A 46,877-nucleotide genomic window follows, 5' to 3' on the forward strand; every position below is an offset into this window, starting at 1 on the left:
CCGTAAACAACATCATTGAACTTTAGCGCGCCATTCTTATCCGTTGTTCCTGTTTGAACCACCTTTCCGTCTTTATCGATCAATTGAAATTCTGCACCTGCAAGTCCAGCAAGTTCACCACTGCCACCACTTGGAGACCAGTATTTTTGGATTTCAATGTTTCCCTTGATAACATCGTCTGATACATTCTGTGTCAACACAAGTTTGTTATCACTGTTCATTTTAAGTTCAGATGTATAGACTTTACTGTTAAGGTTGTAGCCCTGCGGTGCTTTGATTTCTTGCGTTTTGATCGGGCCAATTAATAATGAAGCATCTGGTGTTGAGCCTTTACCGTTTTTGTCCAATGTCACGATTTCAGAGTGATTACTGCTGTCAGTGACTTTGTACTGTGCTCCTGCGAACGTTGACTCACCCTGATTTTTGCTACCTGTTTCAGAGTCAGTTTTAACAATGTTCACTTTGCCTTTTTGGGCTGTGAATTTAGCTGTTAGATCCTGTACCGAAATAGGGTCTTTTGCTGTACCTGCTTTCATCAAACTTTGAACAGACGAAGAATTATTAGGAGTAAATTTTAACGCTGTTACTTCATGAATATCTGTTGGCACATTAATCTTCACAATCTTATCATAAGACGCATCTGCTACCAATTTAAAATCTTCATTAGCGCTTAGAGTAACATTACCACTATGTTTTTTCCCGTCTCTTGTTACAGCTGCTACTCCCGATGGTAGAGACAAAGTAAAATGCGCATTCGTTGAATCTGTATCTGTTATATACCATGGTGTCTCTTGTTGACCTGTGCTTGAATTCCAGCTAGCATTTTGATTTTTATTTTCGATAGAGAATTTACCCGTTGGCATATCTAATTTATAAGCATGATCCAACAATTCTTTAACTCCCGGATCATTTGCCATTGCTGGGGAATCAAAATTACCTAGATAAAAGTTTAAAGCAACGTATGTGTCAACGTAATTTTTTTCACTAGTACCATTGTAAGGATATCCTGCCTTTAATATATTCCTAACACCAGGATCATTGTATACCGATTGTGCATAAGTGATATTTACTGGATACGTTTTTGATGGTTCAATACAGAAAGCTGGTTCCCCATCAACTTCGATATACGCCGTACTCGTCTTATATCCACCGTACCAAGCACTCATCTCACCCGACGAGGTTCCACTTGATTTTAAATTAGGTTTATACGAACTCGTAATAGTCAAACCGTCATCAGTTTTACCGACATCATACATCCTTTTTTCTGCACCTAGTGCTAAAACAGAAGCCGAAGGAAGGAAAGCTTGGAGTATAACAAAAAAAGCCGTGCATATTGCTAACAACGGCTTAAATTTCTTTTTATACATATTTTTTATAGTCTCCTCTTCAAATTAATATTAATATCAAAATTATTTGTAGGCGAGCGAATTTTCATTTATAATTACCTCCTGAAGTCAATAAAAAAGAAGCAGTGTTTTTTAACTGCTTCTCTCCATTTGTTATTACCAGCCATCATAGATGTTTGTTCCGCCATCAGAATTTGGTTCTTCATAATGACTATTATTTGACGAATCATTGGAACTAGGTGAACCTCCACTAGACGAATTCGATCCTGATGAAGAACTAGAACCTGATGAACCGCTATTTGAGTTTGACGATCCATTCGATGACTTATTTGATGATGACGAACTAGAACCGCTAGAGTTTGAACCGCTAGAGTAATTATTTGAACTTGACGAGCCGCCACTTGATGAAGAGTTTGAACTCGACGATGAGCCAGAATCACTAGAATAGTAATTTGAACCACTGCTATTGCTAGTAGATGAACTGCTGTTATTATTGGATGCAGATGAATTGTCGCTGGAAGGTTGAGCTTCCTGTGTAGCTTGTTCTTGCGCCACCGCAGTTTCGCTTGCAGTGATTTTTTCGTCGATTGGCGCTAGTTTATCTGATAACTCATTTTTTGCTTTTTTTTGTTTAATAGCATCCACTGCTGTTTTTGCATCATTGTAAGTGTCGCGATCAGAGCTATCAATTTCTTTATCGGCACATAATGCATTCACTTTATCAGTAGCTGTTTTAATTTGCGCTTCTTGTTTTTTTGCTTCATCAATAGTCTTGCGTTGTTCTGTGACAAATGCTGATTTTTCTTTCTCTAAATCCGCTGCTTCTTTTTCTATAGAAGCTATATCTGCATCCACAACCAGAGCACCCTCGCCATCTAGAAGTGCCTTAGCACCATCTCGAAGTAATACCATGTCATTCGCATCTGTTAGATCGTTTGTAAGTTGCATGAACATTTCTGCCGTTTCTTTGTCCATCTCTTGTCCATTAAATTCATTGTTTATTTTATCAGACAATGATTTCACTGTTTCAGCTGTCGTATCATCTTTAATGAATTCTTTCTTAGAATCTGTATAGAAAGCATCTGCTTTCTTTTGATAACCATTAATATCTTTTTGCATCTTTTCTACCGCAAGCTGTTCCCGTTCTTCCGCTTGTACTGTTTGATAGTGGGCAACTGAATATCCACCCCCTACTGCTAAAAGCGTCGCCGCCACCGCAGAAGTAATGATAATTTTTGTTTTTTTTGTTAGATTGTTCTTTTTATGTTTCATATTGCATCTCCTTTTGTTTTTATATGTATTTTTTCCTATTTTATGTCTTTTTTAACCAAAAATCCATTGATTTAATAGTTATATTATACCATAAACCAACTATTTTTGATATACTTATTTAGAATTTTATCCTTTTTGTTTGATTTACGAAAAAAATTTACTGAGTATTAATTCGCCTTTATACAAAAAGAATTGCGCAGCAAGAAAAAGCCAAATTATCCCGAAAAAACTCATGAAAAATCGCGCGGCTTTCCATAATGGGGTTTCTTCTTCTATATAAACCAAACAGCAAAAAGCCGCAAGTACGTAAATAAATGTATAAATTGAAAAAATATATGTTATCACAATCACTACTCCTTTTTTTTGCCGTGAAAGCAGAGATAGAAGGAAAAGGGGGTGAAACCTTCTAGCTCTACCCGTATATTAAAGGGAGGTTGATAATAGAGGTATTTCTACCTCCGCTTTCGCGGCAAAATTTCTAAAGTTATATTTAAAATTTATACCGATTGATATTCGGTTCTATAAAGTAACTTAATCTCGCAATTACCCCATGCCTCAAAATTTAGAAAAGGATAAACACCATGCTGTTCTGCACGCATCATTAATGATATGTCTGTAAATGCTATCACTGGTTTTTCTTCTCTTTTAATATCTACAACTATCCCTTGATAATAACCGGCAGGCATTCCGCAAAAATCATCGAACACATAAACCCCCACAATATCGCCATGTTTTAATTCTTCAATATCGTTAAACATCTTTGTCCACTCCTTTCAAATTAGATTTTCTGCAAAAGGTTCTCTGCCATGTTATAGAGCGCTTTTGTGCTTAAATAAGGTTCTTCCCCATCGGCAATGACAACTTTTTTTACACAGTCTTTTACTTGATCGTCTACTAACACATACCTGAAAAATTCCATTTTGAGAATGAGTTTCTCATCCTTTTCTTGATAGTCATATACACTCCAAAAATATTTTTTCCGTTTGTACAGGTAGGCACAAGATTGATTGCGGATCAGCATTATAATCCAATCTTGATTTTTAGCGTGCGGAAAAATTAATACATCATTTTCTCTTTCATCGTCAAATTGGATGATCATTGCATCTTTAATTGGTGAATATGGTAATTGTGCAATTCCCATACTCAATTCTTCTTTGATAAACTTTTCTACTGTTTTGTGCATTGGTATCACTCCTTTTACATTTTTAACTTTTCAATTCTTGCTCATTACTACTTACCAAGTCGTTATATTTCGATTCCAATTCACCCAGTTTTTGTAATTTTTTAGCTAAAGATTTACACGCCGATCCATCATTAACAGTTTCTCTGTGATACATCCAATCTTTCATTTCCATTTCAACATCAAACACCAAGCAGTTTATTTTTCGTAATAATTCATCGTGGTTCATTTTATATTTCCTCCTTATTTTTAGATATTCGTGTATAATTTAATTTGATTACCTCTAGATAAAAGAGGACTAAAACGTCAGGACGTTGCAAGCCAACAATCATAAAGTAAGAGAATACCTCTAAACGGCAACGGACTAAAGCGCCCAATTGACAAACTCTTTGATCACTTCATTTCGCTCATGTACATTTAATGAACACAACCAAATTTGATCAATTTTGTTGTAGAATTCTTGAGAGTCCGCGATAAAGTCGTAGAAGCTTCTTATCGTTAAGCCAATGTCCGCTTGACGATTTTTGGCGTGCCTTTCTTTTAAATGTTCTAAAATTTGTTTTTGAGCCGGATTTAACACGAACATTCTTTTTGAACCCTCCTTTCAAAGTTTGGAAAATAAAATAAGCAATCATGCAGATTAGCACAAATGCTGTAAAAAGAGTAGCTATGGACATTCCATTCACTTCCTCTGTTTTATTATGTATAAGACTTGAAAAAGTCTTCAATTACCGTCTGAACCGCATGAGTTTCCACTTAATAGAATTAAGCTTCGTGACACCTAACCAGTCGACCGCTGCATCTTGATAAAGGAGCAATCAGTGAACTTTCCATTTGACCGGATCAACTGCTGATTGAAGTGCTCTCCAAATTATTCGCTTGTTTTATAAAGCTTTTAAGAATCGGCTAAATTCAATTCGTGGTATCTTGAATTTTTTCCTGATTTGTTCATCTGACAATCTATGCTTTAAATCTCGATACTTACTAGCTGTAAGTTTTCGAGTTCTGCCTTCAAAATAGTCATTAAAGAATTTATATTCTCCAAAGGTTATTTTCAGATGTTTCATGATGCTTTTCTGTTTCATATTTTTGTATTTCAGATCCGCAAAGACATCATATGTACTTTTTTCCGTATATCCTATGTGCTTGAAATCTAACAACGCAACTTTCATAAACGAAATCCCTGCTTTTTTACAACTACAGATGACTTTACTTTTCGCTGAATTGATTGCAGTTGCTAGGTTCTTTCCGATCGTTTCAATCGTTAAAGTTTTTGCTTCTACTTCGATGGGTGTGTATTTAATGTAAACACTCACTTCCCATGTATCAATCCTCATGTTATCTCCTCACTTCATAATTTCCGGAAAAAATTTATCCAAAAAATCACACATCTGTTTAGCTTGAAAAAGCCATTTACTACCTTTACCAGTCGGATACTTTACAAAACCGCCATGCTTAACATCCAATATTTTTTTAAACCTAGGTTGATAGAAGATATTTTCGACTAGCCAATCTTTGCTAGTATTAGTATGTTCAACTAATTTTTTCATATCCCACCATCTGCCGTTCAATCGTTCATCAAGCAGATTTTCATATTCATCTTTTTTTACCAGTACATATTCCGGTGGTATTAAAACATTAACTTCAAGATGTTGAATCAATATATGCACCTCTCATTATAAGATATGCTAATTTACAAAGCTGAAATTGACACAAATTAAACTATATGCTAATATAAAGGTATGGCTGAACTTCATAAAAACATTACGTCGGGGGACGTTTTCTTTATGTTTGTTTGTATATTTCAGCTAAATAAATTAGCTTATGTACCAAGTATAATAAACTATATGCTATTTGTCAACAAAAATATTAGCATATATACTATTTTATTTGTACATTCTGAGGATGAGAATAAAATGGCAATAGATATGGTAAGCAGAATAAAAAAATTATGCACAGAATCCCACATAACAATTGCAGAACTCGAAAGAAAAACAAATCTATCAAATGGGACAATACGGAGATGGAACGAAAAAACACCCGGTATCGACAAAGTTCAAAAAGTAGCTGATTTTTTCAATGTATCCGTAGACTATCTTTTAGGAAGAACTGATTTAAAACAACACGGGTCGGAAGAGTACGAAAAAATCATAGAAGGCTATCCAGAAATCTTTACGTTTGTAAAAGAAAATACTAGTGACGAAAAAGCCATGAATTTGTTAAAAGAGTTCATCAAATTCCAAGAAAAAATGAAAGGTAAGTAAGTATTATGATGAATCACTATATATAAAACACTTTTTCTCCTTATTTGTGTACATTTAGACAATTTTTGTTCTGTTATCAGCAAAAAGACATATTACAATGTTATAATGGATACGCGACGTCGCACACTTAATAGCGAAGGAGCAAGAATATTGGGAGATAAACATAAAGAAAAGACACCTAAAATTGAAGTCCAAATTTGGGAGAATGAAACAAGCATACATTTAATGAATAACTGTTACTGGATATTTATTAGGAATTCAAAAGATGGATTGGTTGATGAATGCAAAACAGCTTTTGAAATGTTAATTCAACACCTTCAATAAGACTTCAATAGCATAGAAAGGCGCCTTCTATGCTACATATTTTAATTTACCTACAACATTTAGGAGGCGTTTAGATATATGGCTAGTATCACTAAACGGGGGAAAAAATGGCAATACCGCATCACTTACTATGATTTTGAAGGTAAAAAGAAACAGACTAGTAAATGCGGATTTTCTTCACGGAAAGAAGCTAAAATAGCTGCTGACGAAGTAGAATTACGCTTGCATAAATACAAAGGTATTGATTTTTCAGCTGAAAAAATGCTGTTTGTTGATTACTTTAACGAATTCTTTGAAACTTTTAAAAAAGGAAAACGAACCGAAGCAAACGACAAACACTACCATCTAGCAATAAAGTTCTGCAAGAAATATTTCACCAATCTCACAGTACAAGAATTAACACGTGAAAAATATCAGACCGCTATTAATGAATTTGGTAAAACTCATGCAAAAACAACGGTTCAAAAAAGACATACTTACATCAAATCTTGTATCAAACATGCTATTAATGAAGGAATCATTTTTAAAGACCCTACCTATATGATAGAAATAACTGGTGCAAAAGCAGCGAAGCAAGAGACACAGAAATATATCAATGAAACAGACTTTAAACGAATTTTGCAATATATTAATTCATTAGAAGAGAAATCTATTTCACATTATTTTATTTTGCTTTTAGCCACAACAGGGCTTAGATATTCTGAATGTGCAGGTCTGACATGGGATTGCGTAAAAAAAGATTCAATAATAATAAACAAAACATGGGATAGTCAATACACAAACAATTTTAGTAACACAAAAAACTACTCTTCTAACAGAATCATAACAATTGATAGGCAAACACGTACTAATCTAATGTCATTAAAATTATTGCAAAATAATACTACTAAGCATAACCTGGTCTTTTGCACAGATGGAGACACTCCCATTAGCAATAACGCCGTAAATAAGTCATTGAAGAGTGCCTGTAAACATTTAGGAATTCAGCCAATCACTTGTCACGGATTACGACATACACACGGTTCTATACTTCTTTATCATGGTTTAAACATAAAATACATTTCTAGACGACTAGGACACACTGATATTGTCACTACTCTTCAAATTTACTCACACGTTTTAGATGAGTTAGAACAGATGGAAAGTCGAAAAGTAGATTCCATAATGGAATCCTTACTTTAATACGTGCAACCAAATGTGCAACTAATTTTAATAAATATACAATTTCTTTCTTTTTCTATCTACAAAAAAAGAGTGATAAATGTTGATACAACAACGTTTATCACTCTTTTTACTTTTTCTTTCTTTTTCTCAAAACGTCCCCTGCAGGAATCGAACCTGCACTTAATCCTTAGGAGGGATTCGTAATATCCATTTTACTAAGGGGACACGCTGAAAAAACATCAGCGAGACTATTTTACCATAGAAAAAAGGTCTGTGACAATGAAATCTTTTCCACATGCAAAAAAAGTTTGAAGCGCGCGGCTCGCACCACTTGCTTCAAACTTTTTGTTTATTTTTCGATTAGGCGGAAATGCTGCCACGGGCGAATTTGTTCAAGTAGGTACCGTTCTTCCGGGATAATCCGTGCCACGATATTCGTGTTGCCGGAATTTTCCATGGTTTGAAGGGCCACTTGCATTTCACCTTTATAGCGTTCATAACCGTTATTATCAACCGTTACATCGCCCAGTTCGATTTGTGCTGTGTCATGTGCAGGGAAATCAAACTGTTTGAAATGAACACGTGTCATCGTCGAGCGAATCACATAGGCAGAAACGTCTCCGCGATTGAAGTGTTTTTGCGTCAAAACAAGTTCTTTTTCCACATCTGTTGCGCCCGGTAAAAATTCCACACGCAATGTGAGTTCATTACGATTTAGCTCACCCAGTGCTTTTAGTTCTTCTTCCGAGGCAAACATGTTCCCAACAATCACGTCATCAATCAAACCGGTGTTCCAAAGGTCTTTTGCTTGGACAACGATATCTTGACCGCGATGCTCTTCTAGCGTTGGCAATCCGCCGTCTACAACAAACCACGGGCCATATTCGCCACTATTTGAAGAAACGAAAGCTGCTGTACGCAGATTCATATCCTTGAATTGCTTGCTCGTTTTCAGGAAATGTTCGCGGGATAATGCGGTATAACGACGCGGATAGAAGTTATGGCAACCGATAATATTCGAGACGTTGGCTTGATAAGAAAGGATATTATCGACATATTTTGTCCCGTTACTAATATTTAGCTCAATCATCAAATCATTATCATCAAAACTCATCGCCGCTTCCTCTGAGCCGGAAAAGCCCAAATCGAGCCGAAGTCCAGAGAGGCCGATCTCTTTAAACCGATCCAACTCCTGATACGTGATATTGAGTGATTCAAAAACGGTCGGGTCGACATCGGCAATCACTTCAAAGCCTAACTCATTCGCACGCTGACAAATTTTTTCCAGCTTGGCGAATTCTTCTTTGTCGTTTGCAGAAATCAGACAAGTAAAAATCCGGCTAAAGCCATACTTGGCGGCCGTTTCAATATAATTCATTGATTCTTCAAGCGATACATGTTGCGGAAAAACAGAAATCCCTAATTTTCTCATCAAAAATCATCCTTTCAAGGCGACTTATTTACTCCGATAAAGGTCAACAATCTCTTTCGCTAAGTCTTTAAATGTGATGGCATTCATCAAGTGATCCTGCGCATGCACTAAAAGAAGCGATACTTCTGTTTTTTCACCACGTGCTTCGCCTTGAATAAGGGCTGTTTGCGAATGATGTGCTTCTAGTAAAGCGTCTTCTGCTAGTTTGATTTGTTCGTCTGCTTTTTCGAAATCACCTTTTTTGGCTGCCTCGATGGCTAACATTGCATCGCTTTTAGCGTTCCCACCAAATACGATCAAGCTCATAATTGTTTGTTCTAAATCCATTTTTTGACACGTCCTTTTCCAGAATTAACCGTAAGATTAGTCTCTCATCATGAATAGTGCCTGATTCAGCACTTTTTCACCATCCATCGTACCATAATCGATTCCATCAATAATGGCGACAGGAATTTCGAGAGATTCCATCTTCCGTTTTAAATTTTTAGCTAAATAACGAACTTGTGGCGCTAATAAAACGACTTTTACACCCTTTATATTTTTATCTACGTCAGCCTCGGCCACTGCAAGTACCGTAATCTCCAAATCTTTCGCGGCAATGGCTTCTTCCATTTTTTTTACGAGCAAGCTTGTAGACATACCGGCTGAACAAATGAGCATAATTTTCTTCATTTTCTTCCTCCAAGTTGTATTTCGCTTTACGCGATATATTATAAGCAAGAATCATGCCAAAAGCAAGGTCTGCTTCATGCGATTCCAGCGTCTTCCTTGTTACACATGTAAAAAAATAAGTGTGTAATCCCTACACACTTATTTTTTTATGATTCTGCTTCTTCGCCAACTTTATTATTCAGCATCATCTGCGTCAAATAGGCGATTTCTGACTGCGGAATCGTAATGTCATATTCTTCTTCGACATTCTCCATCATTTGCTGCGTGACTTGCATTTCGACAATATGCATTTTGGCAAACTCGCTGAGATCCGGGAATTCCCGGTCGACTGCGCCTAGTTTCACGCGTTCAATCAAGAAGGCCAGATGGAGAATCATCCCGATATCGACGCCGGGTTCCAAAATAATATTCAACTGCAGCTGCAATTCAGAAATGACTTTCCGCAAGAAATAAACCAGCTCTTCTGCAGAGCCGACCGCTTTCAAATTTCCTTCAAGAGAAGCAATGAGTTTTTCATAGGGAACCTCATCATTGATAATTCGTTTGACGATGTCTAGACCACCTTCTGAAAATACTTCGATCGCACTGAAAAATGGAATGTCGCGATATTCAAACTCTACTGAGCCCATGATCGCCAAAATATTGTATTCCTCCATCAGTTGATCAATCCGCTCACGAAATGCTTCCTTATGCAGAAATTGCAAGACGACAATCTCAACTTTACTGCTGTCAATCACGGGAGCCACACGAGCGCGCAGTTTTTCGGCCACGCCTTCCCCTGTAAAGCAGGTGAAAATGACGGCATTTTTGATGGGTTTCGCCCGAAGAACATGGGCTTTATATTTGTTTTCAAAGAGCTGCTGACAACTTTGATAGATGTCCTCGAGACCGCGTCCTAGTGAGGCTTTGCGGATTGCTTCGAGCACAACAGGCGTACTGGCCATCGTGACGGTTTTGGTACGAATGCCCATCTCTTCGGTCAACATATTGCCAAAAGATGTCAGGGAACCCATGTCGGATAAAATCAACACCCCTTTTTGCGGATTCAGGGTGGCGACTTTTTGCTTCACTTTTTCATACATCGTTTTAACTTCCATCGTAAGTGGCATGTCCATCGCGATTCCACTGTCAATGCTGAGCAGCTCCTGCACCGTTTCGACCATACTGGTGGCCGTGGAGCGTCCGTGCATCATCACAATGACTTCTACCTGAGACTCATTGTCATACATGGATTCGCCGACTTCTTCGGTCAAAAACATCGTTAAAAAGCCAATTTCATCAAAAGGTATTTCGATCGCAAGCGACTGCTCAATCATGGAAGAGATATCAATGGCTGCTTGAAATTCTTTCGGATATTTTTTACGGACATTATTGAGATCTGGATGGATGATATGCTTCTGCTCACGGATCCGCTCGATCGTGCTTTGCAGATGCAGCGAGAAGGCAAAGCGCATCTTGTCATTGTAATTTCTGCCCAAGCGTTTTTCAGCCATGGTATACACTTTTTCCGTGATATCCCAGATGGCCGGGTCGATGATTTCTTTGGCCGTCTGCTGGGTTGGAAGCTGTACCATATAGTCATGGAAATACTGATCGACGTCAATATAGAGCTCTTCTTCCAGTTCAGACTGATCCTTGCCTTCTTTTAACAATTGTTCTGCTTTCTTTTGGATCGCCTGATAGACGTCATCCACTTCGGTCAACTGAATGTCCGCTTCTTCGGCAACCTCGGCAAATTTAAAGATCGTTTTGTTCACATCAATCAACCGGTTCAATTTTTCCGGTTCGTCTTTCATATGCAAAAGACCTTTTTGGACGTGAATCGGCAAATCGTCCTGTTCGATCAGAATAAAATTCGCGGTTTTCGTTTTATAATGCAGAAAAGCCTTCGCACAGGCAAGCTTAAGATCGCGCTGCAGCTGCCCGACATTGGCACTGGCATGATAAAGTAAAAAAGCAATTAGTGCTTTGCGGTGCACTCGAATCGTCTGCTGAAGTCTGGTGGCTTCCTGACGCAGGAAAAAATCGACCAGCTGGTAGCGTTCTTCCAGATTGCGTTCTGAAAGCGGCGGCAGTGTGATCGTCATGGGAATCCGGCGCGTGAATGTTTCCAGTAAAAAGTTGTCAGGTGACTCTGTTGTCGCACCAATAATCTGTACTTGGGCGCGATGAACGGCTGAACTTTCACCGAGTGGCCGATACTCCCCTCTGTCAATGAATGTAAATAGCATTTCCTGCCCTTCCGGTGGCAAGCGATGAATTTCATCTAGGAAAAGAATACCGCCATCTGCTTTGGCCAGTAAGCCTTCACGCGTTTCTTCTGCTCCGGTATAGGCTCCCTTGATGACCCCGAAAATATGGCCGAAGAGGAGCTGCGGATTTTGCGCATAGTCTGCACAGTTGAATGACACGAATGGTGCCGTCCGTGGAATCATTTCTGACTCGCGGGCAAATTGATACATGCATTCGGCAAACATGGATTTCCCTGTACCGGTCTTTCCTAAAATAAGTGTGTGCAAACCATTGGGCGGATATAGAATGGCTGCTTTCGCCTGTTGGATGCTGACTTTTAAGCTTTGATCCGAACCGATCAAGCGGTCAAATGCAGACTCCTGTTCAAACGGCTCCACTTCCGCCTGGGCAGTTTGCAGCGCCTGATACAAAACTGGTTTCCCTGAGAGTTTTTCAATTCGGTGCTCTTTAAAAAGATCATTTAGATAACGGCTGGCATTGGCCCGGTCCATTTGCAGGGCATCCCCGACCTCGCTTGCAGAGATCTTTTTGCCAAATTCATTTAAATAGCGTAATACTTCTTCTTTTCTACTTGGCATACACTCGACTCCTTTAACCCCTTGTCCTCTTTATTATAACCATTTCACGTAAAAAGGCGCAATACAACCGCTTCTTCCTGGCTGATAAAAGTGGACAAGAAAAAGGCGGGCGATTATTTCTCCCGCTTTTTGCGTTTACCACCTGACCTGTGCGACTGATGCGGTTTCTTAGATACTGGCTTTTTTTCTGCCGTTTCTGCTGTCAGTGCACCTTGATAAAAACGAACCTTTTCACCTGTCAGATGCTGTTCTTTTAAATACTGTTTCAAAATTCGGATCTCACGGGCATTCACAAAACTGATCACTGTCCCGCTTTTTTCCATCCGTCCGGTTCGACCTGAGCGGTGGATGTATTCTTTTTCATTACTCGCTAAATCATAGTGGATGACATATGGAAGATCTGGAATGTCCAAGCCGCGTGCTGCAATATCCGTCACGATCAGATAGGTCAATGTCCCGTCTTTAAAGGCTTGCAGTACTTTTTGACGCATTTCTTTTGGAATCTCGCGGTGAATGCCTGCCGCTTTGACCCCATCGTAGGCCAATTTTTCGAGCAAAATATCCATGCGCGCTTTATCACGGACAAACACAAGACCACGCATACCGGCCACATGACTGATGCGGCGTAGCAAGATCGGCTTTTCACGATTTTCCACTTCCATAAACTGATGCTTGACTTGCGCGCGCGCTTCCGGTTTGGCTTTTTCTTCAAACAAGAGTGGCTTCTCGCTCAGCTGTGCGAAAAATCGGTCGGCGGTTTCAAGATGTGTAGCAGAAACCAGCACGAGCTGTCGGTCTCGTTTGGCACTTTGGACGATCGACAGGGTGGTGTCAAAATGGTCTTTTGACAGGAGTTCGTCGCATTCATCCAGTGTGATCGTGTGAACCTCATGCATTTTGATTTTCTTCTGCTGAATCAGTTCTTTTGCCCGCCCTGGTGAGGCGACAATGATTTGCGGTTTCTTTTTGAGTTTTTCGATCTGCCGCTTGATGTTGGCACCACCGATTAGCGGTGTCACAGTTATTTCCTTATCCGTCAGCCAACTGCGGACGACATCGGCAATCTGCATCACAAGTTCATGACTGGGGGCTAAAATCAACCATTGCAGTTCTTTTTTTGAAGTGACTTTTTCTAAAATCGGTAGTGTATAGGCAACTGTCTTGCCGGTGCCGGTTGGGGCGATGGCTAAGACATTCTGCTGTTCTAAAATGGGCTGGTAAATGGCTGTTTGAATCGCCGTCGGATTACCGTAGCCATGACTTTCCCATAACGCTTTCCATTTTTCGTTCATAATCGGACTCCTTTTCTGCTTCTCTACTCACTATAGCAAAAGAATGCACTTCTTGCTACTTGAAATCATCTTCTGATCGCGGACATAAATCAGCAGAGAACAATTGATTTGCTCTCTGCCAGTCTTTTATTTCTTTTCTGCATCAAACCAAATATCATTCTGATGCCGAAGTTCATTTGAAACCCGTAATACTTTCAGACTTAAATCTGCCAAATATTCATAGCTGTCTCGATCCTTTTGAGTGATGATTCTTGCAAACTCCTCCGCCTCATATTGCATGTCATTGTCAATTACCGGCCAGGCTAGTTCCTCCGATGCCGAACCGTCGTGCGCCAAGAAGCGGATCGTTTTGATGGAGGTTAGCGGATCAATCCACAGCGTCCCCTTCTCCCCGTATATCTCGCTTGGCAATTTGGAGGTGCTATTTTTGCCCTGATTGATCGTAACGTGGAAATCAGGGTAGGAAAGAATGATCGGACCGCCCCCATCAACACCTGTCACGATTTTTCTGGCAAAGTAGTGCGCACTCTCTGGCTCCCCAAACAAAGCAACCGCTGTGTAGAGCGGGTAAACGCCCAGGTCCACAAGTGAACCGCCTGAAAATCGCAGAGAGAAAATATTGGGCTCCTCTCCAGCCAAAACGGCATCATAACGGGAGGAATATTTCATATAGGTCAGTGTGGCACCGTGCAGCTTGCCAATTCGCGGCAGATTTTCCTGCAGGCGTTTGAAATTCGGTTCTTGCAAATGTCGAGCGGCTTCAAAGAGAAAGACACCCTGATCCCGCGCGACGGTATGGGCATGCTCCAATTCTGCAGTTGTTGAAAAAATTGGTTTCTCGACGATCACATGCTTGCCGGCTTCCAGAAGTTGAATGGCATGTTCGTAATGAAGCGCATTCGGCGAGGCGATATACACGGCATCCACCTGGTCGCTTGCTGCAAGTTCTGCAATATCCGCAAATAGAACAAGATCGCGATGATACTTTTCAGCAAATTTGGCGGCCTTTTCGCGCGTTCGTGAATAGACGGCTGTAAGTGTCCATTTGCCCGAATTCTCGGCCCCCTCAATAAATGAATCGGTAATCCAATTGGTTCCCATAATGCCAAGCTTTAACATGTTACTGCCTCCTTTTAGCGGCTCATGATCGGCGGATTGACTGAGCCACCTTTAATAATGGATGTGTAAATAATTTCATTATCAGTTGGTTCATTATGTAATAATTTAACCAGTTTTTCAGCTGCAACACTGCCCCATTTATACTTGGAATAGTCGACTGTGGCCAGCCTTGGAATTAAATATTCGCCAATATCACGATTATCAAAACCAATAATCCGGACATCTCGCCCGATTTCAAGCCCTGCCTTGGTAAAATAACGGTACATGCCGATCGCCATATTATCATTCAGCGAGAAAATTGAAACTGGCGCCTTCCAGTCAGCCGCAATTTGAGCCGCCGCCTGTTCCCCAGACGATTCTTCAAAGTCACCTTCAATCACATGAATGCGGTCACCCTGCCGTTCGAAACGTTTAAGCTCCTGCAAGGCCGTCTCGAGTCGCACCTTCCCATCAAAAGAATTCGGCGGCCCCGTCAGCACATAAAAATCGCCGTTGAAGCCTTTCTTAAGATAATCCACTGCAAGCGTTGCCCCCGCCCGGTTATCGAGCAGTACCTGTCTAATATTAGGATGCGCAATTTCGCGGTCCAGTACCACCAATTTATGGCCGCGATCCGCATAATTTTTCATCGCTTCACTAGAGAAAGTTGCATCCAGCACGATGGCCCCGTCAATCATCCGCTATGGAAGAAAGCGTTGTGCTTTTTCCCCACTGCAGGCAATCAGTTCATAGTCCAGCGCGCGAAGAGTTTCCCTGAGTCCGTCCAAAAGCGGCCCATAGAATGCGCCGCCATAATTAGCCAAATAGGCACCAATAATTTTTGTTTCCCGTGTTTTTAAGGTTCTTGCTGCCATATTCGGAACATAATTCAGCTCACTTGCAATTTTCAAAATCCGTTCGCGTGTTTTCTCTGTTACCTTGGGACTTCCATTGAGCGCATAGGAAACCGTTGATATGGAAACGCCGGCCTGTTTTGCTATGTCTTTAATCCCTACCAAATAAATCGCTTCCTTTCGCCTTTTACCTCTATTATACAGGTTGAATAGCCTTGCCACAATAAAAATCATAAAAACGTTTATATCTCATTTGTTCGTACTTGCACATCTCTCAATATAACCTATTGATTATATAACCAAAAAGTTATAAAATGATTTTTGGAGGGATTTTATGAACACTTATAGCGAAATGGAACAGGTATGTAAATTATTAGCCGACCAGACTCGTTTAGAAATGCTGACCATTTTGGCGCATCAGGAGGTTTGCATCTGCGAGCTCGTCGATTATTTTGATATTTCTCAGCCTGCCATCAGCAAGCACATTAAAAAATTGCGAGATCATGGCCTTTTGATCGAAAAAAAGCAAGCACAATGGAAGTATTACAAGCTTAATCAGGAATATCCCTATTTTCATTTAATCGAACAGGTTATCGCGCTTTGTCCGCCTTCATCAGCCAAAGGAAGCGCTTGTTCCGCTCTAGAGAAAAGAGGTCGTCATCAATGAATCATTCAACTGCTCAGTTAAATACGAGAAAAGAACCGTTTGCTTCACTGCCGGATTATGGAGAAATGGAGCTGTCCACCCAAATACTTATTCAGTCTGCTTTCAAATTCGGATTGGCAGTAGAGGTGCTTGATAGAAGTGAAAATTTTATCAGAATTACAAATCCGCAGAATCAACAGGTGGAATATGTGAAAGAAGCGACAAAAACAAGTCTAGATAAATATAGCCAGGTTCTCATCATGGAGAACAAGGAAGTCACCAAATTAGTTCTTAGTGAGCAGCAGATCCACGTTCCGAGTAGCTTTACCATTCACCAAAAAGCAGAAGGACTCAAGCTTTTCCATGAACATAAACTCCCCTCTCAATTAGTTGTGAAACCCAATTCGACTAATTTTGGAAAAGGGATTACAGTCTTTTCAACGGGTTACTTGGAAAATGAATTCTCCCAGGCTCTTGACAAGGCGTTTCAGGAAGATCAGACCATTTTGCTTGAAACCTTTCAGCCGGGTAAGGAATATCGAATTTTAGTTCTAGGAGATGAAGTGGTCGCTGTTTTAAATCGTGTACCTGCCAATGTTATCGGAGACGGCGTTCACACGATAGAAGAGTTAGTCCGCATCAAAAATCAAAACCCTTTACGTGGACAAAACTATACGCGACCGCTTGAATTTTTAAAATTAGCTGCATCTGAGCGTGCTTTTCTCGCCGCACAGAATCTGACCGTACATTCTATTCCGGCTTGCGATCAGCAGGTTTTCTTAAGGGAAAATTCCAATATTAGTACGGGTGGTGACAGTATTGATTTCACCGATCAGCTGCACGCTTCTTACAAAAATATCGCGCTGGCAGCAGCACAGGCACTAGATGTCCGCATTTGCGGCGTGGATATTATTATTGAAAATATCGACACACCTGCCAAGCCGGACAATTATGCCATCATTGAAGTTAATTTCAACCCAGCCATACACATTCACTGCTATCCATTTGAGGGTGTCAATCGACAAGTTGGGGATAAAATCATTCAATTATTATTTTTCAACCATAAAAAGGAGTTTTAATATGTTAAAAATTGCTTTTATTTGTATTCATAATTCTTGCCGTTCACAAATCGCGGAGGCCTTAGGGCGAAAACATTTAGAGGGAGTGGCTGAAGTTTATTCAGCTGGAACGGAAGCCTATCCGGAAGTTAAGCCACTTGCGATTGCTGTCATAAAAGAATACGGGCTTGATCCCAGCAGCCAACATCCCAAGCTGTTACAAGACATTCCGGAGCAGCTCGACATTCTGATTACCATGGGCTGCGGTGTCAGCTGCCCGGCTGTCCCGGCTAAACATCGGGAGGATTGGGGACTGAGCGATCCTAGTGGCGGCCCAATAGAAGATTTTAGAATCACTCGTGACTTGATTGAAGCGAAAATATTGGAACTAAAGGAGCGTATTAGCAGGAATGAATTTGAGAATGGAATGGATACGCCCGGAGCTATCTAAATGAAACAGCTTGATATGACGATAGGTGATGAGAAAGCTTTACTATTGAAACTGGCGCTGCCGATCATTGCCTCTAACTTTATCCAGACTGCATTCGGCATGATCAATATGGTGTGGATCGGCCGCTTGGGAAGTGATGCTGTCAGCGCGATTGGGACTGCCAGTTTTTTTCTCAATTTAGCCATGGCACTTTCGACCCTAGTGGTGATTGGAACAGGCATTCGAATCGCCCAGTCGCTGGGATCTGGTCAGAAAGAAGCTGCTGCTCGTTATTTGAAAAATAGCTTGTTCTTATCTTTCCTGCTTTCTGTGCTATTTGTCGCAATTATGGCACTTTTTTCAGAAAGCTTTATTCGATTTTTCGATTTGAATCAGTCCTCTATCGAGCGAATGGCTGTGGATTACCTTCTTTACTCACTAATCGGTATTCCTTTTCTATTTTTATCCAGCACGCTGACAGCTGTTCTGACCAGTTATGGAAATACCAAGCTGACCTTTCAAGCAAATGCCATCGGACTGATAACCAATATTTTACTGGATCCATTGTTGATATTTGGACTTGGCCCGCTTCCTGAAATGGGGATCATAGGGGCTGCTTGGGCAACCATTTTAGCCAGACTACTCACGCTTTTAATCATGCTGTATTTCGGTCGCACATATATCACGGAAAGTCTGAAGCAACCACTCTCACTGAAACAAATGCTAGAAACGAGTAAAATGAGTCTACCGGTTACCTTGCAGCGAATCATTTTTATCCTAATTTCTATTTACATGGCCAAAATTATCGTACAATTTGGCACTGAAGCCATCGCCGTTCAAAAAATCGGTGTGCAGATTGAATCTATTTCTTACATGACCATTGGCGGGTTGCAAGGGGCCATTGCTGCATTTGTCGGCCAAAATTATGGCGCTAAACGCATGGATCGGGTTCAATCGGGCTTTCAATCCGCGCTAAAGCTTGTGGCTATTTTCGGGAGTGTAATTTCAGTTGTGTTTATCCTTTTCCCCAAACAGCTTTTCGGTCTCTTTATTGATGAAACTGCCGTTATTGATATGGGGGTTGGTTATATGCAGACGCTGGGCTTTTCACAGCTCTTTATGTGTATGGAATTATTAGCTGTCGGGGCCTTTAATGGAATCGGTCGAACTTATGCCCCGCCCGTTGTTTCGATCATTTTTTCAGCTGCTCGAATTCCACTGGCACTGATTCTCTCGCGTTTTATTGGGCTGGAAGGAATTTGGCTCAGCATCAGTATCACCAGTGTGATCAAAGGGCTACTTTTGACAGGTTGGTTCCACATAATCGCCCGTAAATTGTCCCATGTGCAAAAATCCATTCCCTCAAACTAGGTTCCCCTATAAAAAATCAGCTAGCTGACTATGACCCGCTTTAACGAGCGTAACCTGTCAGCTAGCTGATTTTCTTCTTTTATGCCACGTTTCATCCGTCCGCATTCATGGTAAAAACGTTTCATTCATCAAATAAAAGTCCACTTCGCGTGCCGCTTCTCGCCCCTCTGCCATCGCTGTAACAACAAGGCTTTGGCCATGTCTGGCATCCCCGCAAGCAAAAATTCGTTCTTCGGTTGTCCGGTAAAAACCTTTAGCCGCGTCGATTGTATGGCGGTCTGTTTTTTGAATGCCGAAATTGTCGAAAATATCACGCGTCGTTCCTGCAAAACCAATCGCAATCAAGACTAAATCGGCCGCATAGAATTTTTCTGTGCCGGGAATATCTTGATAACGATGGGCATTTTCCGGATCCGGCTCCACATCGACTGCATACAGTCCTTTCAGTTCACCCGCTTCATTTTTTTCAAATCGAACGGTGTTGACGAGATACTCGCGCGGGTCATGACCGTACACTGCCTCTGCTTCCTCGTGGGCATAGTCCATTTTAAACGTACGCGGATACTCTGGCCAAGGATTCTGCTCTTTTCGCAGTTCCGGCAGCTTCTCCTGAATCCCAAACTGGCGAATTGATTTGGCTCCTTGCCGCAGAGCTGTTGCCACACAGTCGGCTCCCGTATCACCGCCGCCAATGACGATTACATTTTTTCCTTCTGCTGAAAGTGATTGCTTGCCGCCATGATCCAAATTGTCGATTGTTGCCTGCGTGAGGTAGGGCACCGCCATATGGATTCCTTTTGCATCACGCCCTGGTATAGAGACATCGCGCGCATTGCCAGCACCAGTTGCTAGGACGATCGCATCGAATTGTTCTTTCAATTCACTTACCGAAATATCAATGCCGGCTGCAACTCCCGTGACAAACCGGACACCTTCCTCTGCCAAAAGATTGACACGACGGGATACCGTTTCTTTTTCAAGCTTCATCGTTGGGATTCCGTACATCAGGAGACCACCCAGTCGATCGCTTTTTTCATAAACGGTGACACTGTGCCCCGCCTTATTGAGCTGGTCGGAGCAGGCAAGTCCAGCAGGTCCAGAGCCAATCACGGCTACTTTTTTACCGGTTCGCGCGAGTGGCGGTTCTGGTTTGATCCAGCCTTCTTTAAAGCCGCGGTCAATAATGGCCTTTTCAATCGATTTGATTCCAACAGCCGGGTCGTGGATGGCTACCGTACAGCCCCCTTCACATGGAGCCGGACAAACGCGTCCCGTAAACTCCGGAAAATTATTCGTTTTTAAAAGCAAGTCTAGCGCCAGCTTCCAGTCGCCCTGATACACCGCATCGTTCCATTCTGGAATCAGATTATGGAGCGGACAGCCGGAGACGCCATTTTTAATTTCCATTCCCACACTGCAAAAGGGAACGCCGCAATCCATACATCGTGCCGCCTGGAGGGTTAAGTCTTTCTCAGGCATTGGCAAACTATATTCAAACCAGTCGCGCGTCCGCTTTTTTGGATCGCGATTAGGTGTTTGGATACGTTCATAGTCTATAAATCCTGTCGCTTTTCCCATCTTGGTTCACCTCACCTTTCCTACTTCGCCACCGGGCTTAAAAGTTTGCCGTCTTTATGCTCATAAAAGGCTGCCAGTTCTGCCGCATCATGCGTCTGACCGCTCTTTTCCAATGCTTCAATCCGTGTCATCATCAACTCATATTCATGCGGAATTACATAGCGGAAATTTGCCTTTTCTGTTTCCCAGTTGACCAGAAGCGCTTTGGCAAACGGGCTGCCCGTATATGCCGCATGATTCTGGATCATTTCCAGCAGCAGTTTTTCCTCACGCGCCGACTGAATGGAACGAATGGAAACAAGCTCCTGGTTGGTTTTTTGACGAAAAGCCGCTTCGTCTGGTGCATAGACATACGCCACGCCGCCTGACATTCCTGCCGCGAAATTATCGCCAGTCTCGCCCAAAACGACGACCGCACCGCCTGTCATATATTCACAGCCATTGTCGCCGATTCCTTCTACAACAGCCCGTGCCCCGCTATTTCGGACCGCAAATCGAGCTCCAGCTGTCCCGTGCATGTAGGCCTCGCCGGAAGTTGCTCCGTAAAGTGTGACATTGCCGACAATCGCCGACTCATGCGCTGCGACTGGTGTCCTCGGATCATGCGTTACAATCAGTTTGCCGCCTGACAAGCCTTTTCCAAAGTAGTCATTGGCATCTCCTTCCACACGAAGCGTCATGCCCCGTGGTGTAAAGGCACCAAAGCTTTGGCCCGCTGCCCCGACAAAAGTCAAATCGATGGTGTCATCCGGCAAGCCCGCCGCTCCGTATTTCCGACTGATCAGCGAACCAGTGATCGTTCCAACTGCTCGGTCGATATTGCGAATCGGGAAGCGTCCGGTCACTTTCTTTCCCGCAGCAAGGGCAGGAGCGACAACCTGCGGCAATTCTGCCAGATCCAATGTTTTTTCCAAATGATGATTTTGTTTTTTCGTGCAGTATTGCGTTTCGGCCAAATAGGTTGCATCCGTATAAAGCATTGGCCCAAAGTCGAGATATTTGGCTTTCCAATGCTCATTTTTCCGGGCATGTGTCGTCAAGAGCTCCTTGTGCCCAATCAGCTCATTAAGTGTCCGGAAGCCGAGTTCTGCCATCATTTCGCGCATTTCATCCACAATAAAGTGGAAGAAATTAACCACATAGTCCGGCGAGCCTTGGAATTTTTTCCGCAGTTCCGGATTTTGCGTGGCTACACCAACTGGACAGGTATCCAAGTGGCAGACACGCATCATGACACAGCCGAGCGTCACAAGTGGTGCTGTTGCAAAGCCGAATTCTTCCGCACCTAGCATTGCCGCTATTAAGACGTCTTTCCCTGTCATCAGCTTGCCGTCCGTTTCGACAACCACTTGATTGCGCAAACCATTTAGAAGCAGCGTCTGGTGGGTTTCAGCAAGCCCAATCTCCCACGGAACACCCGTATGCCGAATACTGCTGCGCGCTGCTGCCCCGGTGCCGCCTTCATAGCCGCTGACCAGAATCACATCTGCATTCCCTTTCGCCACGCCGGCTGCAATCGTTCCGATACCAGTTTTCGACACAAGTTTCACATTGACACGTGCTTCTTTATTGGCATTTTTCAAGTCAAAAATTAGCTGTGCCAAGTCCTCGATCGAATAGATATCATGATGCGGCGGTGGGGAAATCAGTCCGACGCCCGTAGTGGAACCACGTGTTTTCGAAATCCATGGGTAAACTTTTTTCCCGGGAAGATGTCCACCTTCGCCTGGCTTTGCCCCTTGTGCCATCTTGATTTGCAGTTCATTTGCATTGACCAAATAGTGGCTGGTCACACCAAAGCGGCCGGATGCCACCTGTTTGATTGCACTTCTTCTAAGATCTCCATTTTCATCTGGCGTAAAGCGGGCGGGATTTTCGCCGCCTTCCCCGCTATTACTGCGGCCGCCAATCCGGTTCATCGCAATGGCCAGTGCCTCATGCGCCTCCTGACTGATCGAGCCGTAACTCATTGCACCAGATTTAAACCGTTTGAAGATGGCTTCTTTCGGTTCCACTTCTTCAAGCGGAATCTTTGGTCGGTCACTTTTAAAAGTCAGCAGGCCGCGCAAGAAAGCATTATTCTGATTTTGCATCAAATCAGCGTATAAATTATAGGCTTCGCGATCATTCGTCCGGGTCGCCTGCTGGAGCGAATGGATGGCTAGTGGATTATAGACATGGTATTCACCGTTAGAACGCCACTGGTATTCCCCGCCAGACTGCAAGGTGAAGCTTTGATAGCCAATATCATGGAACGCCTCGCGATGTCTGAGCCACGCTTCCTGTGCGATTACCTCGAGTGGGATCCCTGAAAGCTGGCTGGCCGTCCCGCGGAAATAGCGGTCGATGACTTCCTGTCCAATGCCGATCGCTTCAAAAATCTGTGCGCCTCGGTAGCTTTGAATCGTCGAAATGCCCATTTTAGACATGACTTTCAAAATGCCATCTGTCACAGCTTCCAAATAGCGTGCTTCTGCCTCGTCCAGCGTAAAGCCTTTGATCCGTCCTGCTCGAATCAGCCCGTCAAACGTATCGATGGCCAGATATGGGAAGATTGCGTCCGCCCCGTAACCAACGAGCATGGCTGAATGGTGTACGTCCCGCGCCTCAGCCGTTTTGATAATCAAACTGACCTGCGTTCTCGTGCCTGCTTGGATCAAATGATGATGGACTGCACTGGTCGCAAGTAGTGACGGGATGCCAATTCGTTTGGCGTCAACTCCCTCATCACTCAAGACGATCAGTTCGGCCCCTTCTGCCATTTTGCGATCCACTTCGGCAAAGATTGCTTCAAGCCGCTCGTCAAGATGGTCGCGTTCCTCTTCGGTAAACAGAATGTCGATCACTGCGGTAGGCCGATCAAATTTTTGCTGCAGCAATAGGGCCGCGTATTCTTTTCGAGAAAGCATCGGCGTCTTCAAGCGGATCCGGTGGGCATTCTGAGCATTCGGCGCAAGGATATTCCCCTCATTGCCTAAAAGTGTCATCGTCGAAATAACCGTCTCTTCCCGCAATCCATCAATCGGTGGGTTGGTTACTTGGGCAAACAGTTGTTTAAAATAATGGAATAAGAGCTGCGGACGATTGGAGAGAACCGCGAGTGGCGCATCATAGCCCATTGCCCCCATTGGATCTTTTTTCTCGGTGACCATCGGGATTAGAATCTTGTTCAGCTCATCTTGTGTGTAGCCAAAAGCGCGCTGCTTCTTAAAGCATTCCGATTTAGTCGGCGGCACGTAAGCCAAATCCGGACTAACTAGTTCCGCCAAATCTGTCAGCTCCTGGTCCAGCCACTCCCGGTAAGGCTTGGCAGTTGTCAGCTGTTCTTTGACCTCCTGATCAGAAATGATGCGACCTTCTTCCAAATCAATCAATAGCATTTTCCCAGCGCCAACCGTTTCTTTCCGAACGATTTCTTCGGGTTCCACAGGTACAACGCCTGTTTCAGAGGAATAAATAATCGTGTCATCCTTGGTCAGATAATAACGAGCTGGACGCAAACCGTTGCGATCCAAAATCGTCCCGATCACGCGACCATTGGTGAATGAGATCGACGTCGGCCCATCCCAAGGCTCCATTAGTGTAGCATGATATTCATAAAAAGCTCGTTTAGGATCCGTCATATTCGGATTTTTGTCCCATGGTTCAGGGATCAGCATCATTGCAGCATGCGGCAGGCTTCTTCCTGACTGCACCAGAAACTCCATCGCATTATCAAGCGTAGCTGAGTCACTGCCGCTTTCATCGATAATTGGCAGTAATTTTTTCAAATCATCCCCAAAAACAGCCGTTTCTGCGCGTTTTTCCCGGGCTTTCATCCAGTTTAGGTTGCCACGTTGGGTGTTGATTTCACCATTGTGAATCAAATAGCGATAAGGATGTGCTCTCTCCCAGCTCGGAAATGTATTGGTCGAAAACCGCGAATGCACGAGTGCGAAAGAGGACGTATAGGCTGGATCCGCCAAATCCAGATAATAGCGATCGATCTGTTCAGGCGTCAGCATTCCTTTAAAAATAACCGTTCGTGTTGATAAGCTTGGAATATAGAAGGTTTCCGTAATTTCTTTTGCCCGCGCGGCGAAATTTTCGATTTCTTTACGAATCACATATAATTTACGTTCAAATGCTTCCTCACTCAAAGTGGGCTCTTTCGCAACAAACAATTGATAAATGGCCGGTTCTGTTTTGCGCGCCCCAGCACCGATCTTCGTGCGATCAGTCGGCAGCTTGCGAAATCCTAAAAAGGTTTGACCATATTGCTGAACGAGCCTTTCCGTCTGTTCCATCAACAGCTTTCTTTGAGCCTCAGCCTGCGGAAAATTGAACATTCCCACTGCATAATGATATTTTTCAGGTAATTCAATACCGATTTCAGCCGTTTTCAAACGGAAAAAGTCATCTGAGATCTCAAGCAAAATTCCTGCACCATCTCCGGTATCACCGCCCACTTCACCCCCGCGGTGTTTTAACTGACAAAGCATATGAATACCCTGTTCCACAATTTTATGAGTCGCACGATGCTTGATATTTGCAACAAAGCCGATGCCACATGCGTCGTGTTCGTTTCTCGGATCGTATAAACCATGTTTTTTAGGTAAGCCGTTATTTCTCACTTTGAAAACCTCCTAATAAGCACCTGTGTTTCGTCGGAATAAACAAAATAGACAGAAAATTGATTTCTGACTATGGATTCCGCTTTTGCCAAGTACCGTCCTTTGTTACCTTTTGTGTAAGTTCTATTTTATTCCTTTTCATTTATCGAAACAATATATATAATAGAATAAAACAATCTCAAATTGAGAACGAAAGAAGGATGGACATGGAACTTCGCCAGTTGAAATATTTTATGGAGGTCGCCCGGGTGGAGCACATGACCCAAGCATCGGAAAATTTACACGTGGCCCAATCTGCCGTCAGCAGACAGATAACCAAGCTAGAAGACGAGCTAGGTGTACAGCTTTTCGATCGAATTGGCCGCAACATGCAGCTGACCGCAGTGGGCATGGATTTCCTGCAGCAAGCAAAGATCGCACTGAACGAACTTGAAAAAGCCGAGGCACTTGTGAGTGAATATACCGATCCGGCCCGTGGCACCATCCGTGTAGGCCTGCCGAATTCGCTAGCTGCCAAGGTTTTACCCGCTGTTATCTCCGCCTTTCGTGCTGAATATCCAGACGTCACCTATCGTTTTATGGAGGGCTCCAATGCCGAGCTGATGCAGATGGTCGCACGTGGCGATCTCGATCTGACTTTTCTTTCCCCCGTCCCCGAGGAAAATGAAAAAATTGCCCCGACACTTTTGTTTGAAGAAAAACTAAAATTGATTGTCCCGCATGATCACCTGCTTGCTGAAAAAAACAGTGCTTCTCTTGACATGCTGCGCGATGAAAAATTTATTCTCTACCCAGAAGAATTTGATCTTTATAAAATTGTCACGGCTTGTGCAGAAAAAAAAGGCTTCACACCGAAGATCGCTTTTTCCAGCAAGGACTTCTATACGATTCAAGGTCTGGTTGGCGCCGGTCTTGGCATTAGTATTCTGCCGGAAATGATTTTAGATGGCGCTATTTTTAAAGAGACGAAAAGTATTCCTTTGACAAACAAGGATTTGCGTCGATCAGTTGGCATCATTACGACTAAAACACGTACACTTTCCCCGTCAGAAAACCTTTTTCGTCAATTTATCCTGAACTTTTTCGCCAAATAAAAAACCAGCAGTCGAGCGCCCGTTCCTTGTGGTCCGCTCGACTGCTGGTTTTATTTTGAAAATGCCTCGGGATACTGAATCGTCCCAGCCAAATTTTTCAAGCTGTCCGGATATAACTCCAGCAGCAGATAATTTTCTTCCGGTACTGCAAACGGTGCAGGAATGCCAAAATCCGTTGATGGTCGGAAACCAAAACGCGGATAGTAATCGGCATGACCCAGTACGGCAACAGCTGGGTAGGCCTTTTGTTTGGCCAGTCGCAGCCCCTCTTCCACCAGTGCACTGCCGATCCCGTTTCTTTGATGGGCGGGACGGACCGCCAGTGGTGCGAGTCCTAAGATCAGCCGCGTTTCATCCGCCGTCTTCAATTCAATCTCACTGAAAAGCAAATAACCGGAAAGCGTCTGGTCGCGCAGCTCGGCAACCAGTGACAGTGCTGGCAGATAGTAAGCCGTAGCGCGGATCTGCTCGACAAGATCGGCCTCATCTTCGCGTCCAAATGCTTCTGTTAGTATTGCCCGAATGAGCAGATTTTCTTCCGTTTGCTGTTTTCTAATCCTCATTGAGCTTGCTCGACTCGTTTCTGCGCCATATAGTCTTCCAGTTGAACCATCGCCTGATAGACAACTTCACTTGTGATATCATCGCCCATCATGTGGATCGTTTCGCCCGGCTCAGATGCCCGATGAGCCACCACATGAAGCGCCTCATCGGGCAGGTCTCCCATATCCATATCAAACAAAGAAGCAGGCAGTCCGAGCTCCCGGTAAAACGGCAACAATTGCTCGATTTCCGCCCAGTTTCCTTCAATCACCAGCTGCACCAAAATCCCGTACGCCACCTTATTGCCATGCAGAACGCGGTGAGATGCTTCCTGCGTTGTGAGGGCATCGTGAATGGAGTGGGCACCGGAAGTTCGACCATAGTCATCGCCAAAGCCGCCTACCATTCCGCCGATCATAATATTCGTTTCCACCGTTTTGACAAATGCTTCATTGAGTTGCCCCGTCCGCATTGCCGTGAGAGCCGCACTGCTAAGCGACAACAGATTATCCCGACACATTTTTGCCGCAAAATAAGCGACATCGATTTCAGCTGAGCTCTTTTCCAACTGCCGAATGATCACGTCCGCTTCATACCATTTTGCCAGCGTATCGCCAATCCCAGCCACCATCAGTTCAAGCGGCGAATCTAAAATCACTTCCGGATCAATCAAAACGAGCGCGTTACTTCTCGGGAAAACATCATAGCGCAGCATTTGTCCGGCTTCGTTATACATCACGCTAAGCGGTGTATAGGCAGCACAGGTTGCGGCCAAAGTTGGCAGGATGATCGCCGGAGCCCCCAGTACATGACAAGCGGCTTTCACTACATCGGCCACTTTTCCGCCGCCAACACCCACAATCGCCTCGCAATTTTCTGCCTGCACGAGCGCTACCACACGCGCTACTTCTGCATCTGTACATTCAAAATGGTAGGTGTCAAATACCGCTTCCACCTCGTTCAATTCAGGAAACTTCGCCTCTGCCACCTGCCAAGATTTTTCGCCATGCAAGACCAGTACGCGTTTCAACGACCGGCGTTTCAAATGCTCTTCAAGTGTTTTCCAGCTTCCTACTTCACATACATATTCCTGCGGCGCACCGCGTACTATCAATTCTGCCATTTCGTCAAGTCCCTTCAATTATGATCTTTTGCCACTAATAAATAATTCTCCAAACTTTCAAATTGAACTGTTACAACGGTTCCTTCGCCTTCCACGGACGCAATTCGCATGGAATGACTCAGCTTTCCCGCCATCTGCTTCGCTAAATAAAGCCCCATGCCAGTCGCCTTCTTTTCTTTTCGTCCGATCGCCCCTGTAAATCCCTGCTCAAAGACGCGCGGCAGATCCTCAGGCGCAATCCCTCGCCCATGATCCTCAATGTGCAAATCAAGCCTTTCCTGCGGCGTTTTTTCGCACCAGATTTTGATTTCACTGCCCGGCTCGCTGTACTTTAATGCATTGGAAATGAGTTGATCCAAAATAAAGCCCAGCCATTTGGAGTCGGTCCGTACATCCACGTCCACATTTTCAAGCGCAATTCGCATTTTCCGTGAAATGAACAGCTTGGAATGACGCTTCACAGACTCCCGCACGATCGCACCGAGATTCTGCTCCTGAATAAAATAATCCTTCGCAAATGTGTCGAGCCTTGAAAAATACAAAGCCTGCATGACCAGCTTGTCGATTTGGTCCAGCTCCTGATCCACCTGTTGAAAAATCGTCTGGCTGTCATTCAAGTCTGGATTTTGAATCAGCATTTTGCTGGCAACAATCGGCGTTTTCACTTCATGCACCCAATATAAAATAAAATCATGATACTCTTGCTGCTTGTCCTGCAGTTGACTGATCGTTTTTTGCTCCTCCACATGCTTTTTGCGCATCAACTCATTGAAAAAAGCTTGCTCATTGGTGCGCGGTTTGGGCAGCAGCTCGATAATATTTTCCTCAATCTCTCCGTCCACGAGTTCACGCATTTCTTTCCAATATTGATACTTAAAACTAAAGCCCAAAATCAAATAAAAAATCAGAAAAAGAAACATGAACAAAAACAAGTAGATAAAATTATCCAGCGACAAGCGACTGTTGGGATCAATCGTAATCAAAAGCCCGACAAAAAACATCAATGTAAAGAAAAACAGCAGGAAAAACCGTTTATCTTTCAAATAACGAAGCAAATCCATAGAAAAACTCCTTTCTATTCGGTCACTTCAAGCGGGATCACAGCAAACTTACGGAAATCAAATAATCCTTGATCGGTCAATTTCAGCTCTGGAATAACTGGGAGCGTTAGGAAGGATAGCGTTAGGAATGGATCAAATCCTTCCGCATCACTAATGGAACTAAAGGCCCGATCTAATCCGGCGAGCGCACTTTCCACGGCTTCATACGGCTGATCACTCAACAGACCGCCAATTGGTAGCGGCAAGTCTTCCAAAACTTCGCCCTCACTAACAACAGCAATTCCGCCGCCAATTTCTGTAATATGCGCAATCGCAAAGGCAATATCCGCATCACTTGTTCCAACCGCCACAATATTATGCGAATCATGAGCCACCGTTGTCGCGATCGCCCCTTTTTTCAAGCCAAAGCCCGTTACAACTGCCACGCCTACATTTCCAGTAGCCTTATGCCGCTCGACAACGACCATTTTGGCAAGGTCTTTGGCCGGATCAGGCTGGAAGAAGCCATTCTTGACAGTCACTTCACCTTGCAGTCTTGCCGTAAACAGGCTGTTCGGCTGCATACCAATCAGATGGATGTGCGCACTTTTCAGCGGCAATGCCAAATCTTTTTCTGTAAAAGTATGATTGATCGCCGGAGATTCAAAACGCATTCTTCTCGTCCGATTAAAGCGTGTCTCGATGCGCTCACCATTTTCCACAACCACCTCACCGCGTTTCATCACACGGGAAATTTTGACCGTTTCAAGGTCGCGCAAGAAAACGATATCCGCCTGATAGCCCGCAGCAATCGCCCCTAAGTAAGGCAGATTATGGCAGTTCGCGGCATTAATCGTCGCCATTTGGATCGCCGTGATCGGTTCCACACCATTAGCAATCGCCAGCTGGATATTGTAATTGATCGAGCCCTCCTCAACCAAGTCAGGAATCAATTTGTCATCCGTACAGAATGTAAACCGGTGGCTGTTGCGTTCTGTGACTGCCGGCAGCGTCTGAAGCAGGTCACGTCCAACCGTTCCTTCACGAAGCATGACAAACATCCCAGCCCGCAGACGATCGAGCGCTTCCTCCGCAGTGGTGCTTTCATGATCCGTCCGAATCCCCGCCGCCAGATAGTTATTCAAATCCAAGCTGGAAAGACCGGCCCCATGTCCGTCAATTCGGCCGCCTTCACGTTTGGCATCGATAATTTTTTGCAGAATGTCCTCGCTGCCGGAAGCAACCGACGGAAAGTCCATCACCTCTGCCAGCCCGATCACCTTATCATGCCGATAGAGCGGTTTTAAAGCTTTGGCGTCCAGCGTCGCACCATTGTTTTCCATCGGTGTTGCGGGAACCGAGGACGGCAGCATCACAAACATGTCGAGCGGTGCCCCTTCCGCATCCTCCAGCATAAACTCAATCCCACTCGTTCCAGCCACATTGGCAATTTCGTGTGGATCCGTTACCACGGTTGTTACGCCATTTGGCAGTAGGACTCGGGCAAATTCATGCGGCGGCACCATCGCACTTTCCACATGGACATGCGCATCAATAAAACCGGGTACTAAGAATTGCCCCTCTGCATCGATGACTTCTTCCGCCTCTTCAAATTTGCCAATTCCAGCAATATAACCGTTTTTAATGGCGATGTCCTGATGCATGACTTCACCTGAAAAAACATTGACAATCCGGCCGTTCGTAATAATCATATCCGCTTTGCCGCGATAATCACTCACAGCAATCCGTTCTTTTAATTCTCTCACATTTTCCATCTTGTTTTTTGCCTCCTAATCTTGAAAACCTTCATCAGCCAGATAGCCTAAAGCCGCTTCTCTTGTCGGAAAAACAGCCTCCACATTTTCACCAGTATAGATGATCCACATTTTATTTTCGTAGCTGAGCTTGAGCGCATCCCCGTTTCCATCCTGATACCACTCATAGAAACCTTCCTGATAAGGATCTCCGTCAGTCGAAAGATAGCCGATCGCTTCTTTTAAAAGCTGCTCAATCTCACTTTCAGACAGGTCGCGAATGTTCAAATAGCCTTCTTTATCCAAATCATCCCGCTCCAAAAACGGCGCATACAGCCAGGCATTGCCATTTGGATGCAGATGCTTGATGACCAGCGTCTTTTCTCGTTTACTGCCTTCAAAGTGATAATTTAGCCGCCCCATTGAAACGGATTTCTCTTCCAGTTCGTCAAATCGGGCAAAAATTTGTTGTTTCTGTTCAAAAGTTAGCATGCTTTTATTTATTCCTTCTTTCCGATATTTTCATTATTTATCAGCTGTTCGGCAAGTTCCGGCAGCCAAGTATGTAAATCTAAAAAAGAAAAGCCCGCCTGTTTGGCCTTTGTTTGATCCAAGTAGAAATCCCGCTCTGCCGAGAACGGCGATTCATCCTCTTCTTCTGTGACCGCTTCGATGAGGGCTTTTTTCCCCACCATCAGCTCCAGCTTTTCCATCAATTCAGCCAGTGTATACGTCCCCTCAGAAGCCGCGTTGATCGGACCAGTCCAATCAGATTCCGTCCCCACCCAGAAGAGAAACCGCGCCGCTTCATCCGACCGAATAAAGCCTATCCGTGACTCCGGCTGACTAATTCCAATCTCTTCGCCACGTGCAATATGCTGCAAATGAAATACGAGGCGTTTCGTATAATCATCCGTTCCAAGCACGATTGGAAAACGGACAGCTACAACCGGAAAATCGGCCTTCTGGAAAAACACCGCTTCTGCCAGTCTTTTCCCTTCCCCGTAGTCAAAATCTTCCTCGTCACCCGTTACGATTTCATAATGTGAAGCATCAAAATCTTCTTCCTGCAAGGCTCGCCCTTTTAAACCATAGACAGATAAGGAGGACGTGAAAATATAACGCACCGACTGCTTTTTAAATGCCTGCACGGCGTAAAGTGCCTCCTGCGGTGAAAAACAAATATTATCATACACAAGATCAAACGGCTCTTGCGCTAGACTGAAAATCTCATCGCGATGCTTCCGGTTCATTCGGACATGCCGCACATTTTCTGGAAAACGGGCGACTGTTTTCCCCCTTGTTGCAACCGTTACTTCATGTCCTGCTGCGGCTAAAAGTTCCACCAGCCGCTTGCCAAAAAAACGCGTCCCACCAAAAATAAGTACCTTCATTTGAACAACCTCCTCCAGTAAATCTAGAAAAACAGGAAGCGCTTCTTTCTTTACTGGAAAGAAAAACGAGCGCTTCCTGCATGACTATTCAATCATGTAGCCCTGACCTTTTTTTGTTTTAATAAAATCCTGCAAACCAATCTCTGCCAGTTTTTTGCGGATCCGTACGACATTGACTGTCAGCGTGTTGTCATCCACAAAGCTTTCATCTTCCCAAAGCACGCGCATGATTTCTTCACGACTGACAATGCTGCCTTTTTGTTTCATCAGTTCATACAAAATTAGAAACTCATTTTTTGTCAATTCTACCTTTTCATCTAAATAAGTGAGCATGTTGGTGTCGATATGCAAAAAGACATTGTTATGCTCGATAATATTCGGCTCTTCTAAATCCGCATAGGAATAAGTCCGTCTGAGAAGCGCATTAATCCGCGCCATCAAAACATCCAAGTCGACCGGCTTTTCAATATAATAGTCGGCCCCCATGTTCATGCCCATAATCTGATCCATCCGCGAATTGCGCGAAGACAGAAAAATAATTGGTACATTTGAAACTTCCCGGATTTGATTGCACCAGTAAAAGCCGTCAAAATTAGGCAAATTGACATCCAAAATAATCAGCTGCGGTTCAAATTCAAGAAATTCATTTAAAATATTACTGAAGTCATTCACGGGACGTACATCAAAGCCCCATTTGGCCAGATGCTTTTTGATCGTATCGCGAATCACCAAATCATCTTCAACAATGTATACTTTGACCATCTTTATTCCTCCAAATTCCTTCTGCTTCTATTTTAGCTGAAAAACAGCCACTTGAAAAGCTAAGGACGATTTCGCAGCACGATTTTTGTGTAATTGTGAATGCAGAGCCAGTAATAGATGCCGTATAACAGGCAATATACCGTAAATACCACTAAGACAGGCGTTTTAATTTCATATTCAAAATTGATACTGAGATCGACCATCGCCATTAAACTATGTGAAAGCCCAAGTATCAGCGGAATGGCAAACATGGGAATCAGCTGTCTGGCAACGGTTATTTTTAATTCCCGCTTTGTGAGCCCGAGTTTCAGCAGTGTTTGAAACTTGTCACGCTCCTCAACGGCTTCTGTAATTTGTTTAAAATAAATGATACTTCCCGTTGCCATAAAGAAAATAATCCCGATAAAAGTCCCAATGTAAAGGAAAGTTCCCATATAAATAGAAAACATATGGTAATTGGCATAGTAACTGGAAATATTTTCTGACCAAAAATTAGGTTTTCCATCTACAATGGCTTGTAAAGTGTACGTCAAATCTTCCGCCCGATCTTCATTTGTCACATCATAACTTGTAATCCGTTCCGGCTGTTGCGTCTTTTTCAACATTTCATACGTTTTATTATTGACCACGATAGCAGCCAGCCCATAGTTATCATTATAAAGCGAGTAATCTCGGAAATCGGTTATCTTAAAAGTAAAGAGCGGTTGATTATTTTTGTCTACCAGCGTATAAGGGATTTTTTGATAATCTACTTTTCCATCTTCTTCCGCTTGATGCTCATATTGACTGATCAACACCGCTTCATGATCAGCAATCGACTTAATCTTTGCGTTCATCCCGCCCTCAATATCATTCAACCGATTAAATTCATTCATGCTGATCACTGAAAAATTGGCGTGGTTGGTCCAATAACCACTCGGGACACGTACATTGTCATCCTCCAGACCTAATTTAATATACTCACTATGCGTTTTATAAAGAAGATTGTGGTCGGTAGAAGAACGCAGCGCATCATCCACTTTTTTTTCTTTCACATCGGAAAGGTTTAAAAACTGATAGCTGACGGGGTTATCCTTTCGAACTTTATCCAGTACCGGATAATACAAACTGCTCATGCCAGCAATGATCGTCATCGTCGCGGCACTCAAGATCGCAATCATCGCCAGCGTATTGGCATTATGCTTGATTCTGTATCGCAAGGAAGACAGCACGAGCATATTAACACCGCGATAATACGTCGGATCATTCAAATAGCAAAAACGAATGATCGCCGGCACCCCGTAACGAATCACCACCCATGTCCCCAGAATCACGCAGGACAGAATAAGGATCATTGTTTCAGAGCCGCCAAGTTTTGACCAGAAACCGCCGACAATCGGCTGACAAGCGAGATAATACCCAAAACCGATCAGTCCTAATCCGACAATGGATAAAATCAGCGACCCGCGTGGATTTTTCTTTTCAGCAACCTCCTTTTGAAAAAGACTGATCAGACTGCTTCTAAAAATAAAAATCAGATTGTACAGTGAAACCAGCAGCATGATCCCCAGAAAAACCATAGCGGTGGCTAAAATGGCCTTTCCCGAGATCACGATTCGGGTGTTCACATGGAGATCCACCACCCAAAACAGTAGCATCGTAAACAACTTTGAAAAAAAGATCCCGGCTAATATCCCAGAAATAAGAGCCAGCAGATAGAGCAGAATATTCTCAAAAAATAGCAACAGCGAAATTTGAATTTTACGCAGACCGAGCAGCGAATACATCCCAATTTCCCGTTTCCGCCGTTTAATAAAATAGCTATTGGAATAAAAAATAAAAAACACTACGAAGAGCGCAAGTAGTAGCGCCGCGGCAAAAAAGAGTGCCGAACCGTACAGCTCCCATTTTTTAAAAATCTGATCGATCAATGGATAGTTGGCCAGCGTCATAAACGTAAAGAATATCACAACGGAGACAACAACCGAGATAAAATAGATCAAATATTGGCTGAGATTCCGGCTCATCGAATGATAGGCAATCTTAAAGAGGGTCATCAAGATCACCGCCAAGCATGACTAACACTTCCAGAATTTTATTGAAAAACTGCTTTCGATTCATTTTCCCGCGATAAATTTCGGTAAAAATCTCCCCATCTTTGATAAACAAAATTCGTTCGCAATAGCTGGCTGCAAATGTGTCATGCGTAACCATCAAAATCGTCGCATTCCGCTCTTCCTTCGCCGCCGTCAAACTGTCCAGCAAATTCGTCGCCGCCTTTGAGTCAAGCGCTCCTGTCGGCTCATCAGCAAAAATCAGCTCTGGTTCTGTAATCAGCGATCTGCAAACAGCCGTCCGTTGCCGCTGCCCGCCGGAAAGTTCAGTTGGATACTTATTGCGCAAATCATACAGGCCAAATTGTTTGGCAAGTGTCATAAATTTTTGGTTAATTTCTTCGACTGGCACTTTATTTAACACAAGCGGCAGCACAATATTATCCTTCAGCGTCATCATATCTAACAGATTATAATCTTGAAAAATAAATCCCAGCATGTTCCGCCGAAATAAAGCCACTTCTTTTTCCGTCATTTTGGATAAAAGGCGACCGCCAATTTCAATCTCCCCGCTTGTCGGCTTGTCAATCGAGGACAGCACATTTAATAGGGTCGATTTCCCGGCTCCTGATGGCCCCATCACACCGACGAACTCCCCCGGATAGACTTCCATTGAAATACTGCCAAGTGCTGGAAAAATATTTCCTTTTGAACCATAAACTTTCCGTATTTTTTTCGCTTTCAGCACTGGTTCCATATTTACGCTCCTTTAATCACTTTTTGCCTATTTTACCTGAGTTTTACCTATTTGACCATAGCCTATAGTCGTATCTTACAAAAAAACCGAAAGCAGATCAGAAAAAAATCCACTTTCGGCCTCCAATTAATGTTTTTTTACACGTTTATGGCTATAGCGAAACATGATGCAAGTGGGTTGCCCTCAGCTCCGTCCCGCCGAAACGCGCAGCTGCCTGAATGATCGAATCCTGCAGGTTTTCCAAACTATCAGCGGAATCCATTGCCCAAATATCAAATGCAACCTCCTGCTTGCCTGCGATTTCCGTGTACAGCACCAAACGTCCTTGCGTAAAAAGCGGCATGCGCGGTTGGACGATTTCAAGCGCTGTAATGGCCTCGTAGCTTTCAAAATCGCCCCGATAGCTGACGCCTTTTTCGGAAAGCTCGATTGTTGGCATGACATTTAGCAGCTGAGCACCCGGGCGAATAACACATGTTCCCATCAAAAAGATGCCTAAAATCCATTTTTCCATATCATTAATTCCTCTAATATGGCTAAACGCTAAAAAAATGAGGATCCCCAGCGCCGCCCACAAACACAGGTTAGAAAAAATCAAACGGCGATTCACAAAAATCTTATATGTACTTTGTTCCAACTTTTCTAAATCCATAAGTCGTCCCTTCTTCTCACTTGATACTTCCATTGTACACGGTTTCACTACACAAAGAAAGGCTAAAAATGAGAAAAAATTCGTTTTCGCTTTATTTGCTTAAAGAATTGAAGCGCGTTATAATAGAAAAAATTCATTGACGTTTCATTCGAGTGTGCTATAATTACTTTAATACTTTTAAGCGATAAAACAAAAAGGAGGAGACTATCATCGAAAAAGTCATACTGATTGGTTTCATGGGGGCTGGCAAAACGACTGTCGGAGAAGCCCTGGCACACAAAACAGGCCTGCCTTATCTGGATATTGACGAAGAAATCGTCCGGGAACAAGGCATGCCAGTAACAGAAATATTTGCCCGCTTTGGTGAAACGCGCTTTCGGGAGCTTGAACATGAAAAACTGAAAGAGCTGGCTGAAACAAGTGCAATTATTGCGACTGGCGGCGGTATTATATTGAATCCGCTCAATCGAGAAGTTCTTGTCACACATCCGGCACCCGTTGTTTACCTTGAAACGGATCCGCATGTATTCCTCAAACGTTTGGAAGGCGATACCAGCCGTCCACTTGTTCAATCGAAATCCAAAGAAGAAATTCAAGCGATTTTTGAACCACGCATTCCGCATTATCAAGCCTGTGCGGATTTTATTATCAATACAGATCAGTCCACACAAGATGAACTCGCCGATCAAATTATCGCTTTGCTACAAACACCGAACCTTTCTGCTCGCAGCTAATCACTGTGAGCTTTTTTTATTCTTTTGGATGCTGATCCTCCATATATTGATAAAGAATCAGTTCCATAATGGCGATCGTTGAAATTCGCGATGTGATATCCAAATTATCCAGCTCGATTTCATCTGTAAAAATATACAAATTGATATCGCTTAAATTTTGAATAATATTATTATCCGCCCCAGTGATGGAAATCAACATGGGCGGCTGTTTCCTGCTGCGCAATTTTTGAGCGGTTTGAATCAGCTCGATATCATGCCCGCCATATGTGAGAATAAACACCAGATCTTCCTTGCGAATATGCGGCAGAACCGCTTGCCGATACTGATAATCTTCCGGAAATTCCACCATAAAGCCACTCATCGTGTATAAATATCGAATATACTGCGCCGCATGTTTGCTGAGTCCTTTGGCAAAAATATAAACACGAGGCCGGTACATTAGCTTTCGCGTGATCTGCGTCAGTTTGGAGGGCTCCAAAACGCGCACCGACTCAATAATATTTTTCAAGTATTCTTCCCGATAATCTTTCTGATCCACAACAAAGGGCGACGGTTTTTCTTCCACTTTTCCAAGAAGGGTAAATTTAAGCACTGTCGTAAATTCACTATATCCCGTAAACCCAAGCTTGCGAACAAAACGTAAAAAAGTCGTCGTCGAAACAAAGCATTCAGCGGATACTTCCCGGATACTTTGATTTTTGATTTCATTCATATTTTTCACGACATAATCGAAAAGGATGCGTTCATTGCGCGTCAAGGTGGCGATATTTTTGCTGGATATTTCAAAAAAGTCCATGATAGATTCTCCTTTTATCGAGCCGGATTCTGATGTTTGGGAATATGCTGCGTGATACAGTGGATATTTCCGCCGCCAAGCAGAATTTCGCGTGCCTGCATACCGACAATTTGCCGATCAGGATATAAACTGGCCAAAACTTCACGTGCCGCATCGTCCATTGGATCATCGAACAAAGGAAAAATAATCGCCCCATCGGCAGTATAATAATTCACATAAGACGCAGCTAATCGATCGCCGGGCTGTCTGGGAAAAGTCCCATTGATCGCTTCTACCCCCTCGCTTTCTTCTTGCGTTATATGTACTTGCTTAGGCGTCACTAATTTATGCACTTGAATATGGCGCCCTTTTGCATCCTTTTCCCGCTCCAAAATAGACAGACATTCCCTTGAAATGGCATATTGCGGATCGCTTTTATCATCAGTCCATGCAAGAACGGCCACACCAGGTGCCACAAAGTTAAAAATATTGTCCACATGACCATTCGTTTCATCTAAATAAAAACCATGCTTCAGCCAGATCACCTTCTGCACATTGAAATAGTCTTTTAAAGTCGCTTCAATCGCCGCTTTCGACAGCTGCCCATTTCGCCCCTCAGAAAGCAGGCACTCTTCTGTTGTCACGAGGGTTCCTTCCCCGTCCACATGAATGGAGCATCCTTCTAAAATAAAGTCTGGCAGTGAATAATAATCGATCTCTTCCAATTCGCAAATTTTGACCGCCATTTGATCATCTTTCTCCCAAGGGAAATACAGCCCATCCAAAAGACCGCCCCACGCATTAAAACGCCAGTCAATCCCCCGCATCGTCCCTTGCTTATTCAGCAAAAAACTAGGGCCATAATCTCTAATCCAAGCGTCATTATTGCTCATCTCCACCACGCGGATCCGACTTTGGAGCATACTTCTGGCATTTTGATACTGCTTTTCTGATACCAGCATTGTGACAGGTTCAAAATCGGCAATCGCTTCAGCCACTTTCGCATAACTTTTCTGCGCCGGCTTCCCGCCAAGCCGCCAATTGTCCGGGCGCTCCGGCCATATCATCAAGCAACCGGCATGCGGCTCAAACTCTCCCGGCATATAAAATCCATCTTCTTTTGGCGTACCGCTTAAACGTATCATCCCGTGAATTCCTCTCCCCAAAAAGTAGTTTTCTCCACTATTATATACTAGAAATGGCAAAATTCGAGCACGAAACCCGAATTTTGCCCATTTTTATTGCAGTGTCAAAACGGTTCCTGCTTCTTCTTCGATCAATTGGCTAATATTTTCCAGCGACGTAATGATCGCTTTAGCTTCCGGTTTGAATTCCACAAAAGCCTTTGCCGCTTCGATTTTCGGCAACATACTTCCTTTTGCGAATTCGCCAGCTTCCATATAGCCTTCAATTTCACGGACCGTCACATGCCCCAGCTTCTTCTCATCCGGCTGATTGAAATGGATGGCCACATGATCGACCGCTGTTAAAATGATCAGTAAATCCGCATCGACCAGTTCCGCCAGTTTTTCAGAAGCAAAATCCTTGTCGATCACAGCTTCCACGCCGCGGAGCTGACCAGCCTCTTCTACAACGGAAATCCCGCCACCACCAGCAGCAACCACGATCACACCACTATCGATCAACGTACGGATCGCCTGATGCTCTTTGATCGAAATCGGCTTGGGCGACGGAACCACTTTCCGGTAACCTCGTCCAGCATCTTCTTTAAACACAGCACCAGATAGAGCGGCTTCTGCCTGAGCTTCTTCTTTTGTCAAAAATGGACCGATCGGCTTCGTTGGTTCTTTAAAAGCCGGATCATCCGGTGAAACGACCACTTGTGTCACAAGCGCAATCGCCTCTTTTTGAATCCCCTCTTCCACCAACACCTCATCGAGCGCCTTTTGCAGCCAGTAGCCGATACTTCCCTGCGTCATTGCCACACAAGTATCGAGCGGCATTGCTGGATTTTTCATCGAATTGCCCGCCTCTTGCTGAAGCAGCAGATTGCCGACCTGTGGACCATTGCCGTGAGAAATAATCAGCTCGTCCCCATTTTTGATAAATGCCGCCAAATGTCGAGCAGTTTTTTTGAGTGCTTCTTGTTGCGCGCTTGCACTGGCATCATTTGAAAGAATCGCATTTCCGCCGAGTGCCACCACGATTTTTCTTTTTGTCATCGCCCGTTCTCCTCCTTAAGCCTTCGGAACCTGCTGCGTAATACAGTGAATATTGCCGCCGCCAAGTAAAATTTCACGCGCTGGAACACCGACAATCTCTCTTTCCGGATAAAGCTCAGCCAGCTTTTGCTTCGCTTCTTCATCTTTTGGATCGCCGAAGAGTGGGAAAATCACGCCGCCATTTGCTGTATAGTAGTTGATATAGCTTGCTGCCAAGCGGTCACCTTCCATACGCGGCAAGGTACCGTCCACCGCATCGACGCCTTCACTTTCTTCTTTCGTAATCAAAATTGGTTTTGGCACATGGATTTTATGAATTTCCAGCTTCCGACCTTTTGCATCCGTTTCATTTTCCAAAATATCGAGACATTCCTTCGAGATTTCATATTGCGGATCATTTTGATCATCCGTCCATGCTAGCGCCACAACACCCGGACGTACATAGTTCAAAATATTATCGACATGACCATTTGTTTCATCCAAATAAATCCCGCGTTTCAACCAAATGATTTTTTCCAAATTGAGATATTCTTTCAGCACTTGTTCAATCTGTTCTTTGGAAAGCTGAGAATTACGGCCTTCTGAAAGCAGACATTCTTCTGTTGTGATCAGCGTTCCTTCGCCGTCCACATGAATCGAGCCGCCTTCTAAAACAAAATCAGCCAACCGGTACCGATCACGATTTTCTAGCTCACAAATTTTTTGTGCCACTTGATCGTCTTTATCCCAAGGGAAGTACAGGCCATCAACAAGACCGCCCCACGCATTGAAGGACCAGTCCACACCGCGCAGCTCGCCATTGTCATTTTTCACAAAAGTCGGCCCGCAATCACGTACCCACGAGTCATCGCTATCAATCTCAACAACCCGCACCTCATCAGGAAGCATATAGCGCGCATTGACATACTGTTCAGGACTTGCCCCAACCGTCACTTGCTCAAATTTTGAAATGGCAGACGCGACATCTACAAACACTTTTTGAGCCGGTTTACCACCGAAACGCCAGTTGTCAGGACGTTCAGGCCATAAAATATAACAACCTGTATGTTTTTCAAATTCGCCAGGCATACGGAATCCATCTTTTTTTGGAGAACTATCGATTGTTTTCATTTAGAACACTCGCTTTCTTTTTCTTTTTTCCAGCAACTGTAATACATATTTCACCAATAATCACACAGGCAACCGTTCCAATCAAAATCGGAATTTTTTCACTAAGCTCGGCTGCCGAAGTATTAAGCGGTACTGCAGAGAAAATCAATGTAATCACTAGCAAGATCATTGGAACAATAGTAATAATCGAAAGGAATACTTTTCCACCAGGCACTTTAAACGGACGTTCACGATCTGGATCAATTTTCCGAAGTTTTAAGAAAGCCGGGAACATCATAATGTAAGAACCTAGTAATGCCACAACATTCAGTGCAAAGAATGCCCAGAAAATATCTTCATTTGGAATAATCGGTGCTACAATCACCAAGGCAGAAGCCACGATACCATTTAAAACGCTCGCCCCCGTCGGCATATCATTTTTCGGATTTGCTTTTCCAAAAATTCCAGGCAGGTCATGATTTTTAGCCGCATAAAGTGCCACATAATTCACACCAAGCGCCCAAGAAATCAAGTTGGCCATCAACGTAAACATGAACATCAAACCAATAATAATCACAAAAGGATTAATCGAACCGACTAACATTATAAAGCTATCAATCAAGCCACCCGAAGTTGAAAGTTCACTCGTTGGAATCGCTGCGCCCATCCCGAACGCTGCTAGCAGGTAGAAGAAGGCAATCAAAACGCCCCCCCAGATCAGCGCCTGAGGAATTTGCCGTTTTGGATTCTCCATGTCGCTTGCCATCGTAGTCACCACTTCAAAGCCAAGGAAGTTAAAGAGGATAATCGAAATATAGGACAAACTTTCCGCATCAAAACTTGGTAGCAGTGCTGTTCCAGAAAAATCATTTGCAAGCCCCTTTGTTGCCGCAAAATAAATTCCCAGTCCACCAAGACTCAGCATGATAAACACCTTACAAAATGCCGCTATATTCAGCACCCATTTACTTTCACTGACAGGGAAGCAACTGATAAAAACGACCAGCCAAACAAAAATCAGCTGAATTGCAATCGAAAGCGGCGTACTGAAATTAAGCTCAAAAATCTGTGTAAATACTTCCACAAATAGAACAGCCAAACTCGCCATCCAAATCGGATAGTTAATCCAGTAAAGCCAAGCAACACGCGCGCCCCATTTGCCGCCGAATGCTCGTTTAACCCAATCATAAATCCCGCCTTCATCATCATAGGTCGTTCCCAGTTCAGCAGAAATCATACCATATGGCAGGAAAAACAAGATAAGAAGCGCGATCCACCAGAAAAATTGTGAAGGACCGATGGCAGCAGCCGGTGCCGCCGATTCTACTACTAAAATGACACAAACGGCCATGAGTACAGCATCAAATAAACGAAACTTTTTCTTTTTCAAATTGCCCACTCCTTTTTAAGTGGGGGAGGAAAAAAGCGATTCACGCCTCGTCTCCTCCTCCTATACCAGTTACGCGATTCCTGGTGCATCTTTCAAGAACACGGCCAGTTCCCCGTCAATATATTCGTGTAATGCTGCTGACTCCTCGCGCAAACTTGGAAGCATGAAGTAAACAAGCAGTGCACGCATGGCCGTCAAACGATTTTCCGCTTCATCTAAAACAACCGAGTAATCCGCGTCAAGCACTTCGTCCGTCACTTCTTCACCACGAGTGGCTGGCAGACAGTGCATAAATTTCACATGCGGTGCTGCTTTTTTGATCAAATCCGCATTAACTTGATATTTTGGATAGAAAACATTCATCCGTTCTTCCTCAGAAAGTTCCGCTTCATAGAGGCCGTACCAAACATCCGTATAGATAAAATCAGCATCTTTTAGCGCCACATCAGCATCTTCCGTTACTAAGCAGCTACCGCCAGAAACCCGACAATTTTCTTCTGCAATTTTCAAATGTTCTTCACGAAGCTGGAAGCCTTTAGGACCAAATTGAACGAAATCCATCCCCAGTTTCGTCGCCATGAACATGGTAGAAGCACAAACCTGCGTCGCATCCCCCACAAAAACGATTTTGCAATCCTCAATTTTCTTACCAGCCGGCAAATGTTCAAACATCGTAATGGCATCCCCAAGTTCTTGCGTTGGGTGATTGTAGTCACTCATACCGTTAATAACAGGAATCGAGGCCGTTTCAGCGAGTTCAACCACCGTATGATGCCGTTCCACACGAGCCATCAAAATGTCGACCAGTCGAGAAAGAACACGAGACGTATCGCCAACCGATTCATGCCCGCCAAGTTGAATTTGCCCAGGCGCCAAGTACTGCGCGTGCCCGCCAAGCTGTGTCATCGCCGTTTCAAAAGAGACACGCGTCCGAGTAGAAGACTGTTCAAAAATCATCCCGAGCGTTTTATGTTTCAAAATCTGTGGATAATGTCCTTTTTTGATTGACGCTTTCATTTTTCTGCCTAATTCAATCATGAACAGGATTTGTTCTTTCGAGAAATCTTTTGTATCAATAAAATCTTTTTGCCAAGTCATGTTTTCACCTCATTAAATTATGGTTCATTGCTTGGGCATACTCGAGTATTTCCTTGCCACATGCTCATCATATTACAAGTCCCTCGAAAAAAATACCCTTTTCAGCGGTTTCGCAACGAACCGTTTCAAGCTGTAACCCGTTACATTTTGGGTAACAGGTTAACGAAGGAAGTTATTTCAATAAAAAAAGACAGCTGCTACAATCAGACAGCCGTCTATGATCCTCTACTATTTTTTCTTCTTAAAAAATCTACCAGTCCTGCCCTTTACTCATTTTCCAAGACTTCATTCATCTTTCTGAAAAGGACCTGCTATACCCTCTGCAAATTATTTTCCCATTTGATGCCTGCGCTCTGATACTTCCTTCATGTATTTCTCCAAAAATGGTTGAACCTGTTCTAAATCAGCTATGCCAGCAAATTCGGCCTCCTGACCTCCGAAATATCCTTTTAGAGTGCTGACCAATTGGCCCTCTTTATAGGATAATGTGACCGTATGATTGACACTCGCCTTCTCGTCAAGCATCAAGGCAAATTCAAAAATCTTTTGGCTGCAAAACTGTGCATTTCTAATCAAGTTTTCCACCATCTCAGGATTTCTTCTAATCTGCATATTTAATGATTGCACGGTCATGATTTCCGCATTTTCCGCTGGTAACGGTAAAAATGGATGCCCATCAGTCAGCCCTTTTCCAAGTAAAGACTGCTCCGCTTCCTCAAACCAAAACCCGCGCGCAATCACTTCGACAAATTGATCATGAAAGGAAAACAAGTAATGCTTGAAATCCGTCAACATGTCCCGGACGTTCCCGCCAAACTCATATGCGCCTTCGTAATGCTTTTTTTCATAATCAAAACGTTCCTTTTGCCAAGTGGAATTTTCCACCTGAAATACCCATGTTCCCTGCTCCGCCAAAGAATAATCAAATGCATAAGGCAGAATTTCCCCACGACAAATTTTGATCGCATCCAAGTTTTCAAAAGTAATTCGCCCGTATCGATCCTCTCGCGTGATAAAATAAATCCCTGTCCGTTCGCCATAGACCACTTCAGGACTTAAGACGAAATCCGCCACAATAGGGATTTTTATTGGCTTTATGATTTCCATATCCATTCTCCTTTCAGCCCCTTTACCTGTAGTTCCTAGAGAATAATTTCCCCAAGCAATACTTTTTTCAAAAATTCCAGAAATGAGTCCGCCACAACTTCCGGCTCTTCAAACATTGGTTCATATCCGCATACAATCTCCCCAGTTTCTACACACATCCCGTAATACGCGTAACCATTGTGCAAACTCATATAGATGGGAAAATGCGCATTCCAAAAAGCTTTTACTTTCAATGCATCTTTTTTATTCAAACAGCCGTTAAGCGAAATCTGCTCAAACTCACAATAAGAAAAAGCCGTTTCTTCCTGTACCAGATAGCAATCCTGCGTCAAAAACCAAGCTGTTTGCGCATCATTTTCACAAGTTGAGAAAAGGTGAAAAAACGCCAAATAATCGTTTGGCAAATCGCCATACCTGTCCCTCAAATACGCTGGTACATCTATAGTACTCCCCGACTTTATATAACGAAATCCCATGGTATCCAACCAACTACAGAAAAGGGGCATTAGTTCATCAAAAGTATTCGTTTTTTCAATTTGTTCTAGCCATTTTGCTTGCATACTTGCCATCCTTCTGCTACACCATCAGTCATTCAGTTTTTGGGTAAACCACCTTATATTCTTCAATATTGTAATGATTATTATCACATATTGCAATAACACTTGCTTCATTTAGCTCTTACTTATTACATATACAACTGTTCCTGTCATCATTACTTAAAATAATCATCCACCGAAACATGGATAACACTCGAGTTCTCCACATCTTCAACTAAATTTTTTGTAAAAAGATACTTATGCGTTGTATACTTATCAAAGTACGATGCCCGCTCATTCAAAACTTCTAAAGTCTTATTCACTTTAAATGAATTTCGCCACTTACATTCACCAATCAGTAGCTCCTTACCTGTAACAGATTCAACAACCACGTCTAGCTCCTGAACATTGCCACTCTTATCTTTCCCCCACCATTTACCAAAAGATTTCGCAATAAATGGAAGCTCTCCCTGCGCGTTAAGTCTTCGCAAATATTGACGCGTCACCTCTTCAAATACCGGACCAATAAAGTCCGACAAATCATCAAGTGCTAAAGCTGAATAAACATCCCCATTCCCTCGTTCAATTTCACTCTTTATTGAGAATACATAACGATACCAAAAAGCGATGAAGTTTTCTGTAATTTGGTACTGACTGATTTTCCCTTTTAAAGGATTTGAACCAAACGGAATAACCCGCTCAATATAATTCAATTCCTGCAAAGTGAGCAGATATTTTGAAATCAAGCTACTTTCAAGTTTTGTGAAGTTTACAATTTCACTCAGGGTATTGGAACCGCTAGCAATTGCTTGTAAAACCGCATTGTAGTTGGCCGGCTCTCTAAATTCCTGCCTCATCAATAGGATCCCTTCATTTAATAAATATCCATTAATTTCAAAATAAAGTTCACGCAAGTTCTCTTCAAAACTCAAATCCTGATTGATTAAGGAAAGGTAGTAAGGAGTCCCCCCCACGCAGGCATAGTATCTTATTTTATCTTCATTGCTCGCACTTGGATAAAATCTTGCTGCATCATAGTAATCTAATGGATTAATTTTCAATTGCCCTGTTCGTCTACCAAATAGTGGACTCTTCTCCCCCAATACTTGATTTTCCATAAAGCTCATTGATGACCCGCAAAGAATGAGGAAAATGTTCGTATTTTTAAAATCATAATCAATCACATGCTGCAAAATTGAATTAAGCGACTTATTCGCCGATGCCGCATATGGATACTCGTCAATGACAATGACTAAATGTTTGTCTCCAAGCTGTTCTTTGATAATAGAAAATAACATATTCCAATCATCAACAACCGGAAAATCTCGTATGCCCAGTTTCGCACCCAGCAATTTAGAAAATTTTTGCAAATTTAACGAATCATTCAC

The 46,877-nt window shown here is 43.3% G+C and carries 44 protein-coding genes, 1 tRNA gene and 1 pseudogene (1 of these 46 running past the window's edge); 9 read left to right on the forward strand and 37 right to left on the reverse strand.

Going from position 1 to position 46,877, the window contains the following annotated elements; translation table 11 throughout:
• The 8 genes from CS921_RS04515 to CS921_RS04555 all read right to left on the reverse strand — a co-directional run.
• A protein-coding gene (locus tag CS921_RS04515) for a SpaA isopeptide-forming pilin-related protein (RefSeq protein ID WP_162921692.1) crosses the window boundary here: on the reverse strand, positions 1 to 890 show its 5' end (the start). Its footprint begins 2,659 nt before the window's first position; only the first 890 of its 3,549 coding nucleotides appear in the window; its start codon is at positions 888 to 890; its stop codon lies beyond the left edge, outside the window.
• 612 nt (positions 891 to 1,502) lie between these two features.
• Positions 1,503 to 2,618, reverse strand: coding sequence for a hypothetical protein (locus tag CS921_RS04520; RefSeq protein WP_099221872.1), 1,116 nt, complete (start codon positions 2,616 to 2,618; stop codon positions 1,503 to 1,505).
• 497 nt (positions 2,619 to 3,115) lie between these two features.
• On the reverse strand, positions 3,116 to 3,376 hold the full coding sequence (locus CS921_RS04530; protein WP_099221874.1) for a hypothetical protein: 261 nt from the start codon (positions 3,374 to 3,376) through the stop codon (positions 3,116 to 3,118).
• 20 nt (positions 3,377 to 3,396) lie between these two features.
• Complete coding sequence (locus tag CS921_RS04535; RefSeq protein WP_099221875.1) at positions 3,397 to 3,801, reverse strand: hypothetical protein; 405 nt, start codon at positions 3,799 to 3,801, stop codon at positions 3,397 to 3,399.
• A gap of 22 nt (positions 3,802 to 3,823) precedes the next feature.
• A complete protein-coding gene (locus tag CS921_RS04540; protein WP_099221876.1) occupies positions 3,824 to 4,027 on the reverse strand; it encodes a hypothetical protein in 204 nt (67 codons plus the stop codon).
• A gap of 135 nt (positions 4,028 to 4,162) precedes the next feature.
• On the reverse strand, positions 4,163 to 4,384 hold the full coding sequence (locus tag CS921_RS04545) for a hypothetical protein (protein WP_099221877.1): 222 nt from the start codon (positions 4,382 to 4,384) through the stop codon (positions 4,163 to 4,165).
• A gap of 298 nt (positions 4,385 to 4,682) precedes the next feature.
• On the reverse strand, positions 4,683 to 5,135 hold the full coding sequence (locus CS921_RS04550; protein ID WP_099221878.1) for a hypothetical protein: 453 nt from the start codon (positions 5,133 to 5,135) through the stop codon (positions 4,683 to 4,685).
• A gap of 9 nt (positions 5,136 to 5,144) precedes the next feature.
• Positions 5,145 to 5,459, reverse strand: a complete 315-nt coding sequence (locus CS921_RS04555; protein ID WP_099221879.1) for a DUF771 domain-containing protein — start codon at positions 5,457 to 5,459, stop codon at positions 5,145 to 5,147.
• 255 nt (positions 5,460 to 5,714) lie between these two features.
• On the opposite strand from CS921_RS04555, the gene CS921_RS04560 reads away from it, so the two are divergent.
• From CS921_RS04560 to CS921_RS04565, 3 genes are all read left to right on the forward strand, one after another.
• On the forward strand, positions 5,715 to 6,062 hold the full coding sequence (locus CS921_RS04560) for a helix-turn-helix domain-containing protein (RefSeq protein ID WP_240422300.1): 348 nt from the start codon (positions 5,715 to 5,717) through the stop codon (positions 6,060 to 6,062).
• A 150-nt stretch (positions 6,063 to 6,212) separates the two neighbouring features.
• A complete protein-coding gene (locus CS921_RS15520; RefSeq protein ID WP_162921693.1) occupies positions 6,213 to 6,386 on the forward strand; it encodes a hypothetical protein in 174 nt (57 codons plus the stop codon).
• 78 nt (positions 6,387 to 6,464) lie between these two features.
• A complete protein-coding gene (locus tag CS921_RS04565) occupies positions 6,465 to 7,568 on the forward strand; it encodes a site-specific integrase (RefSeq protein WP_099221880.1) in 1,104 nt (367 codons plus the stop codon).
• Positions 7,569 to 7,703: 135 nt separating this feature from the next.
• Here CS921_RS04565 and CS921_RS04570 read toward each other — a convergent pair.
• From CS921_RS04570 to CS921_RS04605, 8 genes and pseudogenes are all read right to left on the reverse strand, one after another.
• Positions 7,704 to 7,775 (reverse strand) — tRNA-Arg (locus tag CS921_RS04570).
• A gap of 124 nt (positions 7,776 to 7,899) precedes the next feature.
• Positions 7,900 to 8,982: a DUF871 domain-containing protein gene (locus tag CS921_RS04575; RefSeq protein WP_099221881.1), complete on the reverse strand. Its 1,083-nt coding sequence runs from the start codon at positions 8,980 to 8,982 to the stop codon at positions 7,900 to 7,902.
• A gap of 24 nt (positions 8,983 to 9,006) precedes the next feature.
• The gene (locus CS921_RS04580) at positions 9,007 to 9,309 is read right to left on the reverse strand and encodes a PTS sugar transporter subunit IIA (protein WP_099221882.1); all 303 of its coding nucleotides are present in this window, start codon (positions 9,307 to 9,309) and stop codon (positions 9,007 to 9,009) included.
• A 36-nt stretch (positions 9,310 to 9,345) separates the two neighbouring features.
• The gene (locus tag CS921_RS04585; protein WP_099221883.1) at positions 9,346 to 9,654 is read right to left on the reverse strand and encodes a PTS sugar transporter subunit IIB; all 309 of its coding nucleotides are present in this window, start codon (positions 9,652 to 9,654) and stop codon (positions 9,346 to 9,348) included.
• Positions 9,655 to 9,800: 146 nt separating this feature from the next.
• Complete coding sequence (locus tag CS921_RS04590) at positions 9,801 to 12,485, reverse strand: sigma-54-dependent transcriptional regulator (protein WP_099221884.1); 2,685 nt, start codon at positions 12,483 to 12,485, stop codon at positions 9,801 to 9,803.
• A 113-nt stretch (positions 12,486 to 12,598) separates the two neighbouring features.
• Positions 12,599 to 13,777: a DEAD/DEAH box helicase gene (locus tag CS921_RS04595; protein ID WP_099221885.1), complete on the reverse strand. Its 1,179-nt coding sequence runs from the start codon at positions 13,775 to 13,777 to the stop codon at positions 12,599 to 12,601.
• 126 nt (positions 13,778 to 13,903) lie between these two features.
• Positions 13,904 to 14,896, reverse strand: coding sequence for a Gfo/Idh/MocA family protein (locus tag CS921_RS04600; RefSeq protein ID WP_099221886.1), 993 nt, complete (start codon positions 14,894 to 14,896; stop codon positions 13,904 to 13,906).
• A gap of 14 nt (positions 14,897 to 14,910) precedes the next feature.
• A pseudogene (locus tag CS921_RS04605) lies at positions 14,911 to 15,894 on the reverse strand (LacI family DNA-binding transcriptional regulator).
• A gap of 169 nt (positions 15,895 to 16,063) precedes the next feature.
• Between CS921_RS04605 and CS921_RS04610 the strand changes: the two are divergent.
• The 4 genes from CS921_RS04610 to CS921_RS04625 are packed head-to-tail and all read left to right on the forward strand — an operon-like array spanning position 16,064 to position 19,234.
• Positions 16,064 to 16,396, forward strand: a complete 333-nt coding sequence (locus CS921_RS04610) for an ArsR/SmtB family transcription factor (RefSeq protein WP_099221887.1) — start codon at positions 16,064 to 16,066, stop codon at positions 16,394 to 16,396.
• Positions 16,393 to 17,454 carry a bifunctional glutamate--cysteine ligase GshA/glutathione synthetase GshB gene (gene gshAB, locus CS921_RS04615; protein ID WP_099221888.1) on the forward strand — a complete coding sequence of 354 codons (1,062 nt, stop codon included), beginning with the start codon at positions 16,393 to 16,395 and terminating at the stop codon, positions 17,452 to 17,454. Before CS921_RS04610 ends, gshAB begins: the two co-directional genes overlap by 4 nt.
• A 1-nt stretch (position 17,455) precedes the next feature.
• The gene (locus CS921_RS04620) at positions 17,456 to 17,884 is read left to right on the forward strand and encodes an arsenate reductase ArsC (RefSeq protein WP_099221889.1); all 429 of its coding nucleotides are present in this window, start codon (positions 17,456 to 17,458) and stop codon (positions 17,882 to 17,884) included.
• Positions 17,885 to 19,234 (forward strand): MATE family efflux transporter, encoded by a 1,350-nt coding sequence (locus tag CS921_RS04625; RefSeq protein WP_099221890.1) that lies wholly within the window; start codon positions 17,885 to 17,887, stop codon positions 19,232 to 19,234. It abuts the gene before it with no gap.
• Positions 19,235 to 19,339: 105 nt separating this feature from the next.
• On the opposite strand, the gene CS921_RS04630 is transcribed toward CS921_RS04625, so the two are convergent.
• Both CS921_RS04630 and gltB read right to left on the reverse strand, forming a co-directional pair.
• Complete coding sequence (locus tag CS921_RS04630; RefSeq protein ID WP_099221891.1) at positions 19,340 to 20,812, reverse strand: glutamate synthase subunit beta; 1,473 nt, start codon at positions 20,810 to 20,812, stop codon at positions 19,340 to 19,342.
• A gap of 20 nt (positions 20,813 to 20,832) precedes the next feature.
• Positions 20,833 to 25,425, reverse strand: a complete 4,593-nt coding sequence (gltB, locus tag CS921_RS04635; RefSeq protein ID WP_099221892.1) for a glutamate synthase large subunit — start codon at positions 25,423 to 25,425, stop codon at positions 20,833 to 20,835.
• Positions 25,426 to 25,631: 206 nt separating this feature from the next.
• Between gltB and gltC the strand changes: the two genes are divergently transcribed.
• Positions 25,632 to 26,519: a glutamate biosynthesis transcriptional regulator GltC gene (gene gltC / locus CS921_RS04640; protein WP_099221893.1), complete on the forward strand. Its 888-nt coding sequence runs from the start codon at positions 25,632 to 25,634 to the stop codon at positions 26,517 to 26,519.
• 50 nt (positions 26,520 to 26,569) lie between these two features.
• On the opposite strand, the gene CS921_RS04645 is transcribed toward gltC, so the two are convergent.
• The 10 genes from CS921_RS04645 to CS921_RS04690 form a co-directional block, all read right to left on the reverse strand.
• On the reverse strand, positions 26,570 to 27,082 hold the full coding sequence (locus CS921_RS04645) for a GNAT family N-acetyltransferase (protein ID WP_099221894.1): 513 nt from the start codon (positions 27,080 to 27,082) through the stop codon (positions 26,570 to 26,572).
• On the reverse strand, positions 27,079 to 28,185 hold the full coding sequence (locus CS921_RS04650; RefSeq protein ID WP_099221918.1) for an iron-containing alcohol dehydrogenase family protein: 1,107 nt from the start codon (positions 28,183 to 28,185) through the stop codon (positions 27,079 to 27,081). The genes CS921_RS04645 and CS921_RS04650 overlap by 4 nt, the downstream gene beginning before the upstream one ends.
• A gap of 14 nt (positions 28,186 to 28,199) precedes the next feature.
• The gene (locus tag CS921_RS04655) at positions 28,200 to 29,246 is read right to left on the reverse strand and encodes a sensor histidine kinase (protein ID WP_099221895.1); all 1,047 of its coding nucleotides are present in this window, start codon (positions 29,244 to 29,246) and stop codon (positions 28,200 to 28,202) included.
• A 14-nt stretch (positions 29,247 to 29,260) separates the two neighbouring features.
• A complete protein-coding gene (gene ade, locus CS921_RS04660) occupies positions 29,261 to 31,000 on the reverse strand; it encodes an adenine deaminase (protein WP_099221896.1) in 1,740 nt (579 codons plus the stop codon).
• Between the two features lie 15 nt (positions 31,001 to 31,015).
• Positions 31,016 to 31,471, reverse strand: coding sequence for a hypothetical protein (locus tag CS921_RS04665; protein WP_099221897.1), 456 nt, complete (start codon positions 31,469 to 31,471; stop codon positions 31,016 to 31,018).
• A gap of 8 nt (positions 31,472 to 31,479) precedes the next feature.
• Positions 31,480 to 32,373: an NAD-dependent epimerase/dehydratase family protein gene (locus tag CS921_RS04670; RefSeq protein WP_099221898.1), complete on the reverse strand. Its 894-nt coding sequence runs from the start codon at positions 32,371 to 32,373 to the stop codon at positions 31,480 to 31,482.
• 84 nt (positions 32,374 to 32,457) lie between these two features.
• Positions 32,458 to 33,135, reverse strand: a complete 678-nt coding sequence (locus tag CS921_RS04675) for a response regulator transcription factor (RefSeq protein WP_099221899.1) — start codon at positions 33,133 to 33,135, stop codon at positions 32,458 to 32,460.
• Positions 33,136 to 33,194: 59 nt separating this feature from the next.
• Positions 33,195 to 35,171, reverse strand: coding sequence for an ABC transporter permease (locus CS921_RS04680; RefSeq protein ID WP_099221900.1), 1,977 nt, complete (start codon positions 35,169 to 35,171; stop codon positions 33,195 to 33,197).
• The gene (locus tag CS921_RS04685; RefSeq protein WP_099221901.1) at positions 35,158 to 35,925 is read right to left on the reverse strand and encodes an ABC transporter ATP-binding protein; all 768 of its coding nucleotides are present in this window, start codon (positions 35,923 to 35,925) and stop codon (positions 35,158 to 35,160) included. The genes CS921_RS04680 and CS921_RS04685 overlap by 14 nt, the downstream gene beginning before the upstream one ends.
• 151 nt (positions 35,926 to 36,076) lie before the next feature.
• Positions 36,077 to 36,439, reverse strand: coding sequence for a hypothetical protein (locus CS921_RS04690; RefSeq protein WP_162921694.1), 363 nt, complete (start codon positions 36,437 to 36,439; stop codon positions 36,077 to 36,079).
• A 362-nt stretch (positions 36,440 to 36,801) separates the two neighbouring features.
• On the opposite strand from CS921_RS04690, the gene CS921_RS04695 reads away from it, so the two are divergent.
• The gene (locus CS921_RS04695) at positions 36,802 to 37,311 is read left to right on the forward strand and encodes a shikimate kinase (protein WP_338037316.1); all 510 of its coding nucleotides are present in this window, start codon (positions 36,802 to 36,804) and stop codon (positions 37,309 to 37,311) included.
• A 16-nt stretch (positions 37,312 to 37,327) separates the two neighbouring features.
• On the opposite strand, the gene CS921_RS04700 is transcribed toward CS921_RS04695, so the two are convergent.
• From CS921_RS04700 to CS921_RS04740, 9 genes are all read right to left on the reverse strand, one after another.
• Positions 37,328 to 38,107, reverse strand: coding sequence for a MurR/RpiR family transcriptional regulator (locus CS921_RS04700; RefSeq protein WP_099221904.1), 780 nt, complete (start codon positions 38,105 to 38,107; stop codon positions 37,328 to 37,330).
• 14 nt (positions 38,108 to 38,121) lie between these two features.
• The gene (aguA, locus tag CS921_RS04705; protein WP_099221905.1) at positions 38,122 to 39,231 is read right to left on the reverse strand and encodes an agmatine deiminase; all 1,110 of its coding nucleotides are present in this window, start codon (positions 39,229 to 39,231) and stop codon (positions 38,122 to 38,124) included.
• A 93-nt stretch (positions 39,232 to 39,324) separates the two neighbouring features.
• On the reverse strand, positions 39,325 to 40,269 hold the full coding sequence (gene arcC, locus CS921_RS04710; RefSeq protein WP_099221906.1) for a carbamate kinase: 945 nt from the start codon (positions 40,267 to 40,269) through the stop codon (positions 39,325 to 39,327).
• Positions 40,270 to 40,284: 15 nt separating this feature from the next.
• Positions 40,285 to 41,379: an agmatine deiminase gene (gene aguA / locus CS921_RS04715; RefSeq protein ID WP_099221907.1), complete on the reverse strand. Its 1,095-nt coding sequence runs from the start codon at positions 41,377 to 41,379 to the stop codon at positions 40,285 to 40,287.
• Positions 41,363 to 42,748, reverse strand: coding sequence for an APC family permease (locus tag CS921_RS04720; protein WP_099221908.1), 1,386 nt, complete (start codon positions 42,746 to 42,748; stop codon positions 41,363 to 41,365). Before CS921_RS04720 ends, aguA (CS921_RS04715) begins: the two co-directional genes overlap by 17 nt.
• 69 nt (positions 42,749 to 42,817) lie before the next feature.
• Positions 42,818 to 43,846 (reverse strand): putrescine carbamoyltransferase, encoded by a 1,029-nt coding sequence (gene ptcA / locus CS921_RS04725; protein ID WP_099221909.1) that lies wholly within the window; start codon positions 43,844 to 43,846, stop codon positions 42,818 to 42,820.
• Positions 43,847 to 44,173: 327 nt separating this feature from the next.
• The gene (locus tag CS921_RS04730) at positions 44,174 to 44,953 is read right to left on the reverse strand and encodes a hypothetical protein (RefSeq protein WP_099221910.1); all 780 of its coding nucleotides are present in this window, start codon (positions 44,951 to 44,953) and stop codon (positions 44,174 to 44,176) included.
• A 35-nt stretch (positions 44,954 to 44,988) separates the two neighbouring features.
• Complete coding sequence (locus tag CS921_RS04735; protein ID WP_099221911.1) at positions 44,989 to 45,513, reverse strand: SMI1/KNR4 family protein; 525 nt, start codon at positions 45,511 to 45,513, stop codon at positions 44,989 to 44,991.
• Positions 45,514 to 45,665: 152 nt separating this feature from the next.
• The coding region (locus CS921_RS04740) for an ATP-binding protein (RefSeq protein ID WP_162921695.1) at positions 45,666 to 46,877 on the reverse strand (1,212 nt) is incomplete at its 5' end.

It is taken from the genome of Listeria costaricensis, assembly GCF_900183385.1.
In the GTDB taxonomy this organism is placed as follows: Bacteria; Bacillota; Bacilli; order Lactobacillales; family Listeriaceae; genus Listeria; species Listeria costaricensis.

Coding starts and splice junctions, on each gene's coding strand:
- arcC (WP_099221906.1), bottom strand. CDS start 40,269: ATGACAAAAAGAAAAATCGTGGTGGCACTCGGCGGAAATGCGATTCTT.
- CS921_RS04595 (WP_099221885.1), bottom strand. CDS start 13,777: ATGAACGAAAAATGGAAAGCGTTATGGGAAAGTCATGGCTACGGTAAT.
- CS921_RS04600 (WP_099221886.1), bottom strand. CDS start 14,896: ATGTTAAAGCTTGGCATTATGGGAACCAATTGGATTACCGATTCATTT.
- aguA (WP_099221905.1), bottom strand. CDS start 39,231: ATGATACGTTTAAGCGGTACGCCAAAAGAAGATGGATTTTATATGCCG.
- CS921_RS04545 (WP_099221877.1), bottom strand. CDS start 4,384: ATGTTCGTGTTAAATCCGGCTCAAAAACAAATTTTAGAACATTTAAAA.
- CS921_RS04680 (WP_099221900.1), bottom strand. CDS start 35,171: ATGACCCTCTTTAAGATTGCCTATCATTCGATGAGCCGGAATCTCAGC.
- CS921_RS04625 (WP_099221890.1), top strand. CDS start 17,885: ATGAAACAGCTTGATATGACGATAGGTGATGAGAAAGCTTTACTATTG.
- CS921_RS04670 (WP_099221898.1), bottom strand. CDS start 32,373: ATGAAGGTACTTATTTTTGGTGGGACGCGTTTTTTTGGCAAGCGGCTG.
- CS921_RS04610 (WP_099221887.1), top strand. CDS start 16,064: ATGAACACTTATAGCGAAATGGAACAGGTATGTAAATTATTAGCCGAC.
- ptcA (WP_099221909.1), bottom strand. CDS start 43,846: ATGACTTGGCAAAAAGATTTTATTGATACAAAAGATTTCTCGAAAGAA.
- CS921_RS04540 (WP_099221876.1), bottom strand. CDS start 4,027: ATGAACCACGATGAATTATTACGAAAAATAAACTGCTTGGTGTTTGAT.
- CS921_RS04655 (WP_099221895.1), bottom strand. CDS start 29,246: ATGGATTTGCTTCGTTATTTGAAAGATAAACGGTTTTTCCTGCTGTTT.
- CS921_RS04520 (WP_099221872.1), bottom strand. CDS start 2,618: ATGAAACATAAAAAGAACAATCTAACAAAAAAAACAAAAATTATCATT.
- gshAB (WP_099221888.1), top strand. CDS start 16,393: ATGAATCATTCAACTGCTCAGTTAAATACGAGAAAAGAACCGTTTGCT.
- CS921_RS04690 (WP_162921694.1), bottom strand. CDS start 36,439: ATGGAAAAATGGATTTTAGGCATCTTTTTGATGGGAACATGTGTTATT.
- CS921_RS04700 (WP_099221904.1), bottom strand. CDS start 38,107: ATGGACTTTTTTGAAATATCCAGCAAAAATATCGCCACCTTGACGCGC.
- CS921_RS04685 (WP_099221901.1), bottom strand. CDS start 35,925: ATGGAACCAGTGCTGAAAGCGAAAAAAATACGGAAAGTTTATGGTTCA.
- CS921_RS04560 (WP_240422300.1), top strand. CDS start 5,715: ATGGCAATAGATATGGTAAGCAGAATAAAAAAATTATGCACAGAATCC.
- CS921_RS04665 (WP_099221897.1), bottom strand. CDS start 31,471: ATGCTAACTTTTGAACAGAAACAACAAATTTTTGCCCGATTTGACGAA.
- CS921_RS04535 (WP_099221875.1), bottom strand. CDS start 3,801: ATGCACAAAACAGTAGAAAAGTTTATCAAAGAAGAATTGAGTATGGGA.
- CS921_RS04530 (WP_099221874.1), bottom strand. CDS start 3,376: ATGTTTAACGATATTGAAGAATTAAAACATGGCGATATTGTGGGGGTT.
- CS921_RS04630 (WP_099221891.1), bottom strand. CDS start 20,812: ATGGGAAAAGCGACAGGATTTATAGACTATGAACGTATCCAAACACCT.
- aguA (WP_099221907.1), bottom strand. CDS start 41,379: ATGAAAACAATCGATAGTTCTCCAAAAAAAGATGGATTCCGTATGCCT.
- CS921_RS04580 (WP_099221882.1), bottom strand. CDS start 9,309: ATGGATTTAGAACAAACAATTATGAGCTTGATCGTATTTGGTGGGAAC.
- CS921_RS04590 (WP_099221884.1), bottom strand. CDS start 12,485: ATGCCAAGTAGAAAAGAAGAAGTATTACGCTATTTAAATGAATTTGGC.
- CS921_RS04650 (WP_099221918.1), bottom strand. CDS start 28,185: ATGGCAGAATTGATAGTACGCGGTGCGCCGCAGGAATATGTATGTGAA.
- CS921_RS04675 (WP_099221899.1), bottom strand. CDS start 33,135: ATGGTCAAAGTATACATTGTTGAAGATGATTTGGTGATTCGCGATACG.
- CS921_RS04730 (WP_099221910.1), bottom strand. CDS start 44,953: ATGGAAATCATAAAGCCAATAAAAATCCCTATTGTGGCGGATTTCGTC.
- CS921_RS04575 (WP_099221881.1), bottom strand. CDS start 8,982: ATGAGAAAATTAGGGATTTCTGTTTTTCCGCAACATGTATCGCTTGAA.
- gltC (WP_099221893.1), top strand. CDS start 25,632: ATGGAACTTCGCCAGTTGAAATATTTTATGGAGGTCGCCCGGGTGGAG.
- ade (WP_099221896.1), bottom strand. CDS start 31,000: ATGGAAAATGTGAGAGAATTAAAAGAACGGATTGCTGTGAGTGATTAT.
- CS921_RS04735 (WP_099221911.1), bottom strand. CDS start 45,513: ATGCAAGCAAAATGGCTAGAACAAATTGAAAAAACGAATACTTTTGAT.
- CS921_RS04585 (WP_099221883.1), bottom strand. CDS start 9,654: ATGAAGAAAATTATGCTCATTTGTTCAGCCGGTATGTCTACAAGCTTG.
- CS921_RS04645 (WP_099221894.1), bottom strand. CDS start 27,082: ATGAGGATTAGAAAACAGCAAACGGAAGAAAATCTGCTCATTCGGGCA.
- CS921_RS04620 (WP_099221889.1), top strand. CDS start 17,456: ATGTTAAAAATTGCTTTTATTTGTATTCATAATTCTTGCCGTTCACAA.
- CS921_RS04550 (WP_099221878.1), bottom strand. CDS start 5,135: ATGAGGATTGATACATGGGAAGTGAGTGTTTACATTAAATACACACCC.
- CS921_RS04565 (WP_099221880.1), top strand. CDS start 6,465: ATGGCTAGTATCACTAAACGGGGGAAAAAATGGCAATACCGCATCACT.